The sequence below is a fragment of the Niveispirillum sp. genome, assembly GCF_017996735.1.
Lineage (GTDB): Bacteria > Pseudomonadota > Alphaproteobacteria > Azospirillales > Azospirillaceae > Niveispirillum.
Genome location: NZ_JAGOGJ010000057.1, coordinates 1 through 41,073, shown reverse-complemented (window position 1 = coordinate 41,073; position 41,073 = coordinate 1). Strand labels below are relative to the sequence as shown.

General features: G+C 64.7%; 32 protein-coding genes. 11 read left to right on the top strand and 21 right to left on the bottom strand.

Translation table 11 applies throughout. The features are described 5' to 3' along the window. Positions 1-1,666 (top strand): bifunctional protein tyrosine phosphatase family protein/NAD(P)/FAD-dependent oxidoreductase (locus KBA48_RS17975; RefSeq protein ID WP_292908876.1); only part of this gene is annotated, 1,666 nt, incomplete at its 5' end. A 13-nt stretch (positions 1,667-1,679) separates the two neighbouring features. After that, a complete protein-coding gene (locus tag KBA48_RS17970) occupies positions 1,680-3,434 on the top strand; it encodes a SulP family inorganic anion transporter (RefSeq protein ID WP_292908874.1) in 1,755 nt (584 codons plus the stop codon). On the opposite strand, the gene KBA48_RS17965 is transcribed toward KBA48_RS17970, so the two are convergent. Then, positions 3,413-4,330 carry a LysR family transcriptional regulator gene (locus KBA48_RS17965; protein ID WP_292908872.1) on the bottom strand — a complete coding sequence of 306 codons (918 nt, stop codon included), beginning with the start codon at positions 4,328-4,330 and terminating at the stop codon, positions 3,413-3,415. The two genes, KBA48_RS17970 and KBA48_RS17965, sit on opposite strands and share 22 nt — an antisense overlap. 107 nt (positions 4,331-4,437) lie before the next feature. On the opposite strand from KBA48_RS17965, the gene KBA48_RS17960 reads away from it, so the two are divergent. Both KBA48_RS17960 and KBA48_RS17955 read left to right on the top strand, forming a co-directional pair. Continuing rightward, positions 4,438-5,784, top strand: coding sequence for an MFS transporter (locus tag KBA48_RS17960; RefSeq protein WP_292908870.1), 1,347 nt, complete (start codon positions 4,438-4,440; stop codon positions 5,782-5,784). Between the two features lie 8 nt (positions 5,785-5,792). Continuing rightward, on the top strand, positions 5,793-7,745 hold the full coding sequence (locus KBA48_RS17955) for a glycoside hydrolase family 3 N-terminal domain-containing protein (RefSeq protein WP_292908868.1): 1,953 nt from the start codon (positions 5,793-5,795) through the stop codon (positions 7,743-7,745). A 53-nt stretch (positions 7,746-7,798) separates the two neighbouring features. On the opposite strand, the gene KBA48_RS17950 is transcribed toward KBA48_RS17955, so the two are convergent. From KBA48_RS17950 to KBA48_RS17930, 5 genes are all read right to left on the bottom strand, one after another. Beyond that, positions 7,799-8,641 (bottom strand): fumarylacetoacetate hydrolase family protein, encoded by an 843-nt coding sequence (locus KBA48_RS17950; protein WP_292908866.1) that lies wholly within the window; start codon positions 8,639-8,641, stop codon positions 7,799-7,801. Positions 8,642-8,655: 14 nt separating this feature from the next. Continuing rightward, complete coding sequence (locus KBA48_RS17945) at positions 8,656-9,531, bottom strand: VOC family protein (protein WP_292908864.1); 876 nt, start codon at positions 9,529-9,531, stop codon at positions 8,656-8,658. Positions 9,532-9,543: 12 nt separating this feature from the next. Beyond that, positions 9,544-9,987 carry a heme-binding protein gene (locus KBA48_RS17940; RefSeq protein ID WP_292908862.1) on the bottom strand — a complete coding sequence of 148 codons (444 nt, stop codon included), beginning with the start codon at positions 9,985-9,987 and terminating at the stop codon, positions 9,544-9,546. Next, on the bottom strand, positions 9,975-11,537 hold the full coding sequence (locus KBA48_RS17935) for a bifunctional 3-(3-hydroxy-phenyl)propionate/3-hydroxycinnamic acid hydroxylase (protein ID WP_292908860.1): 1,563 nt from the start codon (positions 11,535-11,537) through the stop codon (positions 9,975-9,977). The genes KBA48_RS17940 and KBA48_RS17935 overlap by 13 nt, the downstream gene beginning before the upstream one ends. 72 nt (positions 11,538-11,609) lie before the next feature. After that, entirely contained in the window at positions 11,610-13,955 is a 2,346-nt protein-coding gene (locus KBA48_RS17930; RefSeq protein ID WP_292908858.1) for a TonB-dependent receptor, read from the bottom strand. Positions 13,956-14,179: 224 nt separating this feature from the next. On the opposite strand from KBA48_RS17930, the gene KBA48_RS17925 reads away from it, so the two are divergent. Further along, entirely contained in the window at positions 14,180-15,073 is an 894-nt protein-coding gene (locus KBA48_RS17925) for a formyl transferase (RefSeq protein WP_292908856.1), read from the top strand. Here the strand turns inward: KBA48_RS17925 and KBA48_RS17920 are convergent. The 7 genes from KBA48_RS17920 to KBA48_RS17890 all read right to left on the bottom strand — a co-directional run bounded on the left by KBA48_RS17920 (position 15,042) and on the right by KBA48_RS17890 (position 21,793). Then, complete coding sequence (locus KBA48_RS17920) at positions 15,042-16,142, bottom strand: glycosyltransferase family 4 protein (RefSeq protein ID WP_292908878.1); 1,101 nt, start codon at positions 16,140-16,142, stop codon at positions 15,042-15,044. The two genes, KBA48_RS17925 and KBA48_RS17920, sit on opposite strands and share 32 nt — an antisense overlap. Next, a complete protein-coding gene (locus tag KBA48_RS17915; RefSeq protein WP_292908854.1) occupies positions 16,136-17,452 on the bottom strand; it encodes a lipopolysaccharide biosynthesis protein in 1,317 nt (438 codons plus the stop codon). Before KBA48_RS17915 ends, KBA48_RS17920 begins: the two co-directional genes overlap by 7 nt. Further along, positions 17,449-18,234 carry a glycosyltransferase family 2 protein gene (locus tag KBA48_RS17910; RefSeq protein ID WP_292908852.1) on the bottom strand — a complete coding sequence of 262 codons (786 nt, stop codon included), beginning with the start codon at positions 18,232-18,234 and terminating at the stop codon, positions 17,449-17,451. Before KBA48_RS17910 ends, KBA48_RS17915 begins: the two co-directional genes overlap by 4 nt. Further along, positions 18,231-19,421, bottom strand: a complete 1,191-nt coding sequence (locus KBA48_RS17905; RefSeq protein WP_292908850.1) for a hypothetical protein — start codon at positions 19,419-19,421, stop codon at positions 18,231-18,233. Before KBA48_RS17905 ends, KBA48_RS17910 begins: the two co-directional genes overlap by 4 nt. Before the next feature lie 284 nt (positions 19,422-19,705). After that, positions 19,706-20,089 carry an EamA family transporter gene (locus KBA48_RS17900; RefSeq protein ID WP_292908848.1) on the bottom strand — a complete coding sequence of 128 codons (384 nt, stop codon included), beginning with the start codon at positions 20,087-20,089 and terminating at the stop codon, positions 19,706-19,708. Further along, the gene (locus tag KBA48_RS17895; RefSeq protein ID WP_292908846.1) at positions 20,089-20,442 is read right to left on the bottom strand and encodes an EamA family transporter; all 354 of its coding nucleotides are present in this window, start codon (positions 20,440-20,442) and stop codon (positions 20,089-20,091) included. Before KBA48_RS17895 ends, KBA48_RS17900 begins: the two co-directional genes overlap by 1 nt. A gap of 7 nt (positions 20,443-20,449) precedes the next feature. Beyond that, positions 20,450-21,793, bottom strand: coding sequence for an aspartate aminotransferase family protein (locus KBA48_RS17890; RefSeq protein WP_292908844.1), 1,344 nt, complete (start codon positions 21,791-21,793; stop codon positions 20,450-20,452). 324 nt (positions 21,794-22,117) lie between these two features. Here KBA48_RS17890 and KBA48_RS17885 point away from each other — a divergent pair, with 324 nt between their 5' ends. Genes KBA48_RS17885 through KBA48_RS17860 form a run of 6 tightly spaced genes read left to right on the top strand, consistent with a single transcriptional unit; the run spans position 22,118 to position 28,873 of the window. Further along, a complete protein-coding gene (locus KBA48_RS17885) occupies positions 22,118-22,798 on the top strand; it encodes an MtnX-like HAD-IB family phosphatase (protein ID WP_292908842.1) in 681 nt (226 codons plus the stop codon). An 8-nt stretch (positions 22,799-22,806) separates the two neighbouring features. Continuing rightward, on the top strand, positions 22,807-23,766 hold the full coding sequence (locus KBA48_RS17880) for a hypothetical protein (RefSeq protein WP_292908841.1): 960 nt from the start codon (positions 22,807-22,809) through the stop codon (positions 23,764-23,766). Further along, on the top strand, positions 23,754-24,623 hold the full coding sequence (locus tag KBA48_RS17875; RefSeq protein WP_292908839.1) for an alpha/beta fold hydrolase: 870 nt from the start codon (positions 23,754-23,756) through the stop codon (positions 24,621-24,623). Before KBA48_RS17880 ends, KBA48_RS17875 begins: the two co-directional genes overlap by 13 nt. After that, positions 24,613-25,755, top strand: a complete 1,143-nt coding sequence (locus KBA48_RS17870; protein ID WP_292908837.1) for a GNAT family N-acetyltransferase — start codon at positions 24,613-24,615, stop codon at positions 25,753-25,755. The genes KBA48_RS17875 and KBA48_RS17870 overlap by 11 nt, the downstream gene beginning before the upstream one ends. Beyond that, positions 25,752-27,503, top strand: a complete 1,752-nt coding sequence (locus tag KBA48_RS17865) for a HAMP domain-containing sensor histidine kinase (protein WP_292908835.1) — start codon at positions 25,752-25,754, stop codon at positions 27,501-27,503. The genes KBA48_RS17870 and KBA48_RS17865 overlap by 4 nt, the downstream gene beginning before the upstream one ends. After that, on the top strand, positions 27,500-28,873 hold the full coding sequence (locus KBA48_RS17860; protein WP_292908833.1) for a sigma-54 dependent transcriptional regulator: 1,374 nt from the start codon (positions 27,500-27,502) through the stop codon (positions 28,871-28,873). The genes KBA48_RS17865 and KBA48_RS17860 overlap by 4 nt, the downstream gene beginning before the upstream one ends. A 95-nt stretch (positions 28,874-28,968) precedes the next feature. Here the strand turns inward: KBA48_RS17860 and KBA48_RS17855 are convergent, their stop codons facing one another. From KBA48_RS17855 to KBA48_RS17820, 8 genes are all read right to left on the bottom strand, one after another. Next, complete coding sequence (locus KBA48_RS17855; RefSeq protein WP_292908831.1) at positions 28,969-29,478, bottom strand: response regulator; 510 nt, start codon at positions 29,476-29,478, stop codon at positions 28,969-28,971. After that, a complete protein-coding gene (locus KBA48_RS17850) occupies positions 29,475-30,296 on the bottom strand; it encodes a hypothetical protein (protein ID WP_292908829.1) in 822 nt (273 codons plus the stop codon). The genes KBA48_RS17855 and KBA48_RS17850 overlap by 4 nt, the downstream gene beginning before the upstream one ends. Next, positions 30,293-34,573, bottom strand: a complete 4,281-nt coding sequence (locus KBA48_RS17845) for a two-component regulator propeller domain-containing protein (RefSeq protein WP_292908827.1) — start codon at positions 34,571-34,573, stop codon at positions 30,293-30,295. The genes KBA48_RS17850 and KBA48_RS17845 overlap by 4 nt, the downstream gene beginning before the upstream one ends. A 799-nt stretch (positions 34,574-35,372) precedes the next feature. After that, positions 35,373-37,592, bottom strand: coding sequence for a TonB-dependent siderophore receptor (locus tag KBA48_RS17840; RefSeq protein ID WP_292908825.1), 2,220 nt, complete (start codon positions 37,590-37,592; stop codon positions 35,373-35,375). Between the two features lie 43 nt (positions 37,593-37,635). After that, positions 37,636-37,911 carry a DUF3325 domain-containing protein gene (locus KBA48_RS17835; protein ID WP_292908823.1) on the bottom strand — a complete coding sequence of 92 codons (276 nt, stop codon included), beginning with the start codon at positions 37,909-37,911 and terminating at the stop codon, positions 37,636-37,638. Next, positions 37,908-39,512, bottom strand: a complete 1,605-nt coding sequence (locus tag KBA48_RS17830) for a PepSY domain-containing protein (RefSeq protein ID WP_292908821.1) — start codon at positions 39,510-39,512, stop codon at positions 37,908-37,910. Before KBA48_RS17830 ends, KBA48_RS17835 begins: the two co-directional genes overlap by 4 nt. Beyond that, positions 39,509-39,832, bottom strand: coding sequence for a hypothetical protein (locus KBA48_RS17825; protein WP_292908819.1), 324 nt, complete (start codon positions 39,830-39,832; stop codon positions 39,509-39,511). Before KBA48_RS17825 ends, KBA48_RS17830 begins: the two co-directional genes overlap by 4 nt. A gap of 35 nt (positions 39,833-39,867) precedes the next feature. Beyond that, positions 39,868-41,073 (bottom strand): TonB-dependent siderophore receptor (locus KBA48_RS17820; RefSeq protein WP_292908817.1); only part of this gene is annotated, 1,206 nt, incomplete at its 5' end.

Genomic DNA, 41,073 nt, shown 5'->3' with positions numbered 1-41,073 from the left:
GGTTTTGGCCGCGCAAGGTTACCGCGCGATCATCTGTAACCGGCCCGACGGAGAGGACGGGAACCAGCCCCCGTCCGACCGGATCAGGGCGGCCTGCGCCCTGCATGGCCTGGAGTTCGTCTATATGCCCGTCATCTCTGGCGGCATGAATGATGATGACGTCACGGCATTCGCCGCCGCAACGGCGCGCCTGACGTGCCCTGTCCTGGCCTATTGCCGGACGGGGACAAGGTCCACCACGCTCTGGGCCCTGTCGGAAGCCGCGCATCTGGCACCCACCAGCATCCTGGGCGTGGCGGCGGAGGCCGGATACGACCTTTCTGCCCTGGAACCCAGGCTGCTGGCGCTTTGGCGGCGTGGCGAACCGGCGCGGCGGGACCGGCTGGCCGACGCCCCGACCTTGCCCGCCAACCGTTTCGATATCGTGATCGTCGGTGGCGGTGCGGCGGGCTGCGCGGTCGCGTCGTCGCTGTTGTCGCGCCGGCCCGGCCTGAACATCGCCATCATCGAACCGGCGGACAAACATTATTACCAGCCCGGCTGGACCCTGGTCGGCGGCGGCGCCTTCAAACATGCCCGTACCGAACGCCCCATGGCCCGGGCATTGCCGCCCGGTGTGAAATGGCTGCGCGCCGCCTGTGCCGGGTTTGAACCGGAGAAGAGGCGGGTGGTGCTGGAGGAGGGGGAGCGTATCGGCTACGCGGTCCTGATCGTGGCGGCGGGATTGAAGCTGGACTGGGCCGGTGTGGAGGGGCTGACCGACACGCTGGGCCGCAACGGTGTCACCTCCAATTACCGGTTCGATCTGGCCCCCTACACCTGGGAACTGGCGCGTGGGCTGAAGCAAGGCCGGGCCTTGTTCACCCAGCCGCCCATGCCCATCAAATGCGCCGGCGCACCACAGAAGGCCATGTACCTGTCCTGCCATGCGTGGGAGAAGCGTGGCGTGCTGAAGGATATCGAGGTTGATTTCAATCTGGCCGGCCCCAGCCTGTTCGGGGTGGCCGCCTATGTGCCGACGCTGATGTCCTATGTGCAGCGCTATGGCGCCAATCTCAGCTTCGGTTCGGTGCTGAAGGCGGTGGATGGGGCCAGCCGTACCGCCTGGTTCGACGTCGCCACCGCCGATGGTCCCGTGACCCGCGTGTCCAAGTCCTTCGACATGCTGCATGCCGTGCCGCCGCAGGTGCCGCACGATTTCATCCGGCAGTCGGCGTTGGCCGATGGGGCAGGGTGGGTCGATGTCGATCCGGTGACGCTGCGCCACACCCGATACGGCTCTGTCTTCGGCCTTGGCGATGCCTGTTCGACGCCCAATGCCAAGACGGCGGCCGCCGCGCGCAAGCAGGCGCCCGTGGTGGCGGAGAATGTGCTGGCCGTGCTGGATGGCACGCCGCTGCGCGCCGTCTATGACGGCTATGGCTCCTGCCCGCTGACGGTGGAGCGTGGCAAGGTGGTCCTGGCCGAATTCGGCTATGGCGGCAAGCTGATGCCGACATTCCCCTGGGACAGCACCAGACCCCGGCGCTCCGCCTGGCTGTTGAAGGCCAGTCTGCTGCCGACCCTCTACTGGGACGCCATGCTGCGCGGCAGGGAATGGCTGGTCTCTCCCACCCTGCTTCCGCACGACCCGGCCGAACCCCGCGACAGCAAGCCCCGATCATGACGGGGGGCGTGCGATGATGAAGCCCGACCGCCTGTTGCCGGCATTGATCTGGCTGCGCCGCTATGACCGTGAGACCATGGCCAGCGACGCCCTGGCCGCGCTTATCGTCACCATCATGCTGATCCCGCAAAGCCTGGCCTATGCCATGCTGGCCGGATTGCCGCCGCAGGTCGGGCTTTATGCCAGTGTGGCGCCGCTGCTGCTCTACGCCCTGTTCGGGACCAGCCGGACCCTGGCCGTGGGGCCGGTGGCCGTCGTCTCCCTGATGACGGCGGCGGCCGTGTCGCAGGTCGCCACCCCCGGCAGCCCCGAATATCTGGCGGCGGCGCTGCTGCTGGCCCTGCTGTCGGGTCTGATCCTGCTGGGGATGGGGTTGCTCCGCCTGGGTTTTGTGGCGAATTTCCTGTCCCATCCGGTGATCAGCGGCTTTATCAGCGCCAGCGGCATCCTGATCGCGGTCAGCCAGATCAAGCACATTACCGGCATTCCCGCCGGCGGCGACACGCTGCCCGCCATGCTGGGGGCGTTGTGGCATGGCATGGACCGGATCAACATACCGACGCTGATCATCGGGGTGGCCGCCACCGGCTTCCTGTTCTGTGTCAGGCGCTGGCTGAAACTGCTGCTGCGCCGGGTCGGGCTGGGCCCGCGACCGGCTGACATGATCGCCAAGGCCGGTCCCGTGGCGGCCATCGCTGTCTCCATCGGCGCGGTGATCCTGCTGGATCTGGACCGGGCCGGTGTCAGGATCGTGGGGGCCATCCCGCAGGGTCTGCCGCCGCTGACCCTGCCATCCTTCGATGCCGACCTCTGGGGCCGGTTGCTGCCGGCGGCCCTGCTGCTGTCGCTGGTCGGGTTCGTGGAAAGCGTGTCGGTTGCCCAGACGCTGGCCGCCAAGCGCCGGCAGCGGATCGATGCCGATCAGGAACTGATCGGGCTGGGAGCGGCCAATCTGGGGGCCGCGCTGACGGGTGGCTATCCGGTGTCGGGCGGTTTTGCCCGGTCGGTGGTCAATTTCGATGCCGGCGCACAAACCCCGATGGCCAGCGTGCTGACCGCCGGCGGCATCGCCACGGCCGCCCTGTTCCTCACGCCGTTGTTTTTCCATCTGCCACAGGCCGTCCTGGCCGCAACCATCATCGTGGCGGTGTTGTCGCTGGTCGACCTGGGTGCCCTGGCTCGCATCTTCCGCTATTCACGCAGTGACTTCGCGGCCCAGGCGGCCACCATGGCGCTGGTGCTGCTGGTCGGGGTTGAAAGCGGCATCATGGCGGGCGTCGTCCTGTCCGTGCTGCTGTTCCTGTGGCGGACCAGCCGCCCGCATATGGCGATTGTCGGACGGGTCCCCGGCACGGAGCATTTCCGCAATGTCGGGCGGCACCGTGTCGATGAATGTCCCTCGCTTCTGTCGATACGCGTCGATGAAAGCCTCTACTTCGCCAATGCCCGCTATCTGGAAGACCGTATCCAGGCGCTGGTCGCCGCCCGGCCGGAGGTGAAGCATGTCGTGCTGATGTGTTCGGCCGTGAACCTGATCGACGCCAGCGCCCTGGAAAGCCTGGAGGCTATTACCGAGCGGCTGACGACCTCCGGCGTCACCTTTCACCTGTCGGAAGTGAAGGGGCCCGTCATGGACCAGTTGCACCAGACCGATTTTCTGAAACACCTTACAGGCCGCGTATTTCTGTCGCAGTTCGATGCGTGGGCGGCACTGTCTTGCATCGAAATCCAGGCCGGCCCCCTCAATCAGGGCGCTTCATGTCCATAAAGGGTGCTGATTTCTGAAGACAGGATTACGCATAGCTTTTCGAGCAAGGGGCTGGGTCGCATATTCCGGCGCAGCTTGTAGCCGATGGACCGGAAACCCGCGCCTTCCAGGCTGACAACCTTGAAGTCGCGATTTCCTTCGGTGATCTGCACCAGTGACACGACCGTGACGCAGCCGGAAAACCGCACCAGGCTTTCCAGCACGGGCAGGGAGTTGGCCAGGATGCAGTTCTGTGGCCAGGCGATGCCGGCGGTCATGAACAGGGCCTCCACATGCCGGCGATAGGTGCTGCCCGGACGGGGCAGCACCCATTTCGCCTGGGCCAGTTCCACCAGCGACACCTGGTCCCGATCAAAAAACGCGCTGTCCGGTCCCACCGCAATGGCAAAGGGGTCCCGCATGAGCACATGTTCCAGGATGTCGGGCGGGCTGCCGAACATTTCTGCCACGGGGCCGAGGATGATATCGATGGCGCCAGAGCGCAGCATGGGCACCAGCGTATCGTCCAGCCCGTCCACGATCTCGATATCGACCGGGCCGGCATCTGCCAGCAACAGGCGCAGCGCCCGGGGCAGCAGTGTCGAGAGCACGCTGGGCGTGGCGCCGATGCGCAGGGGCCCATCGACCCCGGCTGCCCGGCGCTTCACCTCCGTTTCCGCATCGGTCAGCAGCGACAGCACGCCTTCGGCCCGGCGCACCAGAATCTCGCCATAGGGGGTCAGGGTCGATCCGCGCCGCGTGCGTTCCAGCACGCGCACGCCCAGGCGCTGTTCCAGAAGCGCGATGCTGTTGGACAGGGCCGGCTGCGATATTCCCTTCTCCTCCGCCGCGCGGGTGAAGGACCCGTATTTCGCGATGGCCAGCAAATTGGCGATCTGGCTCGCTTCAACAGCCATAACTTTAACCTATGACAATGCCTCTTATCATTATTTGACAGGGGGTACAGAACGGTGTCAACGCTGAACCATGAAGCTGGCGAAGTCCGGCATCGGGAGGGAAATGAATGTCCGATCGTGCGATCAATGTGGCCCGTGAACTGGGCGATATGCGCCTGGGGGCTTTCCATATCCGTTTCGCGCTGCTGATGGGCGCCATCCTGTTCATCGACGGGTACGACCTGTTCAATGCCGCCTATGTTGCCCCCTATGTGAAGGCGCAATGGGCGCTCAGCCCGTTCCAGATCGGGTTGATGCTGTCCATCGGGCTGGCGGGTCTGGCGTCGGGTGCGCTGTTGCAGGGGCCGCTGGCCGACCGCTGGGGCCGGCGCCGCGTGCTGCTGGCCGCTGTCACGGGGTTGGGACTGGCCAGTCTGGCGCTCTGGCTCTGGGCGCCCAACTTTGTCATTTTCTGCGCCCTGCGCGCCGTTCTCGGCGTGTGCCTGGGCATGATCTCGCCCCTGGCCTTTGTCTATATCAATGAATGGGCGCCGCAGCGTTGCGCCAACCGTTATGCCACTCTGGCCTTCGTGCTGCCCTTCTCCCTGGGCGGCATCGCCGCCGGTCTGGCCGGGATTGCCATCGCGCCGACCTGGGGCTGGCACGGGCTGTACGCCATCGGGGCGCTGGCCCTGCCGATGGCCCTGATCGGGCATCGGCTGCTGCCGGAATCCGTGCGGTTCCTGGTGGCGCGCGGGCGGCATGACGATGTCGCCGCCATCCTGTCGCGCGCCCGGCCCGAACGGGCGGATGTCTATGGTCAGGCCACGACCTTCCTGTCCGGCGAAGCGGCCAATGGCAAGGCGCGGGTGACCGACCTGCTGGGACCCCGCTATCGCGGGGTCACGCTGACCATCTGGGTGGGGGGCGCCCTCAGCCTGTTCTGCATCCATGGCCTGACGGGCTGGCTGCCCAGCATCATCCTGGAACAGGGGGCGCCGGTGCAGGCGGCCTTTGCCTATGGCTCGCTGCTGATGGCCATGCAGATCGTGGGGGGCGGGCTCTCCGGCTGGCTGGCCGACCGGCATGGGCAGATCAACGCCATGGCTGCCGGCTTTGTGGGCGGCATGATCACGCTGCTGCTGCTGATCCCCGCCATCGGCACCAATACGGCCTGGATCGTGGTGGCGCTGGTCGGGGCCTGTGTCTTCGGTGCGCAGGCTGTGATGAACAATTTCATCGCCATGAGCTATGAGACGGGCCTGCGCAGCACCGCCGTTGGCGTCGCCGTCGGTGTCAACCGTATCGGCGGCGTGCTGGGTCCCCTGATCATCGGCGTTGCACAGCAGCAGTCGGGCGCGCTGTGGATCACCTTGTCGCTGCTGGCCGCCGCACAGCTTTGCGCCGCCCTGATCTTCCTGGCCCGCCGGCAATCCCTGCAACCGGCCCTGACCACCACGCCCAAGGGCGCTTGAGGGTTTACATGAAAAAGCATCTGAGCCTATCCGTCGCCGCCGCCCTGGCGCTGGCCCTCGCCGCGCAGGCCGGCACCCCCGCCCAGCCCGTGCTGGGCTACCGCACGACGCCCGTCATCAGGGTCGATGGCCTGTCCTTCAAGGATCTGAACCGCAATGGCCGCCTGGACCGGTACGAGGATTGGCGGTTGAGCGCGGCCGACCGCGCCGCCGACCTGACGGGCCGCATGGACCTGGCGGAGAAGGCGGGATTGCTGATGCATGGCAATCCGCCGGGCCTGGACGGGGGCTTGCGCAATCCGTGGGACATGGCCGCCATCGCGCCACAGATCCGCGACCGGCATATCCGCTTCTATATCAATCGCGTCTCCGTCACCCCGCGCGCCATGGCCAGCATGGCCAATGCGGCGCAGAAACTGGCGGAGGAAAGTCCCTTGGGCATTCCGCTGGTCATCAGTTCCGATCCGCGCAACCATTTCCAGGCCACATTCGGCCTCAGCGTCAGTGCCGGCAAATCCACGCAATGGCCGGAACCGCCGGGCATGGCGGCCACGGGTGATCCCGATCTGGTGCGGGAATTCGGCCGCATCGCGGCGCGGGAATACCGCGCCATGGGCATCAGCATGGCCCTGTCCCCCATGGCCGATCTGGCCAGCGAGCCCCGTTGGCCGCGCACCAACGGCACCTTCGGCGACGATCCGGCCAAGGTGGAACGGTTCGTCCAGGCCTATGTGGAGGGGTTCCAGGGCGCGGCGGACGGGCTGGCGCCCGGCGGCGTCGCCACCGTAGTGAAACATTGGGCCGGCTATGGCGCGCAGCCCGAGGGTTATGACGCGCACAATCCCTATGGCCGCGACATTGCCTTTCCCGGCGGCTGGTTCGACCGGCATGTGGCCCCGTTCAAGGGGGCGTTCCGGGCCGCAACAACGGGCGTCATGCCCACCTATGGCAAGCTGCCGACCGATATCACCATCAATGGCCGCCCCGCCGAACCCGTGGCGGCCGGGTTCAGTCGGCAGATGCTGACGGAGTTGCTGCGCGATACCTACCGTTTCGACGGTTTCGTGCTGACCGACTGGAAGATCACCGATGACTGCCTGACGCCCTGCCTGCAAGGCACCTTGAAGCATGACGAGGTCGGCATGCCCTGGGGCGTTGAGGAACTGAGCAAGCCGGAGCGCTTCGCCAAGGCCCTGGATGCGGGGGTGGACCAGTTCGGCGGGGTCATGGACCCGGATATCCTGATGCGGCTGGTCGAAAGCGGGCGCATCTCGCCCGACCGGATCGACGTTTCGGTGCGCCGCATGCTGGTTGTGATGTTCCAGCTTGGCCTGTTTGAAAACCCCTATGTCGATGCCGACGCGGCGGAAGCCATCGTCGGCAATCCGGCCGACCGGGAAAAGTCCATGGAGGCACAGCGCCGGTCGCTGGTCCTGCTGGAAGCCGCACCCGGCACCCTGCCGCTGGATGCCAGGGCCAAGCCGCGTGTCTGGCTGTGGAAGATGGATGCCGCCCTTGTCGCCGAACGTGGCTTCACGGTGGTGGACAGCCCCGAACAGGCCGACATCGCCCTGCTGCGCATCGCAACACCCTTCACCACTCGGCCGGCCTATTTCTTCGGCTCGCGCCACCATGAAGGCTCCCTGGCTTTCGCAGCAGACAATCCCGACCGTCTGGCCGTGGAACGCGCGGCAGCGGCGGGCCTGCCGGTGATTGTCAGCACCTATCTGGACCGTCCGGCGATCCTGGGTCCCATCAAGGAAAAGGCATCCGTCCTGATCGGCGATTTCGGCGCGTCGGATGCCGCCCTGCTGGATATGCTGACCGGCAAGGCCCGGTTCCAGGGGCGGCTGCCCTTTGAACTGCCCTCTTCGATGGACGCTGTGGAGAAGCAGTTGCCGGACGTATCGGCGGACAGCGAAAAGCCGCTCTATGTCTCCGGCTTCGGCCGTGATGGCTGATTATTACGAGGACGGAATAAAAGGGGGGCGGAATTTTCCGCCCCCCTCATTCTTTACACTTCATCCACGATGTCGTTGCGGAGCAGCCCCACGCCGGAGATATCCACCTCCACCACGTCGCCCGGCTTCATCCAGAGCGGGGGTTCGCGCTTGGCCCCGACACCGCCCGGCGTGCCGGTCAGGATCACGTCACCCGGCGACAGGGGGGTGAAGCTGGAGAGATAGGCCACGATCACGGGCAGCGGGAAGATCAGATCGGCCAGCGGCGCCTGCTGCACCACCTGCCCGTTCAGGCGCGTGGTCACGGTCACGGCGGGCAGGTCCGTGATCTCCTCCGGCGTCACCAGCCAGGGACCCAGCGCGCCCGTGGCGGGAAAGTTCTTGCCCGGCGTGAATTGCTGGGTATGCCACTGCCAATCGCGCACGGAGGCGTCGTTGGCGCAGGTGAAGCCGGCGATATGGGCCATCGCTTCGTCTTCGGGGATATAGCGCCCGCCCTTGCCGATGACGATGGCCAGTTCGCCCTCGAAATCCAGGCTGGTGGAAACACGCGGCCGGACGATGGGGGCGCGGTGGGCGGTCAGCGTGTCGGCAAAGCGGGTGAAGATGGACGGATGGCCCACCTTGGCCCGACCTGTCTCCTGCCGATGCTTTTCATAATTATGGCCGACACAGAAGATCTTGCCCGGATTGGGTAGGGTCGGCAGCAGGGTCACCGACGACAGCGGCAGTACGGGGGCAGGGCGCGCGGCCAGGGCGGGCAGCAGGCCCTTGGCCAGGGCCGTCTTCAGATCGGGTGCCTCGGCACCGGCGACGGCCCCCAGGTCCAGCACCTGCTGGTCATCGACCAGACCGTAACTGTCGATGGCGCCATGGCGAAAGCTGATCAGTTTCATGGATTTACGGGTCCTCAGACAGTCAGGGGGCGGTAACGGAAATTGCGTTCGGCGGCGGCCAGGGCCGCCACGTCCTTGTCGGAAATGCCCCATTGATCGATGCGGTTCTTCGGCCAGGTCCAATCGTCGGGCGCGCCGACATGGTAATCGTCGGACACGATCTCCACGGCGGTGGAGAATTCGACCACGGCCCCGAAGGGTGCCACAAAATAGGCGAAGGCATTGTCGCCCGGCCCATGCCGGCCCGGCCCCCAGGCGGGTGCCATGCCGCTATCGCGCAGACGGCCGATGCCGCGCATCACGGCGTCCAGGTCCTGCATCTCGAACGCGACATGGTTCAGCGAACTGTGCCCCGCCCGCGCGAACGCCACCGAATGGTGGGAGGTGTTGCAACGGACAAAGACCATGCCCTTGGTGCGGTCGGACACGCGGAAGCCCAGAACCCGCTCCGCTGTCGTTGCCGTCCACTCCGCATCGGTGGAATTCATCACGACATGGGTCAGCTTCACGGGCAGGTCGCGGCCGGTGATCGGGGCCACCTCGCCGGCGCCATAGAGGAAGCGGAAAACCTCCCCCTCCGGCAATTGCACCAGAATGCCGGCCCCGCCGCCGGGATCGGCCGACACCGTGTCCTGCACGGGCCAGCCGGCATCACGGGCGCGGGCGGCAATCCCCGCCACAACCGCCTCATCAGAGACGAAGGTCGTGCAGCGGATGGAGGGGCCGTCCGCCTCCGTCAAGGCCACCAGATAGGGGAAAGGCCCGGACCCGCGCAGATAGCGCGTGCCATCTGCCCCGGTTTCAGCAGGGGCCAGTCCCCAGGTGCCGGTCAGGAAGTCAGCGGCCTGGGCGGCCCCCGACAGGTTCAGTTCGATGCTGCGCAGACGCATGGTCCGTTCCCCTCAACTGGTGGGCAGGCCGGGATCGGCGATCAGGCCCGTGGCGGCGATGCCGGCCAGGGCGCAGGCCTCATCCGCGTCGCCCGTATCGCCGCTGATGCCAACGGCGCCGATCAAGGCGCCCGCCGCATCGCGGATCAGCACACCACCCGGCGACGGCGCCATGGCCCCACCGCTGATCGCGAACAGGGCGTTGTAGAAGGTGGGCGACGCGTTGGCGCGGCGGGCCAGCTCCCGGCTGCCATAGCCCATGCCCAGGGCGCCCGTGGCCTTGGCGATGGCGATCTGCGGCCGCATCAGGCTGGCCCCATCCTCCCGCTTCAACGCCACCAGATGCGCGCCGGCATCCAGCACGGCGACGCAGAGCGGGGCATAGGCACGACGGCGGGCCTCGGCCAGCGCCTCATCCACGATATTGGCCGCGGCGGCCAGGGTCAGGCTGGACATGCGATGCTCTCCTTGATCAGGTGCAGGGTGGCGACCAGTTGGTCCGCCAGGGCGGTCAGGGCGCCATCATCGGCGGCGACGCCAAAGACATAGGCGTCCGGGCGCAGCAATATGGATGCGTCCGGGCCCAACCCGTTGCGGTCGAACCATGCGGCCAGCATGCCGCCATCATCCACGATATCCCGCCCGATGCGGCAGACCTTCACACCCAGATCCGTCAACGGTGTCGGCGGGGGGGCGTCGCCCGCCTGCGGTCCCCGCAGCAGCACAAAACCGCCGCCCGTCACATCATCCAGGAACCGGGCCTTGCCATCGGCGTCGGTAACGCGCGGCTGGATGAAGCGCGGCCCCCCGCCGGACCCTACGACACCGGCGCGGTAGGGTGGGATCAGATCGGCGGCGGTGGCGCCGGGTGTGGCCGCGCGCTGCCGCATCTCGGCATCACGTGCCGCCGCCTTGGCCGGGTTCAGTTCGCAGATATAGCGACCGGCGGCCACGGCGGCACCGATCACCGCCCGCACATGCGGATCGCGTTCCGGCTGATAGGTGGCCAGCAGGGCGGCATCCGCCCGTCCCGACAGGAGCAGTTCCAGTTTCCAGGCCAGATTGGCGACGTCGCGCAGGCCATGGCACATGCCCTGCCCGAAGAAGGGCGGGGTCTGGTGCGCGGCATCACCGGCCAGGAACACCCGGCCCCGTTGCCATTCCAGCGCCACCAGCCCGTGGAACCGGTAGGTTGCGGCGCGGACCAGCCGGTGCGGAATGCCCGCCACCCAGGGGGCCAGCAGTTCCGCCACCTTCCCCGGCTGCATCATCTCCCGGTCATCCTCGCCGGGCAGCAGCATGAATTCCCAGCGGCGATGGTTGCCGCGCCCCGGCACGATGGTGGCGGGCCGACGTGGATCGCACAGCATCACCGATAATTTTTGCAGGTTGGCCGCCGGCGGCAGGCCGGTGAAGGCGGGAAACTGTACCGGACCGTCCAGTTCGGCATCCACGACCAGCCACGGTTCCTCGAACCGCAGATCGTCCAGGCGGATGTCCAGCGCCTTGCGCACCATGCTGCGCGCGCCGTCACAGGCGATGACATAGCGGGCATGAGCCTGGCCGCCATCGGCCAGGTGCAGGGTGACATGGTCGTCCCCCTGGTCCAGCCCCACCAGTTCCGCGCCCAGGCGCAGGTCGATGGCGGGATAGACCGATAAACCGCCGCGCAGCACGGCTTCCAGTTCCGGTTGATAGAAGAAGTAATCGTTGGCCCAGCCGAAGGGACGGGCCTGTCCGGCGGAACCGAGATAGCGGATCACCCCGCCATCGGCACCGATATGCAGGTGCCCGTCGGTCTCGCGCATCAGGGGCAGCAGCCGGTCGATCAGGCCGATGCCCTGGAAAATGCGCATCATCTCGTGATCGATATGGACGGCGCGCGGCAGGGGGTGCGGGTCCGGCTCGCGTTCCAGCACCAGGACCGACAGCCCGGTCTTTCCCAACAGATGGGCGGCCGTGGCCCCGACGGGACCGCAACCGACGATGGCAACGTCATGGATCATGGCGGCCTTGGGGGTTCTCGTGAAGAACGGGGCCGGCGGACCGCCAGGGTGGCGACCGCCGGCCGTTTGGCATCAGAACTTCACGCGCAGGGTGCCGCCCATGTACCGGGCCGCTTCCTTGGAGGTGAAGTACAGGATGTTGCCGGGGTTGGCGGCATTGGTCAGGATGTTGTCGCGCTGCATGCCGGTCGCGAAATGCTTGTCGGTCAGGTTGCGGACATAGAGGGTCAGTTGATAAGTGTCGTCCTGCGACAGCACACCGACCGACAGGTCGATGGTGCTGTACCCGCCCTGGGTCAGGCCGGCATCCTGCTCCAGCGAGAAGGTGGTGCCGCTCTGCGTGTTGAACCCGACCTGGGCGAAACCGTTCCAGTCGGTCGCGATTTCATCCTCGTACCGGACATTGATGTTGCCGCGCCAGCGCGGGGCGTTGGGCAGGTCACCGCCGCGCACATTCTGGACCGTGCCACTGCCCAGACGGAAGCAGCTATTGACCGGTTCAGCCGCCCCCGTCGCCAGAGTGATGGCCGATGCCTGGGCCGGCAGGGCGCAGGCGATCCGGTTGGCATCGAACTTGGCATCCAGATAGGTGACGCCGCCATTGATGCTGAGCGCGGAGGTGGCGCGGGCCTGGAACTCGACCTCTGCCCCCTTGGAGACCGAGGAGCCGGCATTGGTCGGCACCGACACGTTGGGCGCGATGGTCGACTGGACCTGCAGGTCCTGATACTTGGCATAGAACAGGGCGCTGTTCAGGATCAGGCGGCCGTTCAGCGCCTGCTGCTTCCAGCCCAGTTCATAGGAATTCACGGTTTCCGGGCGCACGGGCGTCTGATTGGCGAAATTCGCCGTCAGTTCGACGTCATAGCCCTGGCCCTTATACCCGCGCGACCAGGTGAAATAGGCCTGGGCATCGCGGTCGATCTCATATTTCAGGCCGGCCTTGCCCGACAGGTCGGTGTCGGACACGCTGCCCGACCCGGTGGAGGCGGCGAACAGCAGCCGGTCACCGGCATAGGGCGCCGTGCCGAAACGGGTGCCGCTGTAGGACACCTTCTCCCGCTGCAGACGGAAACCGGCAAAGGCCGACAGCGCGTCGGTCAGTTCATATTCCACCTGACCGAAGGCGGCGTAATTGTCCGTCTTGGTGTTCGCCTCGTGATTGGAGGAGGAGAAGAAGGAGGTGGCGCAGGGCTGGCCGAAGGCGGTGCCCGGCGTGACGCAGCCGCCCACCCGACGGGTGAAGGCGCGGTCCAGGTCCAGGTTGAAATAGAACAGGCCGAACGTGTAGGTCAGCGGCTGGTTCGCGGCGGATGACAGGCGCAGTTCCTGGGTGAACTGGCTGATATCGGCGGTGCCGCCATTGACCCCGAAATAGCCGTTGCCAAATGGCAGATAGAGCGGCGTGGCGGAATTGAACCCGTCCACATCGACATTATTCTCGATCTTCCAGTTGCGCACGGCAGTGACGGAGGTCAGGACATGGTCGCCCAGGTCCAGATTGGCCTCCACCGACCCGCCGGCCTGATCGGAATTGGCGAAGGTGCGCGTGTCGCCGCTGTTGACGCTGCGGTTTTCGGGCGAGGCGACAACCGGCCCCCGGATGCCGGCCAGCACGGTGTTGGTCGTCTGATAGGGGATCGGCTGGCAGCAATCGCTTTCGCTGTCGCGGGCATCGGCCGTGAACAGGATGTTCAGGTTCTCCGTCGCCTGCCAGTCGATCTTGCCCCGCACGCCCACGTCACGGCCGCCATAGACATGCTTGCCCCGGCCATGATCGTAAACATAACCGCGATTATCGGTGTAATAGCCGGTCAGGCGGGCGCCCACCGTCTCGCTGATCGGGCCGGAGACAGAGGCGCGGGCGCGGTATTCGCCCTGTTCGGCGATGCCGATTTCCGCGACACCTTCAAAATCGCGGGCCGGGCGCTTGGTCACGATGTTAATCACGCCGGCGGTGGCGTTCTTGCCGAACAGCGTGCCCTGCGGCCCGCGCAGCACTTCCACCCGCTCCACATCGATCAGGTCCTGTAAACCCTGGCCCTGGCGCGACATGACCACACCATCCACCACGAAGGACACGGCGGATTCCAGGCCGGCATTGAACAGGGCGGTACCCACGCCGCGGATGCGGACATTGTTGTTCAGGTCGCTGGTCGACTGGGTATAGGTCAGCGACGGCACCAGGGCGGCAACGCCGGCCGTGCTGCTGACCTGGGAATTGGCCAGCGTATCGGCGGAAAGCGCACTGACGGCCAGCGGCACATCCTGCAGGCGCTCCGCCCGCTTCTGCGCCGTCACCACGATCTCTTCCAGAACGAAGCTCTCTTCGGTCTGCTGGGCGTGTGCCGGCATCATCGCGGCGGCAAGCATGGTGGTGGCCAGCAGGCCATGGCGCCGGTTCGGCTGGAAAGTCATTCTCTTCCTCCCTTCACATCAATATGGCCGGACGGCGATGCACCGGACCGGCAATGGTTTTGGGAAGGAAGTGCCTGTCGGCAGCATCATTGTCCAATGATGATAAATGCCCAGGTACCCAATTTTGCTTATGGCTCATCTGTCCTCTTCCAGCCGCAACCGCCTGGCCATGGTTGAAGCCGGTGATGGGAACTGATAACCGGAGTTTGCTGTAAGGAGTTGGAATGCCCCGCCGCAAGGATATCTGGAGATGCGGGCTGATCGCCCGGCCCCTGGAGGCCGTCATGGCCGAAGGGATGGCCGGCGCCAAGGTTCATTGGTTGCCGGAGGAGCCGCGCTTCCGCTTTCTGGCCGACCCTTTTGCCTGGCGCGGGGCGGATCATCTGCACCTGTTCGCCGAGGTCTATGATTATGCCACGCGCCACGGCACCATTGAGTTGCTGACCCTGGATGAACGGTTCCAGGTTCGGGAGCGCCGGCCCTGTCTGGCGGAGCCCTGGCACCTCTCCTATCCGGTGGTGTTCGAGGCGGATGGGGCGGTCTGGATGCTGCCGGAGGCGCACCGGTCGGGCGCCCTCTATCTCTACCGCATGAGCGCCGGCCCGCATGATTGGGTGCGGGAGACGGAGATCCGGCTTGATTGCGTGCCGGTGGATGCCACACCCCTTTACCATGGGGGGCGGTGGTGGCTGTTCTATTCCCCGGCCGATAGCAAGGCGACCAAGGTGGGCCATCTGCATGTGGCCTGGGCGGAACGGATCACGGGGCCCTGGTTTCCGCATCCGGGCAATCCTGTGCGCATCGACCGTTCCTCTGCACGGCCCGGCGGCACGGCATTGGCCATCGGCAATCGTATCCTGCTGCCCACGCAGGATTGTACCCGCACCTATGGCGGGGCGATCCGTCCGCTTTGGATCGACCGGCTGGACGAGACCGGGTTTGCCGCCACCCCCGCCCCCCCGTTGGACATGCCCGCCTCGGTCGGTCACTATCGTGACGGCATGCATACCTTGAGCGGCGGGGGAGGGGTCACGCTGATCGACGTGAAATATATCGACCGGTCTATGGCCGGGCTGTGGCTGGACATCAATCGGCGCTGGGGGCGATCCGGCGCATGATCTCCGTTCCCGTGCGGGTAAAACGGTCGATGGAGAAACGATCCAGAATATGCTGTCGGGCCTGGATGCCCATGACGTGCAGCCGCCCCGGATCGGCCAGCATCGTTCCCAGCCGGTCGGCCAGGGCAGCCGCGTCACGGGGCGGCACGACATGGCCCGTAACGCCGTCCTGGATACTGTAGGGGATTTCCCCCACGGCCGAGGCCAGCACGGGCAGGCCCGCTGCCATGGCTTCGTGCGCGGCGATGCAGAACCCCTCGGAACGCGACGGCTGAAGATAGAGATGCAGTCCGGCCAGAAAATCCCAGGGCCTGTCGACATAACCGCGCATCACCAGTTCCGTGACGCCCTGCTCCTGCGCCAATGTTTCCAGCTTAATGCGTTCTTCACCCTCACCCGCGATGGTCAGGCGCATCGGGCAGGGCGGAGTGAAGCCCTTGCGCCGCAGCAAAGCCAGCGCCTCGATCAGCACATCATAGCCTTTGACGGGATGCAGGCGGCCCAGACTGCCGAGTTGCAGGACCTGTCCCGGTTTCCAGGCGGCGGCCATGGGCTGTCCCGGATCGGCAGCGAAGATGGGCCAGGTCGCCATCCTGTCCGCCGTCACCCCCAGACGTTGTTGCGTCAGGGTCGTTACGGAAGCGGAATCGCCTACCCATAACAGGGCTCTTGATTGCAGCAACCGCATCAGCCGCCGGTTCCATGGCTTCAGGAAGGCCGCATGCTGCCAGCAGATCACTGGCAGGCCAAGGCGTGGTCCCAGCAGCAGACCCAGAATGGTCGCACGGCTGAGCGAGGTCCAGAGGTGGGTGGCACCCCAGGCCCGAACCTCCCGGTCAAGCCAGCGCAAAGCCTGCCAATGATCGGACACCCCGCCGTCGCGCACCAGCGGGTCCAACCCGGCCGCCAGCATGGGCGGCAGGGCACGGCCATCGCGACGGGTCAGGGCGAAGACGCGCACCGTGGCACCCGCCGCTCGCATCACCTGGGTGACGGCGGGCACGGGCAGGGCAGCCCCACCGCCCTCCACCGAATTGATGACATAGGCGATACGCGGGGCCGTCACGATGCGCCACTCCGTTTCCAGACAAGCATCAGCAGAAGCAGGCTGGCGGCTGCCGCCTGACCGACGGCCTGAATGCCTGCACCGTTCAACCCGAACAGGTGCAGCAGGACCGGCAGGACCGGCAGGAACAGCAGGTTGGCCGCCAGATTGGCGCTCATGGACCAGCCGGGGCGACCCAGCGCCGTCAGGGCGGCCGAACAAGGGGGGGCCACCAGGGCCAGCGCGCGGGCCAGCACCAGCACGACCATGAGGCTGGCCGCGTCTGCGAAGGCTGACCCCGCGATCATGCCCACGATCTCGGGGGCGAACAGCCAGACGATGGCGATGATCGGAAGGGCGGCACTCAATGCGATGGCGACGACACGGCCCAAGGTCAGGCGCAGGGCCACCCCACCCTGGCCGCCTGCCACCATGCGCGCCAGTTCAGGATAAACCGTGTTGCCCAGGATCTGGGCGGGCTGCGCGATCAGCACGGTGACCCGCTGCGCCACGGAGAACAGGCCGGCTGCCGTCGGCCCCAGCACCCATCCCACGATCAGCGGTGCCGCCCGGCCCGCCAGTTCCGACAATGTGACGTCGGCATTGCTGGCCAGCATGAAGCGCCAGATGCCGGGATTATCGGCCACGGGGCTGCCGGCTTCCGGTCGCCGCAACTCCGGCGCCAGTTCGCGCGCGGCGCACCACAGGCCCATGGTCCAGAGGCTGGCGAATTCCGCCAATGCGGCCAGCAGCCAGGCAATCAGGAAACCCGTCAGTCCCCAGCCGGCCCCGGCCACCAGCGCCGCCCCGGCCAGCCGCACGCCGGGCGCCACCAGATTATGTAGCCCCAGCAGGTCGAAGCGGTTAAGAAGCTGGAGATATCCCGCCGGTGTGGAACGGACCGAACCCAAGACAGCCAGGCTGTAGGGGACAGCCAACATAAGGGCCGTTTCCGGCCAGCCAAGGCGGGGGCCGACGATGGGGGCACACAGCGCCGCAACCAGGATGGCGGCCAGACCGCCCAACAGTTCCACCCGCGCCCCGAAACGTAGCAGCCGGGCCAGCCTATGGCGGCTCCCCTCCCGCTGTGCGTCGGCGCCATAGCGGACAATGGCCTGCCAGGCGGGGAATTCCACGATGCCGCACACGGTGGTGACATAGCCATGGATCAACACCAGCACGCCGTAATCATGCGGACCCAGCGCGCGCGTGGCGATGACCAGATAGGCAAGGCTGATCAACCCCGCCCCCGCCTTGCCGCCCAGGACCAGACCCAGCCCACCGAAAATACGGCGCAGAGCCCCGCGTGGCGGGGTGCCACTGGTCGCACTCATGTCCAATTCTTTTCCCTCAGGGCGACGGAGAAGGCGTTGCGGCGTTCCAGCCGCCGCCAGAGAAAATCATAGAAGAACCAATCCATCAGCCGCCGTGGCGCACACCGGTAGATCAATCGTTCCAGCCGCGTCCACGTCACCCTGCGCCTGTCGGCGCGGCGCGGCGACGGGTGGCAGTAATGGCCGGGATCATAGACAGAGCGACCCAGCCGGTGGATGCGATGCACGATTTCATGATCCTCCAGCACGAATGGCCAGCGCTTGAGGTCAAACCCGCCGGCCTGGCGCAGGGCGTCCGTGCGGAAGGCTTGGGCGTAGCCGCCGGCATGGCAACGGTCGCGGAACATCCGCGCCTTGCCCACAACCTTCCGGATGCGCCTGTACGCGGCCTGCGTGCCCACCGGATCATAAAGATCGACGGCCATGGTCGCAACGGCATCGGGATATGCCGCGAACAGCGACAGGCAACGGCCGATATAGCCGGCAGGGTAGAGTGTGTCCGCGTCGCAGATCGCGACAAAGGGCGTGTCGACCTGTGCCAGCCCAGCGGCAAGAGCGTTCACCTTGCCGGGGGTCGTTACGTCCATGATGCTGGACGTGATCGCGTCCGGCAGGGATGCAAGATGCCGGAGCGCTTCGGCCCGCCCGCCATCGGTGGAGCCATTGTCCAGCAGCAGCAGGTGAAAGCGCCTGTCCGATTGCCCGGTCAGACTGTCGATCGTGGCCCCGATCCAGCCTTCCTCGTTGAAGAAGGGCAGAAGGATGGTGATAAGCCGCGTCATGCAGACATGCCCAGCGCGACAGTCTGGTGCGGTTTATGACTGGCCAGCCTCATCAGCACCTCGGCGGCGCGCTCGGATGAGGGGCGTTCGTGTAGATCGAAGCTGCGGGCGAACATCTCTTCCTGTACGGCGCGGTAGGTGGTCTGGAATTTATCGCTGGCCCGTTTCAACCCTTCGGCCAGTTGGCCTGGATGGTCGATGACGGGACCCGCCCGCCAATGGGCATAGTTGGGATTGTCCTGCCATTGCACCCCATGGCTGTTCAGGAACAGGCAGGGGCGCGGACGCACAAGGAATTCATATATCTGGCTGCTGACATCGCCGAGATATATGTCGGCCATCAATGTGTAGCTCATGTCGGTCGACGCACGGCTGCCCAGGTCGATATGGATATTGGGGGCGCGAAGGTAGCGTTCGTCGATATGGCCGGGCCGGTCAATGCGCAGCTTGTCGATCGTAACCACCAGCTTGCGTTCGAACAGCATGACGTGCGGCGCGAAGATCAACTGATAATCATCATTCTCCAGGAAGAAATCCAGCACCTGCCGCCCATGCTGGAACCAGGAAGAAAGGTGGGGCGAGCAGTGCGGGTTGTAGAGGACCACCGGCTTGCGGTTCTGCACGGGGAACAGGCTGACACTGGGGTCGGGCGCATCGAACTTGGGATATCCCACGATGCTGACCCTTTCCGGCGCCAAGCCCGCCTCCGCGATCAGCCGTTCCCTGATCTTGGGCCCGGAGCAGAGGACATGGTCAAAGCCGGCGCTGGCCTTGTTGAAGCCGATGGCCCGGTCGCCGGCACCGTGGCGGGTATGGACGATCTTCAGATCCTTCAGCCCGTACAATGATTTCAGGACCAGCGAGGTCTTCTCCGCGACGACCAGAATGTCCAGGCTGCGGAAGAAATCCAGATTGTCGCCATAGACCAGCAGCTTGCGCGATGGAACAGCGAATTCCAGCAGGTGTGAGAGCGTGCGCGATCGGGTGCCGAGGTCCAGGTCGACATGGGTGACGCCCTGTCCGATGGCATCACCGGCCATGCGCAGCACCTCCCGCTTCATGCGGTCGCTGGTGGTGGCAACGATGATCTCTCCGCCAAAGCCGCCCTTGGCCAACGCCAGCGCGATGGGCAGGCTGTGGGCGACCTGATGAATCTGATCATGGTTGAAAAGGAAACCGATGCGCATGGCGGCCTCTTCACGGCTTCTTGGAAGACAAATCAGCGGGAGAGGTGTGAGCAGGTAATGAGGAGATCGGGCGCACGGTTGCATTGGAAGTAGCTGGAATTTTATAATTGTCCTGTTCTGTAACGCGAAAATGAACAGCAGAAGTCGGTATTGTGAATATATCCCAGGGGTCGGCTGACCCTTCTTCTTCCTCGATCGGTGTGGGGAGGGGCATATCAATCTCCAAAAAGGGCTGATGTCTGCACAAAACTCACGTCACGGTGCCGGGCAATGCATGTCGAAGATCACGCGGTGGGAGATCCGGGATTTCCCTCCATCGCGAGGCAGAGAATGCCCGCCACGATGGCGACGGCGCCCAGGAGTTGCGGGCCATGCACCGTCTCGCCGAACAGCATCACGGCGAAGGGCATGACCACGACCACTTCCAGATGTGAGGCGGCGAAAGCGGGGCCGATGGGGGCGTGCTTCAGCAAGGACATCCAGGTGAGGAAGGCGCCCAGATATCCAATGATGGCCATGTAGGTGCCGGGTTGAGACAGCAGGCGCAGGAGCCAGCCGATATCGGCTTCCACGGGCAGCGCGGCATCCCCCGCCAGCTTGAAACCCAACTGGGCCAGCACATCGAAGCCCAGCAGGCAGGCGAAGCCGATGGTTATTCCCCGACGCATCACGCCCCCAGGCCGACGCAGGCCACGCCCGCCGCGATCAGAAAAATGCCCGCGACGCGCAGGCGGCTCAGCCGTTCGGTGAACAGCAGGCGGCCGGCGACCATCACGATGATGATGTTGACGGAGCCCAGCAGGACGCCCTGCGACAGCGGGACGGTGGACAGGAAGGCCGTCCAGGCCAGGAATTCGCCCACATAGCAGGCGATCCCCAACCAGAGCCAAGGGGCCGACGCCATGGCACGCCAGCGGTCCAGCCCGTCGCCGGGCGCGCCGGCCGCATGCTTGAAAACCAACTGCCCGCCCGTATCGAGCAGCATGTTCAGCAGCCAGAGGAAAAGGGTCTGGTTCGACATGTCCCGGTCAGCCGACCAGCATTTCGCTCAGCGTCTCACGCGCGGCCGCCAGCGTGCGGTCCACGTCGTCGGCCGTGTGCGCGAAGGATACGAACAAGTTCTCATAGGCGCCGGGATGGAACAGGACACCACGGTTGAGCATCCCCTCCCACCACAGGCGGAACGCCTCATGGTCGGCATAACGGGCGGCTTCGCGATAGTTGCGGATGGGTTCGCGTGAGAACCAGACCTGGAAGACAGGGCCCAGCCCCACGACATGGGCGGGAACCCGAAGGTCGCGGATCAGGCGCGTCAGGCCGTCACGCAGCCGATCGGAAACATTGTAAAGTCGCTGGTACATGCCCGGCTTGGCCAACACATCCAGGGCGGCATTGGCCGCGGCAACGGCGATGCCATTGGCGTTGTAGGTGCCGGCCATGGAGACCTTCCCCCGTTCGACCAGCGCCATGATGTCGGCCCGTCCGCCCATGCAGGCTACGGGGAAACCACCACCCAGCCCCTTGGCAAAGACCGACAGGTCCGGTGTAATGCCGTAATGGGCCTGCGCGCCGCCCAGGGCGATGCGGAAACCGGTGATCACCTCGTCGAAGATCAGCAGCACGCCATGGCGGTCGGTCAGGGTGCGCAACGCATCCAGATAGCCGTTCTCGGGCAGGATGCAGCCCGTATTGCACATGATCGGCTCGGTGATCACGGCCGCAATCTTGTCGCCCTCGCGCGCCAGGGTCTCACGCAGGGCATGCACATCGTTCCAGGGCAGGATGATCAGACCGTCACCAACGCCGGGTGGCAATCCGGGACCCTGCGGCACCGGGCGCGGCGCCAGTTCGGGGCCGGCCGTTTCCGGGTTGGGGTGCTTGCTCCAATAAATGCCGTCGGAAAAGCCGTGATACATGCCTTCGAACCGGATGATCTTGGTCTTGCCGGTATAAGCGCGCGCCAGACGGATGGCGTAGAGCACGGCCTCCGTGCCGGTGTTGCACAGGCGCACCCGTTCCATGCTGGGCACGGCGCGGCGGATCTTTTCCGCCAGAACCGTCTCGTCGGCGGCGGGCAGAGCGAACACCGTGCCGCGCCGTTCGATCTGGTCCACAACGGCCTGGGTGACGGCAGGCGGGCGATGGCCCAGCAGCATGGGGCCAAGGCCCAGCAGGTAGTCGATATACTCGTTGCCATCAATGTCCGTGACCTTCGACCCCGTGCCATGATCGATGAACAACGGGTGCGGGTCCCAGCCGGCCCAGGTCGCACGCGCCGTGCTGTTGACCCCGCCGGGGATGATGGCGCGGGCCTTGTCGAACAGGGCGGCGCTACGGCGGTAGCGGTTGGGTTGCCAGTAGCTTTGGGACATGCTGCGACACCTGCAGAAGAAGATTTCGGCACCGGTTCACGACCGGGTCTTGCCCATATCTGCATCGGTCATGCCAGGGGCGCGGACCGTGCCCTCCGCAGGTGCCAAAGCCAGGCCTTGCCTTATGTTCCAGCCCTTCTTCGACCTGCCGCCCGCCATCAGCCCCCGCAACGTGAAACGGGGGAAGCTACAAAATTTGTAGGACGCCGCGCGGGGGGATGGCTGCCGGCCAGACCAGCCGCACCGCCATTTTCGGTCCCCCTGCGCCCTTGGCATGGCCCTTGCGGAACAGACAGCCATTCCCCGCAGCCCAGGACTTCCCTCATGTCCCTACCTCCACGCCTCTATATCGATTTCGACGGCACCATTTCCGCCATGGACACCACGGACATGATCCTGGAGCGTTTCGCCCTGCCGGAATGGCGGGCGGTGGAGGCCGCGTGGGAGCGGGGCGAGATCGGCTCGCGTGAATGCATGGCAAGGCAGGTCTCCCTTCTGCGTGTCACACCTGATGAGTTGCACCGGATGGTGCTGGATATCCCGGTCGATCCCGGCTTCGCGGGCTTTGTCGCGCTCTGCCGGCACTGGGATGTGCCCTTCACCATCCTGTCTGACGGGCTGGACGTGGTGGCGCGCGGCGTGCTGGGCCGCCTTGGCCTGTCGCCGCCGGTCCTGTCGAACCGCATGGAGCCGGCCGGCGATGATCGGTGGCGCCTGACCTTCCCCCATATCGACGCCCGATGCCTGACGAATGCCGGCAATTGCAAATGCGCCAGTCTGGAGGCGGAACAGCGTCGTGGCGGGCCGGCCATCCTGATCGGCGATGGCCGGTCGGATTTCTGCGGCGCTGGTGCCGCCGACCGGGTCTTCGCGAAGGGCAGGCTGGCCACCTATTGCCAGGAGCATGGCATCCCCCATGTTCCCTTCACCGGCTTCACGGAATTGACCGAACTGTTCCATGTCTGGCTGCCGGTCCTGTGCCGCAATCTGGCCGCCGCGGAATGAAACCGGCCATGGATGGCAAACCAGCCTGTATCGTTCTGGACCTGGACGGATCGCTGACAGGACAGGCCGGCCTGTCCCGCCGCCTGCGTGAGGAGGGGGCGGTGCTGGTCCCGGCGCTGGACCTTGGCCCCCGCCTGCGCATCGTCGCGAACAGGACCGCGCTGGCCGAATTGCGCAAGCGGATCGAGACGACGTGCCCGGCAATCGGGCGTGCAGCGCCGCTGATCTTTTACGGATCGGGGGATTTCCATCATCTGGCCGCCCTTTTTCTGGAGTGGGTGAGGGAGCCGGTGAATGTTCTGCATTTCGACAATCACCCCGACTGGACGGGTTTTCCCGCCACCTGGAACTGTGGGGCCTGGGTGAACCGGGCGCTGGAGAACCAGACTGTGCTGCGGGTTGTCACCATCGGCCCGTCCAGCGACGATTTCGTGCGGCCGCAGCTTCAGTTCGCAAACCTGGATGCCGTCCGCAGCGGCCGGCTGGAGGTGCATCCCTGGCACGCGGCACCAAGCCGTGTCTGGGGGCGGCCGGTGAATGGCCCCGGCTGCCAGACCCAGGACGGACGCATCCACTGGCACGCGCTGGACGGGGTCGACTGGGCCGCGTTTGCCGATGATCTCGACCTGCGGCTTCCGCCGGGCGGGTTCTGGGTCTCGCTGGACAAGGATGTGCTGACGGCGGACGAGGCTGTCACCAACTGGGATCAGGGCGGCATGGCATTGAAGCCCGTGCTGGCCCTTGTGCAGAGGTTGGCCGGGACGCGGCGTCTTCTGGGCATGGATGTGTGCGGCGATTATTCCGCCCCCCGGTTCCGTGACCCGTTTCGTTGGCTGTTGTCAGCCATCGATCGGCCAGCCCGCCCGCCGGTCGACGCTGCACAGGCCGACACCATCAATGACAGCACCAACCAGCGCATCCTGGCGGCAGCGGACGCCATGGCGCGGGAAGGGATATGGCCGACATGACGAATGACCATTCCATTTATCTGCCCGGTACCGGCGTCGGCGGGCAACGCCTGGGTCTGTTGCTGATCCACGGTCTGGGCGGTACGCCGGTGGAGATGAAACCCCTGGCCCGCAAGGCGCGCGACGCGGGGGCCGACGTGCTGTGCTGTCGTCTTCCCGGCCATTGCGGCACGGCCGATGAACTGGCCTGCACCCCCTGGCAGGACTGGTATGCCGAGGTGGAGGCGGGGTTGGCCCGGCTGGCACGCGACTGCGGACGGGTCGTTGTCGGCGGCCTGTCCATGGGGGCCTTGCTGGCCGCGCGGCTGGCGGCCTTGCGGCCCGATCAGGTGCAGGGCCTGATCATGTTGGCGCCGACCCTGCGCCATGATGGCTGGTCCATCCCCTGGTACGGGTTCCTGCTGCGCGTGCTGATCCATACGCCGATCGGCCCCCGGCTGTCCTTTGTGGAGCGCCCGCCCTATGGCATCAAGGATGAGCGGATCCGGGCCGCCGTCGTGCGCGCCATGCACAGCGGGAACAGCGCCGCCGCCGGCCTGCTGTCCACACCTTCTGGCGCCATCCGGGAGATGTGGCGGTTGACCGACGATGTGAATCGGCACTTGGCCCAGGTCCGCCAGCCGGCATTGCTGGTTCATGCGCGCCATGACGATATCGCCGACTTGTCCAACACTTTGCACCTGCAGCGCCGCCTCGCCGGACGGGTGGAGGCGCTGGTGCTGGAGGACAGCTACCATCTGGTCACGGTGGACGGTCAGCGCGATCTGGTTGCGGCCCGCGTCAACGGTTTCCTGTCCGCCCTGGCGGCCGATACCACGCCATTGCCCCTGCGCGCCAAGGTGGCCAATGGCGACTGACAGCGACCTGCGGGCCGGGATAATGGGCGGTGTTGATGAGCTGTCGCCGTCCCAGTGGAATGGCTGTATCCCCGGCGAGGCGGAAGGCTGGGCCTATCTGAAGGCCTGCGGCGTCAGGGTTGCCGCGGTCCTGGATAACGACGGTCTGGTACTGGCCGCGCCCCTGTTCGAGATTGAATACCGGCTCGACACGCCATTCCAGGACGGGCGCGCGGCGTCCATCGCCGGGGCCCTGGTCCGTCTGTTGCCGGGCCTGATGGTCTGGCGCCTGCTGGGGGTTGGGTCGGCCCTGACCGAACGTTGCCCCTTTATCCAGCGTCCTGGCCTGCCCGATGAAACCAGGCGGCGGGCTGTCCGTCTGTTTCTTGATCTGTTGGAGGGTGAGGCACAGCGTCGGGGCGCGCGGCTGATCGCTTTCAAGGACATCTCAGGGGGTGAGGCCGGGTGGCTGCCATCCCTGCTGACACCGGCCGGCTATACCACGGTCACCAGCCTGCCCGTTGCCGTGCTGGACCTGACGGGTGTCGGGGACGAAGGAACCTATCTGGAGCGCCTGTCGTCGGCCACCCGCAAGGATATCAGACGAAAGCAGCGCGGGGCCGGCGCCGTGCGTATCGAACATCGCGCGGTGGCGGGCGACCTGCTGCCCCGGATCGAAGCGCTTTATGAGAGTACGCGAACTCATTCCAGCCTGCGCTACGGGGCGTTCGAGGAACTGCCGGAAGGCTATTTCCGCGATGTTCCGGCGGCTCTCGGGAGCCGGGCCAGATTTGTCCTTTATTGGGTCGGGGACCGGTTGGCGGCCTTCAATCTGTTGCTGCTGGACGATGACCGGGTGATCGACAAGTTCCTGGGCATGGAATATCCGCTGGCGCGGGACCATAATCTCTATGTCCTGAGCTGGATGGAGAATGTGCGTTTCACACTGAAATCCGGCCGCCGGCTGCTACAATCCGGACAAACGGCCTACGCGTCCAAGCTCCGGTTCGCCAGCATGCTCATCCCTTCCGTCAATCTCGTGCGCTGTCGCGGCGTCGTTTTGAACTACCTGTTGCGTCGGGTGGCCCGCTATCTTGGTTTTGACCGCTGGGACCCGGAACTGCGTGCCCGTGCGGGCGGAGACGGCGCATGAAGCTGCCATGGAACGGTGTGGGACCATCGCTGCTGCCCGACATGCGCCTGCGCTGGCGGCTGGTCATCGCCTTCATCTTTGTCAGCGCGGTGCCCGTGCTGCTGGCCTGCTACATCGCTGCGGACATCATTTCCGCCTCCTTCGCGTCCGGTATGGAGAAGTGGCTGGAGGAGGCCGCCGTGTTTTTCGCGGCGCGGTCGGCCGAGGATGAGGCCGAAGCACGTCAAGCCGCCGGCATCATCGCCGCCAGTCTGACCAACAGTGCCGATACACTGAACAACGGACCCGTCGATTTCAGCGCGCATCTGCTGACCTCTGTCGGGTACGACGCGGTCGCCGTCTATGAAGCGGACGGTCCGGTGCTGTTTGTTCAGGGACTGGTGGGCGACGGTTCCTGGCTGCCGCATGCCGAGCGCAGCAGCTTCTTCGTTGCGACCGCTGCGGACGGCAGCAATCTGCTGCTGATGGGCGCATCCCGTCAGTTCGAGCGGGACGGCAAGCGTTACTACGCCTTCGTCGCCGACCGTTGGGACGGGATCATGGTGGACATGACCGAGGGCGTTCCGGGTCTGGTGATCGAGGTCTATGCCGTTTCGGCGGGCAAGGTTGTGCAGGTGAGCGGCGGGATGACCCCCTTGCCGGAGGTGGTGCTGAAAACCCTGTCGGGGGGCAGCAGCAGCCTGATCGCCCCCCCGCAGGACGACAAGGGTGTGGCGGCCGGTTTTGCCGCCCTGCGCGATCAAGACGGTGTGCTGGTGGGTATCGTCTCCTGCCGGCTGGCCAATCAGCTGTCCTTGCTGTCCCATGTGCGCGCTCAGGAATTGTTCCTGGCGCTGGCGGCCGGTGCTGCCTTCATCTCCCTGGTGGTGGCCCTGTCACTCTCAACGCTGATCTCCCGCCCCCTGGCGCGGCTGACGCGCGCCTTGCGGCGCGTGCGGGAAGGCGATTTCCGCGCACGGCTTGCCGTGGCCGGCGGTGGCGAACTGACCGAACTGGCGGTCGGCTTCAACGAGATGGCGGCGCGGCTGGAGATGATGCGTGAACGTGAGGCAGAGGTGCGACGGCGCGAGCAACTGGCCTCCCTCGGCGAGGCGGCGGCCGTTCTGGCGCACGAGATCCGCAATCCGCTTGGCATCATCAAGACGTCCAGCCAGGTCCTGCGTATGACCTCCGAACTGCCGTCGGAGGGTGAGAGGCTGGTTGGATTTGTGCTGGATGAGGTTGAACGCATCGACCATCTGGTGCGTGAGTTGCTGGACTATGCACGACCCCGCACGCTGCGCCGTGCGCAGGTGGACGTCGCGGCGGAACTGGATGGCGTGCTGGCCTTCGCCGCCCACGACCTGGAACAGCGCGGCATCCGGGTGGCAAGGGAGGGGGGCAGCGCCCCCCTGGTCATTCAGGCCGATGCCGAACAGTTGCATCAGGTGTTCTTGAACATCCTGCTGAACGCCATGGATGCTATGGCCGGTGGCGGCACCATCACCGTCGGCATGGAGGCCACGGGGGAGGTCGTGCAGGTGCGCATCGCCGATACGGGGGCCGGCATCGCCCCGGAGGTGCGCGACCGCATCTTCGATCCATTTGTTACCACCAAACCGCGTGGCACCGGCCTGGGACTGGCCCGCGTGCGTCATATCGTGGAACAGCATGGCGGCGAAGTGACCTGCGAAAGCGGTCCCGACGGCGGTAGCTGCTTCATCCTGCGGCTGCCGAAAGCACCATCCGGGCGGGGGGAACTGTCTTGATCCTGATCGTTGATGACGAGGCGCGGCTGGGCCAGGTGACGGCGGCGGGTTTGAAGGCAAGAGGCTTCGACACGCACGCCGTGGACAGCGTGGCGGCGGCCCTGTCGTTTCTGGACGAAAATCCCGTGAGGCTGGTCCTGACCGACCTGCGAATGCCGGGCGCATCCGGTCGCGACCTGCTGGGTATGCTGCGGGAGGCACGGCCCGAACTGCCCGTCATCATCATGACCGCCTATGCCTCGGTCCGCGATGCCGTGGCCCTGATCCGCGAGGGGGCGTTCGACTATATCGCCAAGCCGTTCGAGATCGAGGATGTGGTCGCCACCATCGGCCGCGCCCTGAAACTGCGCGAGGCGGAGGAGGATAACCGCCGCCTGCGTCAGGAACTGCGCGACAAGTTCGATTTCGGGCGCCTGGTGGGCAGCAGTGATCCGCTGCGGCAGGTACTGAAGCGAATCACCGAGGTCTGTGACAGCCGCGCCACCGTGCTTTTGTATGGCGAGAGCGGTACCGGCAAGGAACTGATCGCCCGCGCCATCCATGACAATAGCCAGCGCCGCCAGAAACCCTTCATAGCCGTGAATTGCGCCGCCATTCCTGAGACGCTGATCGAAAGCGAGCTGTTCGGTCATGTCAAAGGGGCCTTCACCGGCGCGACATCCGCGCGTGAGGGACGCTTCGCGCTGGCCGACGGCGGTACACTGTTCCTGGACGAAATCGGGGATATGCCGCTGGCGCTTCAGGCCAAGGTGCTGCGCGCCATTCAGGAACAGACATTCGAGATGGTGGGGGGCACCCGTTCCATCAAGGTCGATGTCCGTTTCATTGCGGCCAGCCATCGCGACCTGCGGCGCGAGGCGGAGAAGGGCAGTTTCCGGGAGGATCTCTATTATCGCCTCAATGTCTTTCCCATCGATGTCCCGGCGTTGCGGGAAAGGGCAGGGGATATCGAGACCCTGTCGCTGCATTTCCTGGCCCGGCATGCGGCGTCGATGGGTAAACGCCTGACGGGGTTTTCCCGCCCCGCCCTGGCGGCGATGGAGGCCTATCGCTGGCCGGGCAATATCCGGGAATTGCAGAACTGTATCGAACGGGCGGTCATCGTCGCCCAGGGACCGGTGGTGGAGGTGGGCGACCTGCCGCCTTACCTTTTCGAGGATCGGCCCAAACTTGCCCGGACCACGCCGTCTGCCCTTCCATCCAATCTGGACGGGGAGTTGGAACGGGTGGAGCGGGAGATTGTCACCAGGGCCTTGCGCGAATGCGGCGGTATCCAGGCCCGAGCGGCCGAGCGGCTGGGCATCACGGAACGCAGCCTGTGGCACCGCGTCAAGAAGCTGGGCATCCGCATCACCCGAAGCACGGATTAGGCGGCCTGCCGCCCGGTGTCCTGCTTGTTCTCATGACGGACAGGGTCGATAACCGGTTGTCCCGCATCCTCCGTAAAGGCGTTCACACTATCGGTTCAGCCGCTTGTGCAGCCGGGCGGCTTCCCCCAGACCGCCGTCCGCAGGGTTTGCAGCACGGTGCGGTTGTCAGGACCGAAATAATCCCCTTCCTCCAGGATAGGCTTGGGGTTCTGAAGGACCGATGTCACCTTGGCCACCACGGCGCGGGCCGTAAAAGGGACCGCCAGGAACTCGTCGATGCCCAGACGCAGGCCGGCATAAAGGTCGGCCATTGTCGGATCGGGCTGGAAAGCGACCACGGGCACGGCGCGGTCAAGTTGGGTTCCGCCATTCCGGATGGCCGTTATCAGCGGGGCACCGATGCTCATCCTGACCATGATCAGGGCTGCACGGGCGCTGGATGCTGGATCAAGCAAATCGTCCGGATTGGAGACGCTGGTCATGAACCGGGCCCCCGACGCGTGCAGGATGCCCCGCAGAACGGAACGCACAACCGGGTCTGGCTCATAGATCAGAACGTTCAGACGCGCCAGATCGAGCACCGTATGATGTCGCCGTTGGGTCATGTCTGCGTATCCAGCCTCAGCAAATAGCCGTCGCGGGTGCCGTCCGCCAGCCGGAATGGACGCGCCGTAAGCTGTCCTGGCCCCGTTGCCAGTTGGACGGGCAGATCGGTTTTACCGGCGGCAAGCCCGACGACAATGTCACCCACGACGAAAGCGGTCAGGGGCAGACCCACCAGTTGATCGGCCGGCAACCCCAGCAGAGCCGCCGCCGGCGGGTTGCATGCCGTGACCGAGAGTGTGTCATCGACATGCAGCAACGGCGTCGGCACGAAATCCAAGAGCTGCCGGCCCAGTCCGGCTTCGTGAATCAACGTGTTGTAAGCCGCATCCTTCAACCGTTCGATGCTGCGGATATCGTCATAGGCCCGCAGAGCCGCAACCGTCGAAACAAACAGCTTATCGACGGTCAGTTCCGTCTTCTCCTTGTAATCGTTGATATCATACTCAACGATAATCCTCTTTTCGGGCGCGCGGCCAGGCTGGCCCGTGCGCAGGACGACACGAACCGCCAACCGGTCCAGATCGCGGCGCACGCAGTGGACGAACCGCAGCCCCGCATCCTCCGTTTCCATCACCACATCCAGGAAGATCAGAGCCAGATCGTCGTTTGCTCGAACCAGCTCCAGCCCCTCCTTCGCCGAGTAGGCGTGCAGGAACCGCAACGGCCGGTCGCGAAAGCGTGTCGTGCCCAAGGCGAAGACGGTGATGTCGTGAACGGCTTGATCATCGTCGACAATCAGCACGACCCAGGGGTCATCGATCCCCTTGTCTGTTTCGTCCGGTGCATCGGCATAGAAGATATCGTCATTGTCGGTCACACGGATTCTCCATTCTTGGCCAACTGGATGGTGAAGCGGGTGCCAGCACCGGGGGCACTGTCCAGCAGGATGCTGCCGCCAAGCGGACCCGTCACCAGATTATGGACGATGTGCAGACCAAGGCCGGTGCCGCCGGAACCGCGTCTGGTCGTGAAGAACGGGTCGAATGCCCTCTCGCGCACATCCGGCGGCATACCGGTTCCGTTGTCGACAACACTGATCGTGAAGCCCCTGGCGGCGCCGGCGGCCACGGACACGGTGATCTGTGGCGCCGCCACGCCGTCGAAGGCATGCAGGACGGCATTCTGCACAAGATTGGTGACGACCTGGGCCAAGGGTCCCGGCAGCGTCGACAGGGTCAGTCCCTCTGGGCCGCTGACGCTGGCATCCACCCCCGCCTGCTTCAGCATTGGCGCCAAACTGCGCAGGATATCGTCAAGATAGGCCCGCAGATCGACGCGCCGACGGTCGTCACTGGTCTGGTCGGCAGCAACCTGCTTGAAACTGCGGATCAGTTCGGCCGCCCGACCCAGGTTTGCGGTTATCAGACCAGCACCCGTACCGACCCTTTCCAGAAATCGTTCCAGTTCCGTCCGCGACAATTTGCGATCGGCATAGGCGGTGGCGGCCATCTGTTGTTCAGATGAAAGCGTGCTGGCCGCCGTCACCGCCACGCCCAGTGGCGTGTTCACCTCATGGGCGACGCCGGCGACCAGTTGCCCCAGCGAGGCCAGCTTCTCGCGCTGCACCAGTTCACCTTGTGTCCGGCGCAGCGCCTCCAACGCCTCGACATTGGCAAGGGCAATGGCGCCATAGGCGCATAATGTGCGGAAAATGCGTCGCTCCCGCTCTCCATAGGCCCGGTACCGGTCGGATTGGATGGTCATGACCCCCAGGACACGTTCATCGACAATCAGTGGCGCGAACAGCATTGTGTTCATGGCCCGCGTGCCGGGAATAAGGGCGGGATCAACCTCGCCCGGTTCGATCTCGTTCAGTACCTCCGTCTTGTCGCGCGCGGCACGGGCCGAATTGGATATGGGGGAGTCGAGCGGAATTGTGCGTGACGGAATGGGCGCCCCGTCCTCCAGGCCAAATATGCGGGTGATGGAGGTGCCGTCCGGGTCCATTCGGTAGATGTGGAACGCCGGAGCGTGAAGCATGGAGCCAACGTGACGGTGGAGCGCCTGTGCGACGGCAACGGGATCGAGATGGCGCGTGATTTCCTGACCGACCTCGCCCAGCGTATCCAAAGTCTCTGCCGATATCCGGAGCGCCTCCAACGCCTCTATGTTGGCGAGTGCGATGGTGGCATAGGCGCAAAGCGTGCGGAATATGCGCCGTTCGCGTTCGCCATAGGCATGCTGCCGGTCGGACTGAATGCTCAGAACCCCCAGCACCTGATCATCGACGATCAGCGGCGCGAACAGGACTGTGTACATGACGCGGGTGCCGGGAGCTTGCGGCGGCATGTTATCCCCCGGTGACCATACCTGATGGACTTCGATTTTTTCCCGGGCAGCGCGCGCCGCCATGGATTTAGTCGAACTTAAAGGGATGGGATCCCTTGTAAATGGACGGTCGTCCTCCACGCCGAACGTTTGGATCAGGGTGCCGCTATTGCGATCAACGCGGAAGATGCAGAAGGAAGGGGCGTGCAGAAGGGTATTGACGTGACGGTGCAGCGCGCCGGCCACCTTCGCGTCCGCGTCGAACCGCCGGGTCGCCTCCTGTCCGATCGTGCTGAGTGCATGCAACGTGTCGGCGGACATCTGCAGCTCGGCGGTGCGCGCCTCGACCTCCTTTTGCAGCTCCACCTGCCGGCGCCGGAGATAGTGGGTGCGTCCGTGCAACAGCAGACCGACCGCCGCCAATCCGGCCACAGCCAGGACGACCATAAACGAACCCGTTTCGTACCATAATGGCTCCACCCGGACCCGCAGCGCCACCTCCACCGGGCTCCAGTCGCCGGACCCGTTGGTGCCACGCACGCGCAGCACATAATTCCCGGGCGGCAGGTTGGTATAGGCGGCCACTCGGTTGGCGGCCGTCGTCTCCGTCCAGCCCGCATCAAAACCGTCGAGCCGATAGGCATAGCGGTTTAGTTCCGGTGCCGCCATGTCCAGTGCCGCGAATTCCGCTGCGAATTCCCGCTGCCCTGGCGAAAGCGTGAATCCGTCCGGAGGCGGACGGGACAACGTCTCCGGTCCATTTTTGCCCGCCAGACGTAGCGAGGTGATGACCACGGGCGGCGTGAAGGCGCGCGGCTGCCACGCGGCGGGCCGAACCAGGGTGACACCGCCGACACCACCGAAGAACAGGGTTCCATCCGCCACTTCGGCAACGGAGCCGGCCCAGTAATTGTTGATGGACACGCCGTCGGCAGGCCCCAGCGCCCGCGCTTTCAGGCTGTGGGGATCGATCACTGCCAACCCCTTGGCCGTACTGGCCCAGATACGCCCTTGCCCGTCCTCTGCCATTGCTCCGACATTCTCGTGCGGCATGCCATCGGCGCGGCCGATGTGGCGAATGTCCATGTCCCCGTCGGGCCGTTCTGTCAGTATGCTGAGTGGCCCCCCGATGGCGCCAACCCAGATGCGCCCCTGGCTGTCCTGCAGGATCGACGATTTGAACCCTGGCGCGATTGACGCCGGATTATCCGGGTCATGGATGAAATGATCGATCTTGCCGGTTGTCGGCTCAAATCGGTCAATGGAACCTTCCCGCATGCCGATCCATAGATGTCCGCTGCGGTCGAACCGCAGATGCCAGATGTGATTTGAGGAAAGCAATCCCGGAGCCACGGGCTCTAGCGGCGCGTCAAGGGCTGGCCACTTATAAAGCCCGTTTGTCGTGCCCACCCAAATAATGCCGTCGCGTCGGGCAAATGCCGTGACGGTTGCCCCCTTCAGGCCCTGCGTTTCGGGCAAGCAGCGCGACTGGTAACGGTCCTGGCTGACCAGACATAAGGTAGGGCCGCCGAGCAGCATCTGACCGTCTGGTAACTCGACGAAGCTGCGTATCGGGGTGCCTAGCGAATGGGGGACCAATCGCTCCCGCCGGTCGCGGGATGCATCAAGTACAGTCAACTCACCTTCCCGGTTCCCTATCCACAGGCGCCCTGTTTTGTCCGCTGTCACGGCCATTGCGTTCTGGGGGCTGACACGCCGGGCACCGGCGGCGGAAAGGGTCATGATGGCATCCGCCTGCGGTCGCACACGGACCAGACCGCCTTCGGAATTGGCAATCCAGACCAATCCCGACCGATCCATGGCCATGGCATGGATACCACCGGACGCCAGGGCTGACACATTGCCCGGTTCTGCACTGATCATTCGGACGCGCCGCTGTCGGACATCGATGATGTTGAGCCCGGTGGAATAGGAGCCAACCCAGACGATGCCGGGGGACACTTCCAGAATCGCCTGCTTGTCACCCGGCACGATGCCATCAGGATCGCCGGCAGAGTGCCGATAGGTCCTTTGGACATGCCCGTCGGCACCCAGCATCACCAGGACATCCCGTCCCCCGACCCACAGGTTGCCTGCGCTGTCCAGACCCAACGAGAAGGCGGGGCTGTTCTGGCCCGCCACAAGCAGATCCGGCACATCCTGGCGCTGGAACGCCGCTTGTCCCGCCCGCCGTAGAAACAGCCCGTCCGCCGTGGCGGCCCAGACATTCCCGGCACCATCATCGATCAGATCGTGGACCGCCGGCTGTACCGCGTTTGCCGACCCCAGCGGTATCGGCATGAAGGTGCCGGCGACGCTATCAAACTGATCCAGTCCGGCATTGCCGCCAAGAAGCAGATGGTCGTTGTCGATCTGTCTGATGACGAACAACCGGCCATTGCGCGGCCCGGTTCGGCCCGCCGGATCGCGCCGCCAGGTGCGGAACCGGTTCTGGTCGCGATCATAAAGGACAAGGCCGCTGTTGCCGGCCGTCCCCAGCCATAGCCGGTCCTGCCAATCCAGGTAGAGAGTCTCGATCGACCCTTCCGGCAGAGAGTCGAGCTTGTTTGGGGCGGGAAGGAAAGAAAGGAACCGGTACCCGTCATAACGGGCTAGGCCCCCTTGTGTACCGATCCACAGGAATCCTTCCTTATCCTGCGCCACTGCCGTCACCAGCGGATGCGGCAAGTCCCGTCCATCAATGCGGTCGAAAATCGGATCGACCAGACCTTTCCATCGGCTGTCATCTGCTGCGGCGCCCCCACACAACAACAGCATCAGCAGGACGACCGAGAGTAGTCGAAGCAGGCGCAGGCAATCAGACATGAGCATTTTCACAGGCAAGCCCCCGCCTTTGGCTAAATAGTGCGACGGAGATAAAGTGCACTTCATCGCATTTAATGCCATTGAATTATTTGTTTGTCATGTATTTTTCGACAAAATTCATATTTTCATGCCTGCATCTCCTATTTAGTTTTTATTTTATCATTTTAATGTTTGTGTCTAAATAATATTTATTGCGGATTGCGTACAGCTTCTTTTGGTTGTTTGGTTGAATTCGACGCCGCGCCAGATGCGATCAATTTTTAATCTTCTGCCTATTTAATGCACAATCCAGGAACGATAAACATTCTATTTTTCTTCTATCGATAAGGTATTAACTATGATCTGGTCAAGCGGGTTGATATCAACGGGTCGTTCGGGTGTTCTGATCTTGCACCGCAGGATTGTCTCGATAGCATAAACCCATGTGGCACATGGCATCACGCGTCGGTCTGGTCGACAGTCCGGTCCAGGAAGGGGACCTGATGTCGTGGAAAGCCCGTTTCCTGGATTTGACGATGGCAAACGGAGCTGTCGCAGGGGCCAGCATCACGGATACGATCAATGAAGGGATCAAGATCAGCGGACGGCGGCTGTGAGGGGGAGCAGGTCCACCAAGCGTCGATTGTTCGCGTTGCCGGCTGAAGCGGGATGCGCTTTACGCCAACATCGACCGGATCATGATCAGGCTCATACACGAAGCCTTTAATCCCGACGGATCGGGATTAAAGGCTTCGCGGCATGCGCGGTCGCCGCGTCCATTGACGCGGATACCATCGGTCAAGAATTTTGACCGCTAGTATCACATTGATGCCCGCAGGTTGACCAGCACACGCCGGGGCTGACCCCAGTATCCCGCGTTGAAATAGCCGACATTACGGTAATACTTCTTGTCGAAGATGTTAGTGGCGTTGACGCCGACGCTGACATGGTCGTTCACCTGATAGCGCGCCATCAGGTCGGCCAGCAGATAGGCGCTTTGGGTCACACGGCCCTGGGTCGTGATCGGGGTGCCGTTGGCGTTGAAGCGGCCGGTCGGGACGGTCTGGTTCTGGTAGATCTCGCTTTGCCAGGTGACGCCGCCACCGACGCTGTAATCGCCCAGCTGGTAATTGCTGAAGAGGCGCAGCATATGGGCCGGACTGACGGTGAAGGTCCGCGCCCCCGTCTGGTCCTCGCTGCGGGCATAGGTATAGCCGCCGGTCACGCGCCATTGCGGCGTGATGGAGCCGGAGACCTCCGCTTCCGCCCCCCACGTCTCCACGCCCTTGACGGCGCGATAAGCATCGGCCCCGTCGGGCAACATGCCGGGCGTCGCCGTGGGGTCCAGTTCCGCCACATTGTCCTGCTGCATGTGGAACCCGTTCAGCGCGGTATAAAGCCGCTTGTCGAAAAATTCGCCTTTCAGCCCGGCTTCATAGTTGGCCCCGGTCAGGGGGGCCAGTTGCTCATTCTCGCGGTCGCGCTGGCTCTGTGGCCGGAACACCGCAGAATAAGAGGCGAAGGTCGATAGATTGTCGGTCAAATCAATGACCGCGCCCAGATAGGGGGTGAGCTTGGTATCGGTGTTGGCGGCCGTGATGCTGGTCCGAATGCTGGCGGTGGAGAAATTCTCCGTTTCAGTCTCAAAATCCGAATAACGGGCGCCGATGATCACCCGCACACCATCGATCGGGTTCAGGCGGACAGCACCATAGATCCCGCTTTCGCTGGTATGCTCCAGCGTGCGGGGGATCCCCAGATTCTGCACCGTTGGCCGACCGATATCGCCCGTCCAGGTATAGATACTGGGGAATGTGGCGCCATAAGGCCGGCTGACGATACTGGCATGCATGGACGCAAAGTCGCGGTCATAATAGTTGGCGCCAACCGCCAGCTCATGCTGGCGACCGAACAGGTGCATGGGGCCGGACGCGTAGGCATCCAGCGAATCTTCGCGTGTTTCCCCAACGCCATAGGTGTCGGACCGCCCGAGGCCCAGCCCCGTCTGTTTGTTGATGAAGCTGGTGGCGCCGGAGTTGGAGCCGACATAGAGCAGGCTCTCCGTGTCGGTCCGGCGCTTGTTATAGGCAAGGCGGGCCACCCATTCGCCGATCGATTGTTCCAGCGATCCGGAAAGATTGACGTTGTCACGCTGCCAACGGCTCCATTTCGACGCAGCACTGTAGGATCGCTCGGTTCGGATGCGGGTGCCGTCGCTGTAGAACAGCGGGGATGCGCCCCAGGAGCCACCTTGGCTGTCGGTTCGCAGATAATCCACACCAACACGCAGGCGCGTATTTTCCGTGATATCGCCTTCGATCACGCCATACAGGCTGGGAGACTTGTCACGCTGGAAGCGGACATGGCTTTCCCGGTCGGTATAAGCACCGACAATGCGGGCGCGGACACGGCCATTGTCCAGCAGCGGCCCGCCAATATCGGCCTCTGCCCGCTTATAGTTCCAGCTTCCGTAGGTCAGGCTGGTGGCTGCGGCAAATTCCTGCTGTGGCCGTTTACGCACCATGTTGATGGTGGCGGACGGGTCGCCCGTTCCCGTCACAAGACCGGTGGCGCCGCGCACAATCTCGACCCGTTCATAGATCGATGTATCGCTCATGACGGAATTGGCGGCGGCCCCGGTTTGAAACACGGTGGGTACGCCGTCAAACTGGAAATTCGTGATGGGAAAACCGCGCGCCAGGAAGCGGGTGCGATTGCTGTCATAGGATTGGACCGTGATACCCGGCGTCTGTTCCAGCACATCAGCCACGGTGATCAGGTTGTAATCCTCTATCCGTTCCCGCGTCATCACCGTGATGGATTGCGGGGTTTCACGAAGGCTCAACGGTAGTTTGGTGGCGGTATTGGCCGCCCGCGCGTGATAGCCTTCGGTGCGATGCAGGACAAGGATCTCATCAATCATCAGGTCGTTTTCATCCGGGGCGGTCTGGGCCCCCGTGGGGCCCGCCAGCAGGGCCAGGGACAGACACAGCGCGGTACCGGTCCGCATATGGCGGCGGCTTGATTGACGATAAGTCATGGGTTTTGCCTTTATACTCTTGCAATATTTTGTTGGGGATAAGTCAACGTCGCCGTGGATTGACATAGGTGCGCGCCAGAACCAGCGGAGCGGCGGCGAGGGTAAGCAGCCCGCACCAGGCGACGCTGCCCATCGCCGGCCCCCAGGTGGCCCAGGTTGACAGCCATGATGCCGCCAGCAGCAAGGCACCGGCCAGGCGCAGCCGTCGGCGGGTCCGTACCGACGGGTCGCGGCCTGTCAGCCAATGATGGTGTTCCTCCATGGCCAGCGCCAAGCAGGCGAAGCCCGCCAGGGCCAGCAGCCAGGCGATCATGCTCATCGTCCCGTTGCGGCCATCGCCGCCTCCCTGCTGGAGCGACGTTTGTTTGCTGCCACGCGTGGCTTATGGCGATGGATCTTGATGGCGGTGGCCAGCAGCGACAGGCCCAGCGCCAGCAAGGTGACATCCGTCCAGATCCGGGTCCCGTCGCCCCGTGCGATATGCTGCACGATCCCGTTGCCGGTCGCCTGATCGAAAAGCGGCAGCAGGACCAGCAAGGCTCCGGCCAGGGTGAACTGCTCCACCCAGCCGCGCTTGGGCGGGCGGAGGAAGGCATGGACCAGGGCCAGGCCCCAGACGATGAACATCATGTTCACTTCTCCATGCCAGCGCCCCTCCATCCCCACTGGCAGCAGCCGGTTGGCCCAGAGCAGGGCGATCATGCCCAGCGGCAGGCCGGCCACCGTACCGACATTCAGCCGTTCCACCAGCCGGAAGCCGAAATGCGGCCGCGCGGGATCGGGCAGCTTCTCCCGTCGCTTGGCAGTCCACATCACCAGACCTGTGGCCACCATCACCGTGCCGGCCAGACCGGACAGGAAATAGAGCCAGCGGATGGTGACAGGTGCGAAACGGCCGGCATGGATGCCGACCATGGCATCGCGCGTGGCCACCCCGGCCCCGCCATCGGGCGCGCGGCCCAGCAGTGCCCCCGTGGTCCCGTCGAACAACAACTGATTGCCATCGTCGCGGATATGGTGATGCAGGGCGCGTCCCATCTGTACGCGGGCCGAAGCGTCGCCCGGATTGCTGATGCGGATGCTCCCCACCATGCTGTCCTCTCCCCATTGCCGGCGCGCCTCTTCCAGCATGGGGCCGATCGGGGCCAGGGGGGTGGGGATGGCGGCATATTTGACGGCCGGCACGTTGGGCTGCGTGGCGGCGAAGGCGGCGGCCGTATTCTCGAAATTGGCCAGGAATCCCCAGGGCATGTAGAGGGTCATCAGCGTGACCAGCCCCGTATAGGTGATCATCAGGTGGAAGGGCAGGGCCAGCACCGCGGTGGCATTGTGCCCGTCCAGCCAGCTACGCTGCCCCTTGCCGGGCCGGAAGGTGAAGAAATCGCGGAAGATTTTCTTGTGCGTGATGATGCCCGTGACAATGGCCACCAGCATGAACATGGAACAGAAGCCCACCAACCAGCGGGCCCAGAGAGCCGGCATGTAATGCAGGTCGAAATGCAGGCGGTAGAAGAAGTCGCCGCCGCGCGTTTCCCGCACCGCCACGACCTTTCCGTCGCCATCCACCCACAGGCTGTTGGTGGCATCCGGCCAGCGGAAGGGAATGCGTTCTCCCGGTCTGGCGCGTTCGGTCCAGACGGCCTGTGTACCCGCGCCGCGCGGGCCAGGCGGGGTGATGGCCCAGGAGGTGGCATCCGGTGCTTGCCGGGCCAGGGCGGCCATTGCGCCCTCAATCATCCGGTCTTGATCTGCGACGTCGCCGATCTCTGACGTGACAGACAGTTCCGGACGCATCCAACGGCTGATCTCCTCCCGCCAGAAACTGAGGGTCCCGGCGAGGAAGATCAGGAACAGGACCCAGCCGACCACGAGCCCGGTCCAGGTATGCAGCGCGGATTGGCTCTGCCGGAAGCCCTTCATGACGCCACCCCCGGGCGCGACGAGAACCAGACGGCGGCCCCGATCAGCACTGTCAGTCCCAGGATGGAACTGGCAGCGGTCATCGCCGTTCGTGCCGCGAAGACCCAGACGATGGCGGCCGTGTAGATGGCGAACGACATCAGCGTGGCAGCCATCGCCGTGTCCAGCGGGTTTCCGGGCAGGGTGCGGGCCAGCAGCATGGTGACCAGACTGGTCAGCACATAGCCGCCAACGGCAGCGGTGAGGATGCGCAGCGGCACGTCCCAGACGGGACGTGATCTGGTGTCGCCGGTGCGGCTGGCCTTGCTGATCTGGGTCATCGGGTCACCTGTCTGCTATCCGGTGGTCAGAGTGGTCAGAAGCGATATCCGACACTGCCGACCACCGATCGACGGGCGCCCAGGAAGCAGTCGCCGCGCGCCAGGCAGGTAGAAATATACTTTTCGTCGGTCAGGTTATTGACATTCAGGCCCAGCCGCCAAGCATTCAGGTTATAGGACAGCATCAGGTCAACCAGTGTGTTGGCCGGCGTATTGATAGTGATGGTGCGGGCGCTGTTCTGATCGGTCTGGCTGCCGACATAGCGCACGCCGCCGCCCAGCTTCACCTCGGCCCCGTTATCCAGTGGGAAGGTACGGGTCACAAAGGCCGACGCCATGTGCCGGGGGGTGGAACTGGCGGGCTTGCCGATCTCTGTCGCCACATTGCTCTTGGAGGTCTTGGCGTCGGTGTAGCTGTAGCTGGCGCTGAGCGTGTACAGTTCCAGAACCGTTGCCTGCGCCTCGAACTCGAAGCCCTGGGCCTTGATCTCACCCGTCTGAACGCGGTCCAGCGGGTTGGTGGGGCTGGTGGTGACGCGGTTGGTGTCGCGCAGGTCGAAGATGGCCGTGGTGACCAATATGTCCCGTTCGGGCTGCCACTTCACGCCGGCTTCCCACTGCTTGCCGATCTGCGGATCGAAGGGCTCGCCCGCCAGATTGGTGCCGGTCACGGGCAGGAAACTTTCCGAATAGCTGACATAGGGGGCGAAGCCGCCCTCCATCTCATACAGCAGGCCGGCGCGATAAGAAGTGGCTGTGTCCTTCTTCTTGGTCTTCACCCCAGCCGGGGTCAGGGTGAAGGAACGCGCATCGTCATGGCGCAGGCCCAGCAGCAGGTTCCAGCCCTGCCACTTGATCTGATCCTGGAGATAGAAACCGATCTGCTTTTGTTCGGATGTATTGCCCTTGGTACGGGCCGGGGCCGTGAAGCCCGTTGTATAGACCGGGTTGAACAGGTCGATGGGGGTGGTCAACCGGCTGGTGATCTGATCCATCTCCTGGTGATATTCCTGCCAATCCATGCCGGCCAGCAGCGTATGGCTGACCGCGCCGGTGGCGAAATCACCTTGCAACTGCGTGTCCGACGACAGGATGCGGACATCGGGGTAGGAGCCGGAGAGATAGCGGCCCACGTTGCGCTGCGGTCCCGTATAGCCTGTCTGGCCTGCCGACAGGAACGGGTTCAGCGGGTTGCTGAAGGAGTTGGAATAGATGGTCTGGTAGGTGACCTCGCTCCACGC

Excerpts from the sequence above, each read along its gene's own strand:
- KBA48_RS17885 (WP_292908842.1), top strand. The coding sequence starts at position 22,118 with ATGTCCCTACCTCCACGCCTCTATATCGATTTCGACGGCACCATTTCC.
- KBA48_RS17915 (WP_292908854.1), bottom strand. The coding sequence starts at position 17,452 with ATGAGTGCGACCAGTGGCACCCCGCCACGCGGGGCTCTGCGCCGTATT.
- KBA48_RS17945 (WP_292908864.1), bottom strand. The coding sequence starts at position 9,531 with ATGCGTCTGCGCAGCATCGAACTGAACCTGTCGGGGGCCGCCCAGGCC.
- KBA48_RS17865 (WP_292908835.1), top strand. The coding sequence starts at position 25,752 with ATGAAGCTGCCATGGAACGGTGTGGGACCATCGCTGCTGCCCGACATG.
- KBA48_RS17930 (WP_292908858.1), bottom strand. The coding sequence starts at position 13,955 with ATGACTTTCCAGCCGAACCGGCGCCATGGCCTGCTGGCCACCACCATG.
- KBA48_RS17845 (WP_292908827.1), bottom strand. The coding sequence starts at position 34,573 with ATGTCTGATTGCCTGCGCCTGCTTCGACTACTCTCGGTCGTCCTGCTG.
- KBA48_RS17965 (WP_292908872.1), bottom strand. The coding sequence starts at position 4,330 with ATGGCTGTTGAAGCGAGCCAGATCGCCAATTTGCTGGCCATCGCGAAA.
- KBA48_RS17870 (WP_292908837.1), top strand. The coding sequence starts at position 24,613 with ATGGCGACTGACAGCGACCTGCGGGCCGGGATAATGGGCGGTGTTGAT.
- KBA48_RS17970 (WP_292908874.1), top strand. The coding sequence starts at position 1,680 with ATGATGAAGCCCGACCGCCTGTTGCCGGCATTGATCTGGCTGCGCCGC.
- KBA48_RS17905 (WP_292908850.1), bottom strand. The coding sequence starts at position 19,421 with ATGCGCATCGGTTTCCTTTTCAACCATGATCAGATTCATCAGGTCGCC.
- KBA48_RS17910 (WP_292908852.1), bottom strand. The coding sequence starts at position 18,234 with ATGACGCGGCTTATCACCATCCTTCTGCCCTTCTTCAACGAGGAAGGC.
- KBA48_RS17950 (WP_292908866.1), bottom strand. The coding sequence starts at position 8,641 with ATGAAACTGATCAGCTTTCGCCATGGCGCCATCGACAGTTACGGTCTG.
- KBA48_RS17925 (WP_292908856.1), top strand. The coding sequence starts at position 14,180 with ATGCCCCGCCGCAAGGATATCTGGAGATGCGGGCTGATCGCCCGGCCC.
- KBA48_RS17875 (WP_292908839.1), top strand. The coding sequence starts at position 23,754 with ATGGCCGACATGACGAATGACCATTCCATTTATCTGCCCGGTACCGGC.
- KBA48_RS17840 (WP_292908825.1), bottom strand. The coding sequence starts at position 37,592 with ATGACTTATCGTCAATCAAGCCGCCGCCATATGCGGACCGGTACCGCG.
- KBA48_RS17955 (WP_292908868.1), top strand. The coding sequence starts at position 5,793 with ATGAAAAAGCATCTGAGCCTATCCGTCGCCGCCGCCCTGGCGCTGGCC.
- KBA48_RS17900 (WP_292908848.1), bottom strand. The coding sequence starts at position 20,089 with ATGCGTCGGGGAATAACCATCGGCTTCGCCTGCCTGCTGGGCTTCGAT.
- KBA48_RS17830 (WP_292908821.1), bottom strand. The coding sequence starts at position 39,512 with ATGAAGGGCTTCCGGCAGAGCCAATCCGCGCTGCATACCTGGACCGGG.
- KBA48_RS17940 (WP_292908862.1), bottom strand. The coding sequence starts at position 9,987 with ATGTCCAGCCTGACCCTGGCCGCCGCGGCCAATATCGTGGATGAGGCG.
- KBA48_RS17835 (WP_292908823.1), bottom strand. The coding sequence starts at position 37,911 with ATGAGCATGATCGCCTGGCTGCTGGCCCTGGCGGGCTTCGCCTGCTTG.
- KBA48_RS17825 (WP_292908819.1), bottom strand. The coding sequence starts at position 39,832 with ATGACCCAGATCAGCAAGGCCAGCCGCACCGGCGACACCAGATCACGT.
- KBA48_RS17935 (WP_292908860.1), bottom strand. The coding sequence starts at position 11,537 with ATGATCCATGACGTTGCCATCGTCGGTTGCGGTCCCGTCGGGGCCACG.
- KBA48_RS17960 (WP_292908870.1), top strand. The coding sequence starts at position 4,438 with ATGTCCGATCGTGCGATCAATGTGGCCCGTGAACTGGGCGATATGCGC.
- KBA48_RS17880 (WP_292908841.1), top strand. The coding sequence starts at position 22,807 with ATGGATGGCAAACCAGCCTGTATCGTTCTGGACCTGGACGGATCGCTG.
- KBA48_RS17890 (WP_292908844.1), bottom strand. The coding sequence starts at position 21,793 with ATGTCCCAAAGCTACTGGCAACCCAACCGCTACCGCCGTAGCGCCGCC.
- KBA48_RS17895 (WP_292908846.1), bottom strand. The coding sequence starts at position 20,442 with ATGTCGAACCAGACCCTTTTCCTCTGGCTGCTGAACATGCTGCTCGAT.
- KBA48_RS17855 (WP_292908831.1), bottom strand. The coding sequence starts at position 29,478 with ATGACCCAACGGCGACATCATACGGTGCTCGATCTGGCGCGTCTGAAC.